This window comes from Methanobacterium sp. (assembly GCA_039666455.1).
GTDB lineage: Archaea > Methanobacteriota > Methanobacteria > Methanobacteriales > Methanobacteriaceae > Methanobacterium_D.
The window spans coordinates 1-57,671 of record JAVSLW010000010.1 but is presented as its reverse complement, the minus strand read 5'-3'; the positions used below and the strand labels follow the sequence as shown (position 1 = coordinate 57,671).

Below are 57,671 nucleotides of genomic sequence, written 5' to 3'. Positions count from 1 at the left end.
CCAGATAAAATATGGCCAGGAAATTGGACTTGGAAGTATGAATTATGAGATGATTAGAATATAAGCAGGAATTAAAATGGCAAGAAAGTCTCACTGGGAAAATACTGAACGTATTGAGACACTTGTAGATGGAATATTTGCAATTGCAATGACACTACTTGTTTTAAACCTTGATGTTCCTCAGTTAGTTTATCCTGTCTTTGATTCAACCATGCAGAGTATTTTAATCGGTATGGTGCCCCGGCTGTTTACATATACATTGAGTTTTGCCCTTCTTGCTATATTCTGGAGAATTAATCACAGCCAGTTTTACCATATTAAACAGGCAGACAATACTTTTTTATGGATAACTGTTGTATGGCTTTTGCTTGTTGCTCTCGTGCCCTTTTCAACCTCTTTAACAGGAGAATATGGGTATTTAAGATCTGCCCAAATCTTTTTTGGCCTTAACTTACTTGGAATTGGATTATTATCAGCATTAAGCTGGTATTATGTTACCGAAAAAAAATATATAGGTTCCGAATTAACTTTAAAAGAAATATACAATATTCGGCAGGTTAATTTAATTTTACCTGCTGTTTCATTACTTGCTATTGGAGTAGCATTTATCAGCCCTTCATGGAGCGGGTTGACATATGCAGTTATTCCACTTGTAAAGAAGATTATGGATGCTTAAATGCATACCATTTATTTTTAAAGGAAAACTATAAGAGATTTTTAACCCTGTTTTTATATCTAAATGTTTAGAGTTATAGATTTATTTTGATGCTGCGAGCTTTTGTGCCCTTTGGTTGGTGACTGTTCCAGCTAATAGTGAAAACCAGGTATCAAACTAAATACAATTAAAATCATTATAATTTTTATAATCAATATGTAGGATAAAAAATCCTGACGAATAACGCTTAAAGCAGGATTTGGGAAATAAAAAAGCTGAATTGTTTTTCCAATTACAAATAAATAAAATAGAACAATTAAAACAATTTCTTTATTCTTCATTTCTAAAAAACCCCACATAATTATTTTTACCTTTCTTTTCATAAACTAAACCAGTATAATCCTTATGCCTTAATTTAATAGGAAAATCTTTGGGATTGAGGTTTTCTTCTATAATTTTATCTCTGCCATAATCAATTAAGTGTTGAACTGCTCTTTTTATGTTTTCATCGTATTTCTTTCCAAAATAGTTTCTACGCCTTGTAATCATCCATACAAGAAATAAATATGTACTTGGTGTGCCCACTATGATAATAGACAAAATTCCTTGAAAAAAATTAAAATCAAGAATTAGTCCAAACATAAATATAAATAATCCTCCTAGAGCAGATATCCATAAAATTAATAGGAAAAAAATTTTCAATATATCTTTAGCATCAAATTTTGTTGCATTTTCAAAATAAGATTCCATTTCTTTTCGAGTTTCTTGATACAAATCAGGAACATTCTTTACAAAATAATTTCTTTGTTTCTGCTTAGATAATAGTTTAAAAAAGGTGTTAAAAGAATAAGGGATAATACCTATCGGTGCTGGGGGTCTATCCGGCTCAAACTCCATTATATATGCAATTAACCCTTCAACCATTTTTTCAGCTTGGATATTCTCTGATGTCAAGATTTATTCTCCTTTATGATTTTGGACGGCTATAAAATTTATATAATACCCATATTAATATCAACATTGTTATAATAAATAAAATAGCAGCATAAACCAAAAATGATGCAGCCATAATTCCTGCAATTGTCCATCCAAGTAATAGCCCATATCCTGCACTTAATAAAAATGATGTCATATAAGCAAGTAGAGCAATTAAAGCTAATATATCAAAATCAGGTGAACCAAACACTTCATTTAATATATCTCCTACGGTTTTCCAGCTATTTTGATCATTCTGTTCACAAACTAATTTCCCTGCATCAAGTTGTGTTCCAGTTGAAACTACATCTCGAACCGTTAAAATATCACGTCCAAGCTGACCTGTAGGCTGTGATGAATTATTTGGAGGTGTTGGACCTGGAGGTTGTGGTTCAGGTGGAGTAGGTCCAGGGGGTGTAGGAGGATTATTCGGTGGTTGTGGCTGTGTAGGTGGAGTAACAGGAGGAAAATCATACGTAAAAGTATTCGTATCAGCGGTTTGTACTGGATCAATTGAAGTTATATCATAACTCGCCTGATTATTACCAGGATTAGGATCACCCACTGAAGCAGCTTTCACTGAAAACGCCCTAACCACCCCACTTAAACTCTTAGTACTGAACAACGCCAAATCACCATAAACCGACACTAAATTAATGAAATGACCAGCATTATTAGTTTGAAGAGTCAACTCCATTGTAGCATTACCTCCAGCAGGTAATATCCCAACATTCCAAACCCCAGTCTCTGAATCGTAAGTTCCAGTTCCCTGACTGCTTAATAACTTCAAACCGAAAGATATTTTGTAATCCACTTTAATATCAGCCGATTTTGGCCCATTATTCAAGGATGTGATAGTTAATTTAACAGTATCACCAACATTTAAACTATTTTTATCTCCAGTGATAGTCACAGCCAGATCTGTAGTTGAAGTGGTTGTTTAGTCTATAAATTTTGATATATCCGTTTTAATGATTTTAAATAATGTTTTATAGGCACGTATAACGTCTTTTTCATCTATTTTTTCCTTTTCTTTGTTTACTGCACTGCAACCTGCTAAAAATAACACTATGTCCTCCTGCCTAATACTAAAAGATGACTCTTTAAAACTATATTTTTTAAAAATAAAAAGTGATACTATTTTATTCACTTCATTGTAAATTTTTTTGGTTTGTCTATTTTTCCATTTTAGTTTCCTGAGTTTCTGAAAAAATTCCGGAGTTGGCTTTGATATTTCATTAATTTTATCAAAATCCTCTAATGCAAATACAATTCTTTCACCAATGTCATTTTTAAATATTTTCCTAACGTCTTCTGCAGTTAATTGTCTCCCCAAATTCATTGAATAAATCCATTCCAGAAAAGGAAAGAAAAAATAAAACGTGTTATAATCAATTAAATCTGATAGAAATTTAACAGGAAAGTTCTTTAGATTTTCAGCTGCCATAACTAAAAGAGAACTTTCAAGGGCAATTTCTGTTGTGTTATCACTTAATAAAGGTACGGGTTCTTTCCAGTTATAATAAATTTCCAATAAATTATGATAATAACCTGAATCAATTAAAAAATGTAATTCAGTCATTAATTCATCTAAATCAGAAGAACAAACTTTTCTTAGTCTTTTCAAACCATAATTTGCTAGATCATTATGAGATGGCATTATATCACCAAATATACTATTTTTTGTTAAATAATTCATTTAATTTTTTGGAAATTTCATAGTATGTTAATTGGTCTAAAGTATGTATAAAAGGTGCAATGAAAGGTTTAAGAACTGGAAATTTTTCTGCTAAAAATCTTAAACCAAGTCCAATTATTGTAGTAGGTCCAATACCAGTTAAAGGAGTAGAATATAATTCCTGAAGAACAGCCGAAATATAGCTCTCATACTGAATAAAAATCCTTAATATTGCATTTTCAAGGAATTTTTTCAATGAATAACCCAAATAAGACAAATACACCCATGCAGATGACAATGCTGCGAGAATTCCATTTATTATTCTTTGCAAGTATTCTCCTGCAGGAGTAATGACTAAAGCGGCTCCAATTAAAGCACCTATTATGATTATAGCATAAAACCACAATGGTGGATCCTCTTCAGGCTCTTCAGGCTCATTATCCTGAGTTAAATTCCATTCAGGTAGTACAGATTTATTCATAGCATCTTTCAATGTACCCTGTGAAATTGCATTTCTAACTCCGGCAATATCACGTCCAAGCTGACTTGTAGGATGTAGTGGATTATTTGGAGGTGTTGGACCTGGAGGTTGTGGTTCAGGTGGAATAGGTCCAGGGGGTGTAGGAGGATTATTCGGTGGTTGTGGCTGTGTAGGTGGAGTAACAGGAGGAAAATCATACGTAAAAGTATTCGTATCAGCGGTTTGTACTGGATCAATTGAAGTTATATCATAACTCGCCTGATTATTACCAGGATTAAGATCACCCACTGAAGCAGCTTTCACTGAAAACGCCCTAACCACCCCACTTAAACTCTTAGTACTGAACAACGCCAAATCACCATAAACACTAACTAAATTAACAAAATAACCAGTATTATTAGCCTGAAGAGTCAACTCCATTGACGCATTGCTTCCAGCAGGTAATATCCCTACACTCCAAATACCAGTACTTGAATCATATGTTCCCTCCCCATTATAACTTAACAATTTCAAACCAAACGGAATCTTATAATCTACTTTGACATTAGCACTATTTGGACCATTATTAAAAGCTGTAACGGCTAATTTAACAGTATCGCCCAGATTTAAAGTATTTTTATTTCCAGTGATAGTCACACCAAGATCAGTTGCCAAAGCAGTAGAATCCAAAGTACTTACAGTAACATCATAAACTACAGGTGATTGTGTACTATTAAACTTCTCAAGAGCTACTTCAACTTCTAAATACTTTATGGGACATTTCTAAATAAGATTCTAATTATAAATATTGCTTCATTTGCTTATTATAGATTTTATTTTCACTCCAATCAAACCAGTAATTGCTGCTATTACTCCTCCAATAAACATGGTAATTATTAAAAAAATGATAGTCATAACAGGCCCATGAACATTGATTCCTAAAATCCCATAATTATCTTGATTTTTAATAAATCCTCCAATTAGAATCATTAAATTAATTAAAAACATTATAATAGCACCAGTAATAAAACCGCTTTTTAAACCATCCTTTAAAGTGCCGCCAAACCTATAAGCAGCCACAAAACCACCAGCCAATACTCCTAAAACTACCATTTTCAATAAGAAAGATGAAATAAAACCTATAACAATTCCTAAAATTAATGCGTATTTCAATTGATTTTTAGCAGGTTTTAAATTACTTGAAAATTCTGAATACTCTAACTTCCCACCGCACTGACATTTATCGAAATCAGTGGGAGATTCACCAGATTGAAGCTCATAATAGCCATTACATTTCTTACAAACTATTAAACCATTGAATTTCCCTTTCATAGTTTAATTCTCCTTTAAGTCATTGAAATATGGATATAATCCTTATTAAACTTGCTAATTTAATTCTATTTTATATTCTAACTCTCCACCACACTGACACTTATCAAAATCATCAGGAAATTCGCCTTCTTCTAGTTTATAGTAACCATTACATTCTTTACACATTAAATAGCCACCATAATCATAATCATGAAATAGCTCTCTTTTGCACCTATATTGGGTTACATCAGTTTTTAGAAGCTTATAATAAGTCCTATAAGCTGTAATATAATCATCAATAGTAAGTCCTGATCTGTCATCATTCACAGCACTACAGCCAGCAAGATAAGATACAAACTCTTCTTCAATCCTTGCAAATGAACCAAAGTTTCCATATTTTAAAGATAGGCTCATTCTCATGATTTTTCGAAATTCATATTCACAATTAACCACTTCTTGGTCGGGATTCTTTATTTTATCTAGTTTTTTAAAGAATTCTGCTGTAGGTTCTCTTGTATGAGTATTTATATCAAATTTATCTAGATTAAAAGTTATTGATTCATCTAAACCACTGAAATAAACATTAAATAAATCAAAAAGCCCTAATTTTCTACCAACAACCCTACAATAAAGCCTTTCCAAAAAGAGATAAATTCTAGAAAAATGGGCATATTCAATATAAGCATTTTTATATCCTTCAAAAGCCCCATAAATTAGCCTATTAGTCGGTCCTTCTGAAGTCCAGTAAATTAATTCTTTTTTTGCTAAATTCCTAAGGCGCATTTTATCAATATATTTCCTAATCTTTTTTGTATCTCCTCCAGCAATAACATTTTTATCAAAACTAAAAAGATCATCAGCGTCAAAATAAGGAGGATATGCCCTTTTAGAAACACTAACCAAAAAATCATCATAACCTAATTTTTCAAGATCATCCAAATTAACAATAATAAAATCAAAAATAGACCCATATTCTTTTCTAAAATCATCGATTAATAATTCTAGCTTTTCATCTGTTGATTGAAAAATTTTTTTAAATGACGCCATTGACATGTCTCCTACTTTCCAAATAATTTCTTAATATAATCTTTTACAAACTGTTCAATCCAGTCTATGGCATTAAATAAGGGACTATTTAATTTATTATCTGCTATGTTCTTAAGAATAACAGCTAAACTTAACATTAGAATAACCGCCGAAAATATAGCATAGATATTTGTTTGGACGGACTTAGTTAAAATATCTATATATTGCATAAATGCAAATGTTTGATAGACAATCATCACATAACTGAAAAGATCGGGGCTAACTAAGAAGCATACTACATCTAATGCAAATAAAGCCACATCTTGAGGTCTAAATACAAAGTTTTTACCGGCAGCCTTATCTACAACAAATTTAGCTATTTTATTTTTCATATCTGTATCAGAAAGGAAAGCAAACGCTAACCCGCCCGATACAAGACACGAAGCTAATATTAATTGTTCAATAACACTTGTATCTACGTCCCATCCTGGCATTTGAGGTGGTTGTGTAGTCTGATTTCCATTTGAGCTATCATTAGTGTTTTGATTATTACTAGGAGTATATCCTACATAACCCCTAACATAGCCAATATCACGATCTAACTGCGTACGTGGTGGATTGGATGACCCAGGACCTGGACCTGGTGGTGTAGGTGGAATTGGAGGATTAGGATTTGGAGGTGTTGGTGGAGCAGGTGGATTATTAGGAGGCTGATTTGGAGGATTATTAGGTGGGTTATTCGGAGGCTTAACTTCATCAGGGAAATCATATGGCAAACCATTCAACCCATCCCCTGGAATATCATCCAAGTCTGGTGCGTTAGCTACTAAATTGAACCCCGCCTGATTATTTAATGGATTTAAATCAGGTAAATCACTGTAAACAATAGCAGTATTCACAATAGAACCTGCATTATTAGCCTGAAGGATTAATTCCATTGTAGCATCACCTCCAGCAGGTAAAACTCCCACATTCCAAATTCCAGTATCGGAATCGTAAGTTCCAGTTCCTTGACTGCTTAACAATTTCAAACCAAGCGGAATCTTATAATTAACCTTAACACTTGCACTATTTGGACCATTATTAAAAGCTGTAACGGTTAATTTAACTGTTTCACCAACATTCAAGCTGCTTTGATTTCCAGTGATGCTCGCACCAAGATCTGTTGTTAAAGCAGTAGAATCCAAAGTATTTACAGTAACATCGTAAACTACAGGTGACTGTGCACTGTTAAACTTCTCTAGAGTTACTTCAACTTCTAAATACCTTCCACGCGGAGTTAAACGTAAACTAGCACCATTTATAGCATCCTCCCATGCAGACCAGCTTTGTTTATCGTTAGAGCTTCTAACACGTACTGTAATCTTTGTACCATGTGGTTCATAACTGTTCAAGCTTATAGTGGTCCAGTAAGTGTTATTTTTATTATTTATCTTATTTTATAGCAGGAGAGCCCAAATACTTTAATTTTCCCCCGCACTCACAATTATCAGAGTAATCGTCTACTGATTCACCTTCAGGGATTTGATAATAGGTTCCACACTTCTTACAAACTAAATAATCGCCATGATTATCCAGATCAGTTATTCTCTCAGGAATAGCTTTGTACTTGGTAACATCTGTTTTAATAAGCTTAAAAAAAGTTTTATATGCCACAATAGTATCTTCAGTTCCAATTCCTAAACGGCCATTATTCACTGCATTACAGGCCGCTAAAAATTGAACAAAAAGATCCTCAGTAGACCTATATTCAGAAGACCAATCTTTAAAGTCTGGATAATTCAAACTAAAATCCATTACTTCGAACATTAGTTTGTTTAATTTTTTGTAGAGTTTTTTTTCTTCCCAATAGGTTTTGCCCAGTGATTTAATATATTCTGGGGTGGGTTCAGGCAAATTTTCAAGCTCAACCGTGTTAAAATCATCTAAAGCAAAAATAATCCTCTCATCCAAACCACTAAAATAAATATTCAACATATCCTCCTTTTCCAAAGGACTTTTATGCATAAAATAAACAGATTCAATAAAAGAATATAAAGTAAGCGTATCTTGAACAGTAATAATTGATTTTGTGAAAATTGTTGTAAACAAACCACCTTTTTTTAAATTATCATATGATAGAATTTCTATTCTGTGTTTTGGCAAATCCCCCAAAAAATCAATATCACCATCAAATTTATCAGAATTCGAAGCATCTATCAATTTTTTATAAAACCCAGAATCCCTAATATTCTTAATTTCAGAAAGAATACCGTCCAAACCCCTGATATCCAAACCCCCAAGATAACTAAAAAGATCCTCCATATTCTGCTTACTTTTCTTATCCATCTCCTCTATCTTCTCTTCCATCTTATCAATAATGCCCATTATAATACACCTCAGATATTATTTAATCCTGTACTGGGTCAAAAATAAATACTTTCTCAAAACTTTCACGATCAGGAAGTTGCCCTTTCATTAGACTGGTGATAATGTCTATTACAGCATTTATTGTGCCATCAGGATCTTGAATAAACTGTGCACTTGAATATGCTAATAATAAAGCATCAATTTTAGCCTCTTGACCCGGGAATAACTTATACATGCCTCTTTTAAACACTTCCATTCCATAATTGAAACCAGCTTTATTTAATAATTCGTCCCAGGTCTTCAAAGCCTTTTGAACAGTAGGATTATTAATAATTTTATTTGCCTTAGCTAAAACATCCAAAATTTGTTTTGTACGCATCACTTTGTTAAAGTAGCTAGATATCGTGTTTAATGCTTTGAAATTATTTAAAAATGCACTTTTTACACTCTGTAAATATTCTCCAGAAGCTGAACCACCAGATGGTGTGAATTCCATGAAAGCTAAAATAGCGACTTCAACAGAGAATTTCAGCATAGTTTTAACCCAACCTTCATATTCTTCCTGAGTAAATTCTGGCCCAGGATCACCTGTCCACTCAGGCACATTCTCCTCAGTATTTCCACTTGAAACAGCCTGCCTCACCCCGGCAATATCTCTACCAAGTTGAGTTGATGGTTTCTGTGGTTCAGCAGGCGGATTAGGGTTTGGTGGAATTGGAGGATTGTCAGGTGGTGTAGGTCCAGGACCTGGAGGTAAAGGAGGTAAAGGAGGTAAAGGAGGTAAAGGAGGTAAAGGAGGTAAAGGAGGTATAGGTGGTTCAGGAGTTGGTGGAGTATCAGACGGTGTTGGAGGATTATTTGGAGGCCTAATATCATCAGGAAAAGTATAATGTAAAGGATTCAATTCATCTGATGGAATTGATTCCAAGTCTGGTGCGTTAGTTACTAAATTGAACCCTGCCTGATTATTTAATGGATTTAAATCAGGTAAATCACTGTAAACTGTAGCAGTGTTAACAATAGCGCCTGCATTATTAGCTTGAAGAGTCAATTCCATTGTAACATTACTATCAACAGGTAAAATTCCCACACTCCAAACCCCAGTCTCTGAATCATAAGCTCCAGTACCCTGACTACTTAACAATTTCAAACCAAGCGGAATCTTATAATTAACCTTAACATTAGCAGGATTAGGGCCCTCATTTCTTGCTATAATGGTTAATTTAACAGTACCCCCTACATTTAAACTGCTTTGATTTCCAGTGATGCTCACACCAAGATCAGTTGTTAAAGCAGTAGAATCCAAAGTATTTACAGTAACATCATAAACTACAGGTGACTGCGTACTGTTAAACTTCTCAAGAATCACTTCAACTTCTAAATACTGTCCATTTGGTGTTAATTTTAGATTAAAGTAATTATCTGCCGGTTCCCAATTTGACCAGTTAGTTTTATCGTTGGAACTTCTAACACGTACAGTTACTTTTGTACCCTTTGGTTCATAACTATTCCAGCTAACAGTACCCCAATAAGCATTATCAGTCAGGGAATCATGAATTACTGTCCAGGTTCCCTTATCATAAGCACTGGATGAAGGAGCCGTCATTGTACTGTAGCCCACATGACTTCCAGAGACTATCAGTTTAGAGAAGTCCACTCCATTAATTTCGGGGTTTATACGGTGAATATAAACATCATTATAGTCAACAACCCAGACATTACCTTCACTATCAACTGATAAAGCGCTGGGTCCCTTTCCAGGATATATTGTAGCTTTCAAAATACCATCGTTGGAGAATCTGGTAACTGTATCTGATTCCAGATTAGCTGTCCAAACATCACCATCTTCAGTAACTACAACACCCCTCGCCCCATTAGGAGCAGTTTTAGTCCAATCCACCGTGCCATTTAAGGTATCAATCCTGGAAATACGTGAATTCACGTAACCTGTGACAAAAAGATGGTTATTCCCATCTAGGGCAAGGCCATATGTCCAGTGAGGAATATTAATCCTTGTAAAAGAGCCGGTATTAGTGTTAAGCTGAAGAATATTTCTATTTTCACCGCCAGCAGACCATATAATGCCATTTTGATCTATCACTGCCCCGTAAGGTGTATGTCCTACTGAAGAAACATCTATAGTTTTCAGAATCTGACCCGTGGTATCATCGAGGCAGAAGTACTTCTGCAATCCATAACATCCGACCCACACATTGTTATCAGAATCCAGTACAACTGCAAGAGGTCCAGGATTCTTCCAGTTATTAGCGTAACCTCCTGTATACGCACCTGGGACATAAGCACCCTCACGTCCAGGTATGAAAACTGTCTCATAAAGCATGCATTCGTCTTTTCCCCAGTCTAAAAGTTCACTTCCAGTGATCACTCCATTATGGTCCAGATCCCGGCTTGTCTGAATTGTTCCATCATTATCCCGGTCAATATATCCTCCATTCTCTAATAGGCCGATTTTAACCACGGTTCCTGTTTGGTAATTAGCCACCCAGCAGTTACCATTAGAATCTACCACTGTTCTGGAAGGATGAGCATTACCTTGAGGGCTGGTACGATACCTGGCCACTTCTTGCCCTGTGCGCACATCCACCTTGGATATTGTGCCCTGATTAGTGTTGGGGACCCAGATATAATTCCCTGCAGGTTTAGATGAATTATTGAGCTCCAGTTTATCCCCAGAACCATTTACATTGTTAAAAGTACCATTATTAAAATCATCTGATGAGTTATAGGTCTGATTGGTGCCTGCAGCAAATGAAGTGCTGCAGAACAATAAAACTCCAAATAACACTATGATCAATAAAAGCCATTTATTGATTTTGGACTTGTCTTCTCTTTTGTTAAGATAGGATCCAAATAAAACCAGTAAAATCGCAAGCCCAGAAAAATTAAGAGGCACACCAGTATCCTGCATAGGAACAGTCCTATTATCCCTTTCAGGAGGAGGGATGCTACCACCATACCTGTAATAACCTCTTTTTTGAACTGCTTTTTTTGAAACTTTGGTGTGACCATCAACAGAGACAGGAGGAGATGGATCATTATCTCCACTAATTATAGGTGTTAAAGTCAGTGCAACCGCCCCACCAGGAGACAATGCACCAATAAACCACAACCCATTATTATATGAACCATGAGAGGGTTCAGGAGTGAATCCTGAAGGTATAGTAGTTTTTATTGCAGTATTAAACGCATAATCAGTTCCAGTGTTACTTACAGTAAGCGTAGGTTTACCATTTTTCAATTCATAGCTTAATTCAACATTTTGAAATGGAACATAAACACTTGCACTTGATACTGAACTATTTGTTGGGTCATATTCATTATGGGTTTCACTAACCCAATAATTAATATTCCTGCTTGCAAATTCCGGTGTTATAACTCCTGTAACTTCCAGTGTCGCTGTTTCACCAGGCCGCAAAACCCCAACAGTCCATACTCCGTCACTGTATGTCCCCACAGAAGGTGTAATCACCGTAAATCCAGATGGTAACACAGGATAAACCATTATATTGGTTGCTGTATCAGGCCCATTATTTCTAACCATGGTTACAAATATAACAGTGTCTCCTATGCGTGGTGTAGGGTTATTTACAGTTGTGGTAAGTGTAACATCTGCTTTCAAGGCTTTAACAGTTAAATCATAAAGTACAGGTGAAATATTGCCTTTATTTCTTTCCAGAGTTGTTTCAACCTCTAAATATCTGCCTCCAGGTGTTGAACTAAGAAAAGCACTATTAATTACTTCTTCCCAATTTGACCAGTTCTGTTTATTGTTGGAGCTTCTAACACGCACTTTTATTCTGGTGCCTTCTGGTTCAAGACTGTTCCAGGATACTTTTCCCCAAAGAGCATTGTTAATCTGTGTGTCATGGATTACAGTCCATATGCCTTTGTTTGTGGTGATGGTGTTGGACACCACTCCAGTCATGTCACTGTAACCATAATGAAGACCTCCGATGATTCTTTTGGATAATTCCACCCCATTCTCAATATCTCCTGAATCAACTTTCTGCGGGTTAATCCGGTGAATATACTCATCACCATTATCAACCACCCATATTTTACCCTGGTTATCCACTGAAACACCGGTAGGAGTGTTTCCAACAATTATAGTAGCTTTAAAGTCACCATCATTAGAATATCGAGTCACTGTTCCTGCTGCAGAATTAGCAATCCACACATCACCATCATCTGTAACAACAACTCCCCTGGATTGGTATGGGCATGGTTTTGTCCATTCAATAGTGCCAGTGAGAATGTTGATCCTGGAAAATCGGGAATATGTCCAGCCAGAAACAAATAAATGATTATTTCTATCAAGCCCCAGTCCATAAGCAGTGTGAGGAACATTAATTCTCTTGAATGTGTCATTTGAAGGGTCTAATCTTAAAATATTATTCCCAACACCTCCAGAAGACCATAATACACCATACTGGTCAATCACCGCCCCATAAGATCCATGACCAACCGATGAAACATCCACCGTCTTCAATATTTGACCATCAGAGCCATTAATATAGTAAAATTTATGTGTGCCGTAAGTACCTGCCCATATATTGTTTTGACTATCAACAGCAATCCCCCGGGGTCCAGGAACATTAGAATATCCTTCAGTATAATTTCCCGGCCTATAGGTACCTTCACGTCCTGGTATAACCACCACTTCCCATAGTACACATTCATCTTCACCCCTGGAAGAATTTCATCTGCTGTTATAACACCATTACCATCCAAATCTCTGCAGGTTTCAATTATTCCATTATTATTACGGTCAAAATAACCTCCATTTTCAAACAAACCAATCTTAACCACCGTTCCAGTTCCACGGTTACCAACCCAACAATTACCATCAAGATCAATAGTAGTACGAGAAGGAGAAGAACCCGCAGAAGGACCAACCCTATAACGAGCCACCTCCAGACCAGTAACAGTATTAACCTTAGATACAGTTCCCTCATTACTGTTAGGAACCCAGATAAATGAATAACTGGATGCTGAAGAATTACTGGAAAGCTGCAACCGATTATCAGAAACATTCAAACCAGTGCCATTACCTCTGTTAAAATCATCGTCAGTTGTATAAGTGTAATTGGTATTTGCAGCTGCCGCTACACTGCAAAATACCAGTGTAAAAGCAAAGAGTAAAATAAAAAACATCACTCGCCTGATCATACTCCCATTCCCCATATAATCCAATATTAATTCTAAATGATACACCTGTTATTAAAAAATTTACTATTTGAAATAAATAGCAACACTTAAATACCAGTAAGAGCCAAATTTATTAATTTAATCAATATAATACGTTGCTATGAATTAATTCTATCAGATATACCAAATAAACCGTTGAATATTAATTAAATCGTGAAAAAAAGTGCAATAACTTTTTTTAATCCAAAAAACTCCCAAATGAAGCCATTAAATCAATCGCCATTTTTATATGATACAATTTAAATACTTAAACCCATGCAAAAGTGGATTAAACACCCTCTAATCAAGGACCAAAAAATAGAATCACGACTTTACCAGCAAATTCTAGCTGCTGATGTGCTTAAAAAAGGAAGCACTATAATAGTAGCACCTACAGCACTTGGAAAGACAATAGTAGCAGTTTTAGTGGCAGCGGAAAGGCTCAAAAATTTCAAGGGTTCAAAAGTCCTGATTCTATCACCAAGCAAGCCACTTACAGCACAGCATGAGGAAAGCTTTAGGGAATTTATGAATTTGCCTGTAACCTCTCTTACTGGTGATATTAAGCCAGAAAAAAGAGCTAAAAGATGGGATGAATATCAAATTATTTGTGCCACTCCCCAGACCATAGAATCAGATTTAATATCCTCCAGATACAGTTTAAAGGATGTTTCACTGATTGTATTTGACGAATGTCACCGCGGTGTGGGATCTTATTCCTATGTTTATTTGGCTTCAAAATACCAAAAAGAAGCAAAAAATCCACTTATACTTGGCCTTACCGCTTCTCCAGGCTCTGATGAAAATAAAATTAGTGAAGTATGCGAAAATTTGTTTATAAATGACGTTGTCATCAAAAGCGAAGAAGATGCTGATGTTGTTCCTTATTTTAACCCGGTTGAAGTTAAATGGATTAAAGTTGAACTTAATGATGAACTTAAAGGTATTAAATCACATATTGAAAATACCTTGAAGGCCAGATTTAACACCCTTAAAAAAATAGGAATAATAAAATCTGTGAACATGAATAAAAAGGACGTTTTAAAAGCCAAGGGAGAGGCTCAAAACAGGATATCAAGAAGCAGTAATCCTCCAAAGAAATATTATATAGCTGTTTCTACGTTTACTGCTGTAATCAATGCCCTGCATGCCCTTGAATTACTTGAAACCCAGGGGATACATACTTTAAACAAATACTTTGAAAGGCTGCGCAAAAAGAGAACAAAAGCAGCTAAAAGCCTTTTAGTGGATGAAAACTTTAAAAAAGCGATTAGCCTTACCAAAATAGCCCATAGAAAAGGAATTGAACATCCAAAACTCAATAAATTAGCTCAAATATTGAAAAAAGAGCTCAAAGAAAATAAAGACTCCAGAATAATTGTTTTCACCCAGTTTAGAGATACTGTTGATAGGATATTTGAAAAATGTGAGGAAGAGGATATTAAAGCTGTTAAATTCTTTGGTCAGGCTGCAAAGGAAGGTGAAAAGGGATTAACCCAAAAAAAACAAAAAGAAGTCATTAAAGCTTTTAAAATGGGTACTTATGATGTTTTAATATCCACCAGTGTGGCTGAAGAAGGTATTGACATACCTGCTGTGGACCTTGTAATACTTTACGAGCCTGTTCCATCTGAAATACGGATGATACAGCGCCGTGGTAGAACTGGAAGGAAAAATAAAGGAAAAACGTGTATTTTAATCACTAAAGGTACCAGGGATGAAGCTTACTACTGGGCAAGTATCAATAAAGAGCAGAGAATGAAAAAACAGCTTTCAAACAGAATAAAAAGAAATACAGCCCTCAAACACGAAGCTTTTGGGGCCACGAAACCAAAGTTTCGTACGGCTCCTAAAGAAATTGTAAAAGTAATCCCCCGTGAAGATGGCGAGATTAAGCCACTGATCTATGCTGATTCAAGAGAGGGTAATTCCAGGGTACTGCGTGAACTTGACAAATTAAATGCAGATATAGAAGTAAAAAGCCTTGCTATTGCCGATTATCAGGTGAGTGATGAGGTTGGAATTGAGCGAAAAACTACAAAAGACTTCATAGTTTCAATTATGGATAAACGACTTTACAAACAGGCCAAAGAATTGGCTGAAAACTTCAGAAAGCCAGTGATTATACTTGAAGGTGAAGATCTCTATTCATCTTTAATTCATCCAAATGCAGTAAGAGGCGCTCTTGCTTCTCTAGCTGTGGATTTCAGTATTCCAATCATTCCAACCAGATCTGAAGAAGATACTGCTGCAATGGTTATGAGGATTGCTATAAGAGAACAAATACTTGAACGGCCAGTGATGCAGATTAGAACCGAGAAAAAACCACTCACATTGTATGAACAGCAATTGTATATTGTAGAATCACTACCAAATATTGGGCCAGTTACAGCTAAAAAGCTGCTTGAAGAATTTGGTTCAGTTAAAGACATTATAAATGCTTCAAAAAGCGATCTTAAAACTGTGGAAGGAATTGGTGAAAAAATAGCCAGAAGAATAAAAGAGGTAGTTGATTCTGGCTTTAGGAAAATTGGTAAAAGTAAAACTAAAAAGCTTACAGAAATGGATGAATAAAACTAATAGAATGAATCAAAAGTTAATTTGTAACCTGAACCCAAATATTTAGTTATAACATAAAAAAGGGCAAATATCATTGATTAAATTTTTAATATATTATAGTGAGGAGTGAATAAATTGCGCATTTTAATGGATGAAAGGGGCAAAAAATACATTGCCCGCAATGAAGAATTCCACACCAACTTCGGTTTTATAAAAAAAGAGGATATGGAAAATGGAATGCCTGGAGACGCCCTGGAAACTCATTTAGGGCATGAATTTAAGGTTTTAAAGGCTAATATAAATGATTATATCGATTTAATGGAGAGAAAATGCTCAATAATACTGCCCAAAGACATTGGAATCATAATCGCAACTACAGGAACTGGGTGTGGAGACAGAGTAATTGATGCTGGAACAGGCGCTGGAGCCACAGCACTTCATTTTGGAAATGTTGTGGGTGATAAAGGCGCTGTTTACTCCTATGAGGTAAGAGAAGACTTTGCAGAAATTGCAAAACGTAATATCGAAGGTTTTGGGCTTGAAAACGTGCATATAAAATGTAAAGACATATTAGATGGTATAGATGAAGATGATATCGATCTGGTCTTTTTAGATCTACCAAAACCATGGGATGTTGTAGAGCACGCTAAAAAAGCCCTTAAAACAGGCGGATATATCGCAACTTATACCCCCTACATTGAACAGGTTCAAATACTTCACAAAGTGCTTAAAAAATTCGAATTTTCAAATATTAAAACAATTGAATGTATTCTACGTGAAATTGAAGTAAAAAATAAGGGTACCCGGCCTAAAACAAGGGCCGTAGGTCATACCGGGTATTTGACATTTGCAAGAAATCTATAACTCCATAGAAGTTTTAATGGATTTTTCTAAAAAGCTTAAAGAATGTTCATTCAAATAATAACTCTTTTAAAGAATATTGACATAAATACTTTATCTGATCAAAATTCAGAGAATTTTAGAAAATTTGTAGTATTTGAAAATCTATATTAGTTATAATATTTTAGATGAATGCAAAAAAAATGATGTTGCAATTAGATGAAATTGGAGATGTACTTAACTTAAAACTTTAAAGAATGTCTTGAGGATTTAATTTAAAAAAAGGAGATTATTATGAGATGTATAGTAATTGGCGCAGGTAATGCTGGACGCCCTGTTGCAAGAATTCTAAACCATGTAGGCAATAACGTTGTTATAACTGATAGAAAACCTTTAAGCAGTTTCCAAGAAGATATCCAAGAAATTCTCCTGAAAATGGAAAAAGAAGGAGTAGATCTTCGTTTAGGATCAGATGTACCTGATGATCTTAAAAATTTTGACTTGGCATATGTATCTCCCACAATACCAGTAGATGACACCATCAAAGGAGAGAAGATAAAGTTATTAAAAAATGAGGACATCGCAAAGATAATAGACAAGGAGATTGATATAGATATAATTGGAATAGCAGGAACACTTGGAAAAACAAGTACCACCCACATAATATCCCACATATTTGAGTCTGCAGGATATAAGGTGTGGACATGTTCATCCCAACATGGAAATCTACTTAGCGAGATCATAGTTGATGGAATAATTCATAATTATCATAAGAAAAATGATATTGCAGTTCTTGAGATTCCCCATGGTACCATAAGGCTAATGTCCCAGGTGAAACTGAAGGTAGGGATCCTTACAAATATCTACCCCGAGCATCTTGCAGAATTCGGTGGATCCATGGAGAAGTACACAGCCCGTGAGATGCTCATAGTTAATATGCCCGACATTTTTATTGCCAATATTAAATGCAGAAATTTAATACACAGAAACGATGTGGTCTGGTATGGTTCAAAAGGCAATGAATGTAATGTCAAAGGGGAGTTAGTAGATAAAAAGCTTATGATCAAATATGATGTTGGTAACAGAGCTGGAAAATTTCAAACCCCTCTTAAAATGTCTGGTTACTATGTTGAAAATTCCATAGCCGCAGCAGCAGCTTCAATATGTTATGGTCTTGATGAAGAAAGCATAAAAGATGCACTCGGCAAATTCAGAGGAATTCCAGGCCATATGGAATATTTAGGAAAATATTCTAACAGAGAAGTGTATTTTGATGCGGCCTACATACCCGAGGGTCTTCTTCCTACTTTAAAATCTTTTTCTGGGCATTCTTTGGTGGTTTTAATCGATAATCCAGATAGTAGCACTCCCCGGGATAAATATGGACTCGGTAACATACTTGGTAGATATGCTAAAGTTATAATTGCTACTGGATACAATGAAACCATTGGGAAACTGGACATGGCCGCTGCCAAAGAAGTTTTAGCTGGAGCTCATGATTCAAAAGCCTTGAAAATTGCAGTTGAAGACATGAAAACCGCAGGAGAGCTTTCCATTAAATATTCACAACCTGGAGATACAATATTGCATGTAGGTCCTGGAGCTATATCTGCATATGAAAGTGTGAAGTCTTCCATGCTTTCTGGAATTAAAAAAGGATGTAATAAATATGGATAAGAGATATTTGACATGGTAGTGCTTGATGGATATAATGTTTTAAGGTGTATACCCTATGCAAAAGGATTTATTAAAGGTTCTAAAATTAGCAAAAAAAGATTTAGTTTGAATTAAACATTGTTAATATCATCTAAATAGATTGTATCGTGACATAACTCATTGATTAGTTTTTTATTATGGCTTACAACCAGCACACCAATATTCTGCTCTTCAGCTATGTCTAAAACTGTATTCCATATTTGAGCCTGAGTAATTGCATCTACCATTGTGGTTATTTCATCAGCTATTAAAAACCTGGTTTTAGGGTTTAAAGCCCTTGTAAGGGCGAATCTTTGAAGTTCACCTCCAGAAAGCTCATTTGGCCACCGATTAAGCCAGTTCTTTTTTATTCCAAATGAATTCAAAATATCCTGCGGAACATCATGCCCTTCATTTAAAATATCCTTCATTTTCCATTTAGGATTTACAGATTTTTCTGGATGTTGAAAGACAAGTTGCACTGGATTATATCCTTTTAACGGGATTTCTTTTCCATCAATGCTTACATTCCCCTGATAGTTATTTTCATAGCCAGATAATATCTTACACAGTGTTGATTTTCCACTTCCACTATCTCCAATCAGGCCCAGTACTTCACCACTTTTTAAAGATATATTCACGCCATTTAAAATCTGTTTGTCTCTTTTATATCCAAAACTTATATTTTCACCTTTAAGAAGCATTTTTACACCTCTTTAACTTCTTTTACTGGAACATCAAATTATAACCACAAATAGACGGATTTCCATCAGTTTAAATGATTTCTTCTTCAAGTGCAACGTTATTGCACCTTACTATTCCACTACTAATCTCTTTTAGTGGGGGTACGCCTTTAGAACAAATATCGGTCTTTTTAGAGCATCTCTCATAAAAAACGCATCCATCAATGGCTTCATCCTGCATCGGTTGATGGCCCTTAATTGCCCGGAACCCGTTTTGGGGAAGTGCACTCCAGAGCGCCCTGGTGTAGGGATGCCTTAACTTTTCACCATTATTCTCAAAGTCTCGGGCATTAGCCACTTCTAAAACTGTACCTGCATAAAATACTGCAATTTTATCAGATATTTTCAGTGCAGCCTCTATATCATGGGTTATAAGTATAACTGCACATCCATTAGCGGCCATGTCCTTGAAGTAACTCAATGTTTCGTTTAAAGTTTTTTCATCTAATCCCGGAGTAGGTTCATCTGCAATTATGAGCTTTGCAGAGCTTATTATGGCAGTAGAAACCAAGACTCTTCTGGCCATACCTCCAGACAGTTCATGTGGAAACATCCTATCCGTTTCTGGTTTTAAATCATACCTCTGGAAAATTTTTCTCTGGAGATTTCTCATTAACTTTTCATCTTCTTCAACGTCTCCTATTACCTGATCAGAGATTCTCATTAAAGGATCCAGATAATTCACAGACTGTGGGATCAGAGCTATTTCTTTACCTCGAAGCTCTTCTTTTTTATCTTGAATAAGTTCTTGACCATCATATTCCATTTTACCATCAAGATTCGCATTTGAAGGTAAAATTCCTAAAATAGCATGTGCCAGAAGACTTTTACCAGAACCGCTTGATCCAACAACAGCTAAAATTTCGCCACTGTATGCTTCTATACTCAAATTAGAGATAACATTCAATTCAGTTTGTCTAAGTCCAGAAGTATATTGAGTAAAGGAAAGAGAAATATTCTCTACTTTTAATAGAGCTTCAGTCTTTTTCTTTTCCTCAGTACTACTATCTAACTCAGATATTGGCCTTTTATTTGATGTTACATTGAGTTTGTTGCCAAATTCTTCGTTTATTTCAATTTCAGTATTTAATCCTTCTCCAACATTTATTTCGGCTTTATTTTCCATATTTCACACCTTTTAACCAAAATTTTACAGCTATTTGAATTATACAAGGGTCCCAAATATTTTATTCATTCATGAGCGCTTTTTGGATCCATCAGCTTTCCTAAATTATCTCCTATCATATCAAACACCAGGACTACAATTAGTAGCGCTAATCCAGGGAAGAATGCAAGCCACCAGTATCCTGCCGACAGGTACTTCATGGACTCTGATAAAATTATACCGATTGCTGGTTCGTGGGGTGAAAGCCCAAAACCTAAAAATGTGACTGAAGCTTCGTGTAAAATTGCGTGTGGAAACATTAAAATGGTTCCAAGTAGTATCTGGGGAATTAAGTGAGGAAATATGTGTTTTGTAGCTATCCACCATTTGGACCTGCCAAGATTTCTGGATATATGAATATATTCCTGGGTTTTAAGCTGCTTAATTTCTGCCCTTACAACCCTTGTTAGGCTTGTCCAGTGGGTTAATGCAACTCCAGCAATAACTCCTATTGCCCCTCCCCCTAATCCAATAGAAATAAGGATTATTAAAAGGAGATGAGGAATTGAAAGAAACAGATCTACCAGCCAGGATACAAAAGAATCTGTTTTCTTCCCTACGCTTGAAAGTAGCCCTAAAATTATAGCCAGTATTGTACTGAATATGGAAGCAACAGTTCCACTCATTATACTTAGGCCAAGCCCTTCCAGAGTTCTTATGAACATGTTTCTCCCCATCCAATCTGTTCCAAATGGATGTTCCAGAGAAGGGGCAAGATTTTTAGAGCCGAAATTAGTGGGTAATGATTCGCCACCTAAAACCAGGCTAGAAATCACAATTGCAAGCAGTAAAAGCGACATAAAACCTATTATTAAAAGGGTCTTTTGTCTTAAATTCAGCCCTCCAAATAATCCCTTTTTCAACGTTGCTGTAGTATTCATGACGCTGCCTCCTCCTGTTTTATCCTTGGATCAACGAATTCATATATAACATCTGCTATCGTATTTCCAAAGAAGACAAATAAGGCACTTACGAGGACTATTCCTAAAAGTAGAGGTACATCGGATCTTAATCCAGCTTCTACCGCGGCCTGTCCAATTCCAGGATATGAAAATACCTGTTCAACCAGAACTGCCCCTCCAAACAATTCACTGAACCCTAAAAACTGTAATGTAACTGCTGGAAGTGCAACATTTCTAATTCCATGTCGCAGTACAAGATTCAATCCTTTTTCACCTCTTGCATTTGCAAATAATACGTAATCACTTGATAGAACTTCTGTTAACTTTTCCCGGGTGAACATTGCAATTTTGGCAACTCCAAGTAAACTTAAAGTTAGTGCAGGGAGAATTAAATGATGCAGCCAGTCCAAAAAGGTCACATTACCTGCTGTAACACCTATAGGTACGCTTAATCCTATGGGGAACCACCCTAAATACACTGAAAATACCATTAAAAAAATCAACGCCAGCCAGAACGTCGGAGTGGCGGCTAAAGTGTAGCAATAAGTTTTTATCACTTTATCTATCCACGTTCCTTTTCTCATCCCTGCTATTATTCCCAGGATAAAACCTAAAATTCCTGAAATTAGCCAGGAAGTCGCCATAAGAATCAATGATGCTGTAAATCTTTCTTTAATCACATCAATAACTGGAATTCTATAAATCAATGAAATTCCAAAATCTCCTTTTAGAATATTTCCAGCCCAGTTTAAGAATTTTTCCTGTGGAGGTTTATTAACGCCCCAGTATTCTTCAAGTTGGGCTTGTTTTTCCGGAGTTACTGACATTTCCCCAATATATGCCCTAACTGGGTCTACTGGAGACTGTTCAACAAGCCAGAAACTGGCAAGACAGACCCCAATTAAAAGGCTTATTAATTTAAGGGTCTTTTTCCCAGCAAAGCCTAGTAATTTCTCACGCCGGGTAAATCTCAATAATTTTTCATGTTTCACTGTATTTTCCTCCATCCAGTGGCTTTACTTAAAAAATAAAGAAGTAAACACTGAAAAATTTTTATATTTCTCGTGTTTTACTCATATGTTCTTATAAACAAATTCCGCCTTTTTTTATCTATTTTAGCTGATTAGCTATTTTGATGGGTACGTTTCCACTCATAGATATTGTTAAAGATATCTGCACCGTGGGGCTGGAGCCCAGGAGTTCCAATATCTAAACTATCATCCACGATGTAGACGTACTTAAGAGTCGCTATCCACAACCATGCAGCATCGCCTTTTTGGGAATATCCTGTTGTCCCATCCCATGCAGCCGCTCCCCAGTATTTGTTACTGGTATTTTGATTAAAAGATGTCATAGCCTTTCTTAAATTATTATCCACAGCAGAGTTGTTGTAGAATATTACATTGTTGTATTTACTCCATTCTCCGCTTCCTGAACGAACGCTATAGTATCTTAAATACATATCAGTTGGATCTATAGATCCGTAACCCCAAACATTAGGGGTTGAGTAGGCTGATACATCAATCTCATCCCAGCTTTTACCTTCAACGTTTATTTTTATACCAATCTTTCCTGCCTGTTCAGCTACTGAAACAGCTAATGCTTGTCTTGTTTGGTCATTAGATGGATACGTAAGAGTAAATTCTGCTTTTAATCCATTTTTTTCTAAGATACCATCACCATCAGTGTCTTTCCAGCCTCCTGAAGACAGAATTTTCTTGGCTTCATCTGTATTTCCGTCTTCAAAAGTAGCCTCTTTATTTCCAAAGGGTAACCTGTCTACACCAGTGAATTCTTCAGTTCCCTGTCCGTTTAAGGCGCCATCAATTAATACCTGTCTTTCAATCCCCACATTCAATGCTTTTCTGATTGCAGCATCAGAGGTCACATTATTTCCAATTGTATAGTTATCTTCAGTTTTTTTACCCACATCTGGCTGCATTGGGAAACTGATCCCTCGAGCATCAATAGAATCAAGAGATATTATTTTCATACCATTTACTGTTTGATTGGCAAGTGAAACAGGGATTTCAGCTATATCAACCCGTCCTGATCTAGCTGCAGCGAAAGCAGCGTCTTCTTCCATAAACAGAATGGTTATCTTTTTAAAATATGGTTTTTTACCGTAGTATTCATCGTTTCTTTCAAGTATTAACTGCTGGCCTTTATCCCACTGTACAAATTTATATGGGCCAGAACCTACAGGCTTTTGACCATAAGTCTCATTGTTGTAAGCATGTTCAGGGACAATACCCAGCCCTGCAAGTTTATAAATAAAAGTTGATTGAGGATCATTTAATTTAAACTGGATTGTAGTGTTATCCAAAGCTTTAATGCTTTCTATCATTGATAAATCCATTCCACTACTGCCATTAGCTGTTTTATTAAATGTAAATGCAACATCTTTTGCAGTTAAAGGTACTCCATCGGTGAATTTGACATCATCTCTTATTTTAACTGTCCATGTCAATCCACCGCTACTAACAGAATAGTTTGTGGCTAAATCGTTGACAAGAGATGTATTATCTCTTTTAAAAAGAGTACTTTGAATGAGTGGTTCTGTTCCGTCTGCCCATCCGTTAATGGGGTCAAAACCAGCTTCAGGCTCTCCGCCATGTGTTCCTACAGCTGCTACTAATTCATCGGCAGCTCTAGAAGTCGAGCTAAATGGTAAAGCTGCAGCAAAAACTATCAAAATTGCAACTACTAATCCTATAATTAAATATTGCTGATTTTTCTTAATTTAAAACGCCTCCTTACTTATTTTAGGATAAACTTAAGTTATTTGTATAGTATTTTTAAAAAAGACATTATTAGTAAAAATAAGTCTATTTCAATAATATTTATTTGGCTAAAAACGCCTTTAGGTAATACTATTTAAAGTAAACTTAAGATAAGCTGTAATAAGGTGATTTTACTATAAATAATTTTCTATATAATTGTATTACAAAATTAAAGCACTTTTATAAGCCAGTATTACCTTAAACCAGTTTATAACCTGTTATTACTAAATCAAACCAATTATACAAAATAGTATTACTTAATAGATTATATAATAGATTATATATATCAATGTACACATAAAAAGCTGTAGAATACAAATAAATTGTAACGGAAAGATATTTATGAATATAATACTAATCAAATATAATATATAACTGTAATAAAAGCTTGTGTACAATATGTAAAGTAAATTACATCCCCTAAAGCAATAAATAGTTGTTAACTGTAATAACTGTCTTGCAATTCAAATCTGCATTATTTATTTAATAAAAAAAAGGACTTTCAGTAACAGATTAGTGAATTTAAAACATAAAATGCATGCAATTGAACAAACGATGGATTTATAAATTTAGAGAAAGATAATAAATAAAATAGTAAATTAAAATTAAACAATTATTAACTTAATCTGTTCATGTAAATTTACAGGTAAACATGATCTAATTCATCAAGTGGTGTATTCATGAGCTTCAGTCAAAAAAATATTATTTCAATAAGGGACCTTAGCAAAAAAGATATAGAATACATCCTTAAAATATCTGAAAAGATGGAACCCATTGCCAGATCAGAAAAAAAATCCAATATTTTATCTGGAAAGCTTCTGGGAATGCTTTTTTACGAACCATCAACCAGGACACGTTTATCCTTTGAAGCTGCAATGAAAAGACTTGGAGGAAGTACCATTGGATTTTCAGAAGCCGGGACAAGTTCAGCTACCAAGGGAGAAAATTTAAATGATACAGTTAAAATAGTAGGAAAATATTCAGATGCTCTTGTTATAAGACATAATATGGAAGGAACAGCGCGTTATGCAGCTAATATTGCTGATGTTCCTGTGATAAACGCTGGAGATGGTGCGGGACAACATCCAACCCAAACTTTACTCGATCTTTATACAATGAAACGAGTTCTTGGAAAAATTGATGATCTGCACATTGCCCTTGTAGGAGATCTTAAATATGGAAGAACTGTACATTCATTGGCATATGCACTGGCAATGTTTAACGTTGATGTGAGCTTTGTATCTCCAAAAGAGCTTAAAATGCCTCCTGAAATACTTCATGACCTTGGAAAAAGTGGTGTTGAGGTATATGAGACTGATAATATCCACGATGTGCTGGACAAAACAGACGTTCTTTATGTAACAAGAATCCAGAAAGAAAGATTCCCTGACCCTGCAGAATATTCAAAAATTAAAGGGAGCTATACAATTGATTATAATCTTTTAAAAGATAGTAATACCATTGTAATGCATCCTTTACCGAGGGTTGATGAAATAGCCCATGATGTGGATAATAGCAAGCATGGAAAATATTTTGAGCAAGCCTTTTATGGAGTACCTGTTAGGATGGCTCTATTGAAAGCCATCAAAATCTAAGATTTTGGGGCCCTCGAAAACTTGTTTTCGGTCGGGGAAATAACAATTTTGAGGGAATCATGCATTCCACATAGCATCCTCAAGAAGATTGAGTTCACATTGTAAGTCAATTATATTTGTCCTGCCCTTCCCCCTACCTCTGGAAACGGTTTTAGTTGAAATAAGTCCAAGCATTTCTAATTCATTTATAAAATCAAATATACGCCTATAAGATACAGAATCCCCTTTGGAAAATTCCTTATAAACTTCATATAGCCTTCCGGATGTTATTTCTTCTTTTCGCCTGGTTAGATAAAGTAGTGACTCCAGTACTTTCTGCTGCTGGCTTGGAAGGGTCATTATAATATCTGTAACTTTGTTATGTTCAATATAGTCCTTTGCTTCTCTTACATATTCTTCATGAATAATTTCTGAGCCCTTTTCATCTGCAAGTTCACCAGATGTCCGGAGAAGATCAAGTGCATATCTTGCATCACCCTCTTCTTTTGCTGCTAGAGCTGCACAAAGTGGAATTACATCATCACTTACCACATTTTCTCTAAAAGACATTTCAGCTCTTTCTTCTAAAATATCTACCAGTTGTTGTGCGTTGTATGGGGGGAACACAATTTCTCTATCTCGTAAACTACTTTTCACACGTGGTTTTATGAACTTTTTAAATTCAACATAGTTACTTATGGAGGCAATGGCAACATTGTCAGTCCTTGTGAGGGTGTAAAGCAATCCATCGCCATCATTTTTAAGCAGTATATCAATTTCATCAAGGAGAATGATTAAAATCAGATCTTTTCCAAAAACATTTTTTTTAAAGAGATTTCTAAATGAACGAATAACTTCTGCTTTGGTCCAGCCCCTGTAAGGAACATTTTGACCTAATTGCTGGCATAAATGGGCTATAACCTGGTATTCAGTAGTGTAATCTGTGCATCTTACATATTCTACCCTTACATTCATGTTTTTATTCTTTGCAACCTGTAATAACTGTTTTTTTGCAAATTTTGCAACTGCAGTTTTACCGGTGCCTGTTTTACCGTATATTGTTACATCAGGAGGAGTTACATTATTCAAAGCTTCAATCCAGTATTTGGCAACAGATCTTATTTGTTCTTCCCTGTGAGGCAATTTATCCGGCAAAAACCTGTGATCCAGGAATTTTTTGCATTTAAAAACAGTATTTTTTTCTCCAAGCTCTTCAAAAATATTCATCTAAACCACTCTATTATAATCTTCAATGTTTGAGAAGACAGAGGTACCGTCGAAAACAAAGCCGTCAAACACGTAGCCGTCGAAAATCTATGATTTTCGAAACCATGCAAAATCAGAGATTTCGAATGCACTTGCAATATATTTACACTTGAAACACTTGAAATGCCCTCTGCCTATTAAGATTGTTTTTAAACTATATAAATGTTCAAAGAGAGAGGTGCATTTCAAGTGTAAAATTAATAATAACATGGTATTACATCATAAAGTAGTTTGCATGTATTTACAGATTTTGATAAAAAGTGGGACACCTGCCTAATCGTAAAGTAGTTTGGCAGAGCAGAGATAGGTGCTGTTTTTCTGCTGTTTACAATTAGTAGCATGCTACTCATCTAAATTAGTTTTACAGACATTAAATAAACGACTTGCGCATAAAAAAATATGTTAAACCTTTTGATAGTAGTTGAAGACCTTTTAGGTTTGAATTGGAAATCAAACGTGGTTACAGAGATAGAACAATTATATGAGAATTTTTAAAAACCATGAGATAGAATACAAATTATATAACCTGGTCAACAGGACTGTTTCGCTGAAGGTTTCACGCCTAAGATAGAATACAAATTATATAAATGATATCAACGGGTTTAAAGATAGTATTTTCCAGTAATCATCCAAAACCAGCTTCGAAGTCACTGGAAAGCTGGAAATAAATTAAAAGAATTTATAGATCTATTTGAAAAAAGAGTAGTCCCTGGCGGAGTCGAACCGCCGTCGAAAGGTCCAGAGCCTCTCAGGATTGCCACTACCCCAAGGGACTAAAAGATTTTATCTAGATGATCTAATTTGAAATAATTTTTGTGGAAAAAACTATATTTTCCCTCTTTTCTATAAATATTTTTGGTTATAGAAGAATTAGAAATAATAACAGCTGCATACATTAATAAATATTTATAATAAAAAACAACTGTATATAATTAATAATATCCATAATAATTTTTACAGTTTGAGGTGAAATAATGCAAATATCCTTAATAACTATCATAGCTTTAATTTCTGTCTTTTTTATCTTTTTATGGATTTTACTGAGCATTATAGGTAAAATACATCCTCATCCTATACCTGCATTTATGGGAAAATATTTAGATAGCGATTATCGAAGGATAATTCAGCCTCCAGATAAATTGATTAAAAGAAGTGGTATTAATGAAGGGATGAATGTCTTAGAGGCAGGATGTGGAAGTGGAGCATTTACAAATTATGTTGCAAGGGCTGTTGGAACTAAAGGGAAAATATATGCCTTTGATATCCAGGAAGAGATGCTGAAACAGCTCCGCATGAAATTAATGCGATTTGAAAACAGGGATATCAGTAATATATTCATGGTAGAAGGAGATATTTGTAAAATGCCATTTAAAGACAATTATTTTGATCTTGTGTATATGGTTGCAGTTTTACAGGAAGTTAAGGATAGAAGAAAAGCACTTCAAGAAATCAAAAGAGTTTTAAAACCTGAAGGTATACTTGCAGTGACAGAATTTTTACCAGATCCTGATTATCCCTTTAAATCAACCACCGTAAAACAATGCGAAGCTGCAGGTTTTATTTTGGATAATGTGGAGGGAAGTTTTATTAATTACACTACGCGTTTTATAAAGCCTGATTTTGATTTTGAAAAAATAAGTTCATAAAATGATTTAAATTTTGAAATTTTATGTTGTTTAGAAGATTGTATGGGAATACTTTTGAAGGTTCATACTTAAATGAGGCATATTAAATTTGTTTCTTTATAAATTTAATTAATTCAAAATTTTGTTTTTACATTATTAATCTTCAGTTTTAAGCCTTTTAAACATTATGCAAGCATAAATTAAATATAGAAAGAATATAAACAGGTGTTAATTAGGTAGGAATTAAATGCTGCCAAAAGTAATTTTATACCATGCTGTGGGCCTTGATAGTAGAATAACAGGTTTTAACGCAGATGTGGAGTTATATTATGAGATTGCATCTAAGTGGGACACAGATACAGTTTTAATAAGAAGTAATACAGTATTAACCGGATTTAATGTTGATGTGGGAGAGGAGAAATAAGGGAAAATAACATGGAAGAACTTAGATTAAGGGATAAGAATCAGAGGACCCCCATACCTTTACTGGTAGTTCCAGATATTTCCGGATTTATCCGTAATTTTCTTTTATTGAGGGTTTTAAGGATGCATTGGTAAAATAATAATTCCCTCTTCTTTATCTCCAAACTCCATAAAATTATTGTTGTAATAGTTTATTCCTGCAATAACAAGAAGAACAGCATCCATTTCGTGTTCACTGATATCTTTAGATAAATGAAAAGTTTTTTTAATTTTTGTAGCGTTTTGGGGACCTAAAATTTTTTGTATGGTTCTTGGATGGGATTCAATGACTTCATATTGACTTTTTAATTTATCTGCAATCTTAATTCCTCTTTCAGTAAGTATTCGCATCCCACGGAATGTGAGGGGTAATGTACGTCCATATTTTCGCATTTCATCTTCAGCTTTTCTAAAATGTCCTCCTATATCGCTGCATGGGCATTCATTGTTTAAGCAGCATCTGCCTCTGGGAAGTGAAAGTGGGGCGTCAATAACAATTAATGAAGGGTTTGCATTTGATATAATGTTTAATATCTCATTATCTTCAAAAATAGTACAGCATTCGATTTTATCTGAATCTAAAAAACAAATTCCAGTGGGATTCTCCGGTTTTCCTGCCAGATCAAGCCCAATGATTTTAAAACCCAGTTTAAAGTTATTATTAAACATGTAAGACAGAATTCAATATTTTTCCCTGTGAAGAACCTCTTTAACGCTTCTTCTTGGTGGTGCTTCTGGTTCTTCATCAGGATATCCTATAGGAATCAGTGCAACTGGCCTTACATGTGATGGAAGCTGGAGTAAATCTGCAACATCTTCTTCTTTAAAGGCACCGATCCATGTGGTGCCTAATCCAAGTGCATATGCTGCAAGCATCATATTTTGCGCTGCACAGGATGCGTCCTGTATGCAGTAAAGCTCTCTACCTCTTTTGCCGTATATTGCGCCTGAATTTGCCATATTAGCACATATCACAATTAAAACAGGCGCTTTAGCAGCAAATTCCTGCACATAAGCGGCTACAGCTATCTGAACTTTGGTTTGCTCATCTTTAACTATCACAGCATCCCAGCTCTCTAAATCTCCAGCAGAGGGGGCCCAAATTCCTGCTTCAACTATTTTTTCAATTAATTCGTCTTCAAGAACTTCATCTTTAAATTTACGGATACTTCTTCTATTCATTATTGCATCAAACAGTTCCATGATACCAGCCAGATTCTTTTTTAATTAAATATGTTTTTAGAAGTTAATTTATTTTTGCATCTATCACCACATGGTAAACCCCTGGAGAATATTTTTTAATGATCCTTTTCTTTAATATTTCCACTTCACGACTCTTTGCAGCATTAATTATTCTTTGTGAAGGTCTTTCAAATTTTAAAAGGTCAGGAACCGACTCATGATAGTGAATAATTCCTCCAGGTTTTACTATTTCCATTGCAGCATCTAAATATTCATGCGTATTTCCAATGTAGCCCATATGAACTCTATCTGCAATTCCTTTAGGAGCTACTTCTCTGCAATCTCCAAATATTGGATCTATTACGCTTTCTACCTTATTAAGAACTATATTTTCTTTTAAATAGCCGTAAGAAATTGGATTTATTTCTATTGAATAGATCTTTTCAGGATTTGAATGAACAGCCATTGGAATTGAGAAATAACCGATTCCAGCAAACATATCCACAACTGTTTCCCCATCTTTTACTATTTTTCCTATTCTTTGACGCTCAGTGGTATTTCCTTTAGACCACATTACTCTGGCAACGTCCAATTTGAAGAGACAGTGGTTCTCTCTGTGAATGGTTTCAGTATTATCTCCTATCACTATTTCAACATCCGGTTCTCTTTTAGGTCCGTTTATCCGTCCTAATTTAACTATACGCTTTACTTCAGGCAATTGAAGAAGTTCCTGTATATTTGAAGGTTCATTTTTTAAAACAAGGATATCACCGATGACTTTACCTTTCATAAAATAAGATATGTAATTTATATTTTTAAATATTTTTGAATGGGGAATTCATATAAAGTTAAGACAAAAAAGATAATTACTTAAATAAATAATATAGGTCTAAATTACAAAAGGAGATTCATGATGACTATAGTAGAAAGACAGAAAATTCTCGACATCCTTGAAGGGTACAATAAAGAAAATATAACCATTGCAACTCTTGGAAGTCATACATCTTTACATATATTAAAAGGAGCAAAGGAAGAAGGTTTCAAGACTGCAATAGTCTGTGAAAAAGGGCGTGAAGTTCCATACAAGCGTTTTAGAGTCGCTGATGAATATATAATGGTAGATAAGTTCAGTGACATAATAAATGAAGATGTTCAACAAAAGTTACGTGATTTAAACAGTATAGTTGTTCCTCATGGATCTTTTATAGCATATGCCGGACTTGGACACGTTGAAAAGGATTTCTATGTCCCAATGTTTGGAAACAGGTCAATTTTAAGATGGGAGGCTGAAAGAAACCTTGAAAGAAAACTGATGCTCGAATCAGATATAAGAATACCTCATAATTACTCAAGCAGTGCAGATATCGACAGGACTGTAATGGTTAAATTCCCCGGTGCAAGGGGTGGAAAAGGATATTTTGTCTGTTCTTCTCCTGAAGAATTTGATAAAAAGATCATGGCCATGATTGACCGTGGATGGATCACAGAATCAGACATAGAAAAAGCCCACATTGAAGAATATGTTTCAGGGTGTAATTACTGTATACACTTCTTCTATTCAGCATTAAAGGATGAAGTAGAAGTTTTGGGTATGGACAGCAGATTTGAATCAAATATTGATGGAATAGTAAGAATTCCTGCAAAAGATCAGCTTGATCTTTCCATGGAGCCATCATATGTGATAACCGGTAATCACCCGGTAGTAATGAGGGAATCATTGCTTCCACAGGTATTTGATATAGGAGATAATCTTGTAAAAGCAGCTAAAAAGTTGGTAAAGCCTGGAATGAACGGTCCGTTCTGTTTACAGACAATGTGCACTGATGATCTTGAAATTGTCGTATTTGAAATGAGTGCAAGAATTGATGGTGGAACAAACTCATTCATGCATACTTCTGCATACAGCTACATCATGTTCGGTGAATTCATGAGCATGGGGCGCAGAATTGCACGTGAAATAAAAAATGCAATTACTGAAGATAAGTTAGATATAGTCATCACATGATTATCCTTAATTTTTTATTTCCTTTTTATAACCTCTAATTCTTTAAAATCAAAATTCAAAGCATTATGTGATATTTAAAAGCTATTTAAAATATATAAAATATATTTCAGAACTTATGTTCAATAATACATTTGAAGTTTTCTAAAAAGCCAGTGATAAACAATAGTATGCAGCAGCTGTTTTCATTTGTAATGCTGAGACTGTCAAAAACTTAGGTGTTTTTGAAATTTATGTTTTTTATAAATAATATTTTTTATCCGTGTTTAAACTGATTATTTAGTGAAATAGAAGCATAAAGCTTTTATAATAAGTGGAGCAAAGTATTTTGTATGACAAAAAGAAAAACACTTGCTCCAGTTGATAGTTTGTTTGATCAGGGTTATAAACTTTCCTATTTTTGTGAGGGTTTATCAAAATATGAGGAAAATCATTTGAAATCGGTTGAAAGAGATGATAAAGTATTTAAATCATTGAATACATGGTATAAAAAGGATGTTTTTCATATTGAGATGCGTATTCCTTTTTGTCCGGATTGTTTCAGTAAATTAGTGATTAAAAATGGTGTTAAAGAAAGAAAACTTTATTTTTATCATGAAAGAGTTGTTAACACCGAAATTCAAATGTATAAGTGTAAAAAATGTGGTAAAAAGTTTAAAACAGATATTTCAGACATTGTAAACGATAATAGTAACTTTACACATGAATTCAAAGAAAAATGCATTGAATTGGCTGGTTTATTCTTTGGATCAATCCGTAAAATTGCCTATAAAGTTAAAAAAGACACAGGAATCAGTATTTCAAGACAAACAATTGAAAACTGGATACTCGGATATGAAATCTCGAATAAAGAAACAAAAAATCGTTATTCTGGATATTACATCTTTGACGTGGAATGGATTAAAATTAAAGGTATCTGGAATTACCGATTCACTTTATTCGACAGTAAACAGAATATTATTGTTGCTGATGAAATATACTCTAAAGAGAATTCTAAGAATATACGAGAGTTTTTAGAGCAAAGTACAAGGAATAGAAATAAAATCGCAATAACCAGTGATTTAGACGATAAATACAAACCAATTATTGAAAGATTAGGGTTTAAACACCAATGGTGTTTAATCCATGTATTTAAAAACATAAACAAGAAAATTAAAGAATATATACGAGATAACGAACTATCTGATGATGAAATAGATAAAATACGGCAAGAAAAACTGGAATTATTCAGTTTATTCGACAGTGAATCATTTAAAAAAGCTAGAAACAAGCTGAACGAAATATTAAATCAAATAAACGATTATTCAAAGGTTATTCAGTCAATTACCATGGATTTATTAATGCCTTACTTTAAAACATTCTTCGCATACCTTGAAGATGAAAATATCGAACGAACCTCTAATAAAATTGAAAATGTCTTTCAAAAAACCTTTCCTAAAAGTGTTAAGAAGCTAATGAAGATTAAAAATGGTGCAATGTCTAGAATAAGCATTAGAAAAGAAATCCTAAATCAGATAAAGGTTTTCGACACACATCCCCCAAGTTTTTGACAGAGCCGTAATGCTTCTTAATACCAAGTTATAAATAGGAGTTATGATCATAAATTAAAATAGAGAATAACATGGTCCATAGCTAAGCAGCTGGACCGCCTTGAAGCGTTTATAACCATAATTAATGGCAAAGAACATGACGCATTCAATTTTATTTGAATAAGATCAGGAGATTAGCTTTAATCACTGAAATTTATATTTAGAGAGTATTAATGAGATGATTAGGTCAATCTGACAAATATACCATATATTAAAGTCATCTAATATTATAAATCATTCTTCTAATTCTAATTTATACCATTTAATCCTGTTTCTTAGCGATAAACGAATAAATCAGGCATATATAACCAAAAAATTAATTTAATCAGGAAATGAAGGGTTAACAGAGCTTTAAAACTTAAAATTAGAAAAATGTAAAACAGGTAATCTTTATATAATATGAACTCCAATATTAGGCATAGGAAACTATTTTTATTTAAATTTTGTATTTTTTTGAGGTGTATTCATGAATGATGAAAACATATTAAAAGGCACTACAACTGTTGGATTGAAATGTAAGGACGGAGTTGTTTTTGCCACAGAAAGAAGGGCTACCATGGGTAATTTAATAGCCCATAAGGCTGCTCGAAAAATTTTTAAAATTGATGATCATATAGGGGCCACTATTGCTGGAGGTGTAGGCGACGCCCAGAGTCTCATGAAGTATATAAGCGCAGAAGTAGCTTTATACAGGCTTAGACACGGTGTGAGAATAAGTGTTGAATCCGCCGCAACTTTAACAGCAAACATATTGCATTCATCAAGGTTTTATCCATTCTTTGTTCAAACCTTACTTGGAGGTGTTGACGATAATGGTCCTGCATTATTCTCATTAGACCCTACAGGTGGAACAATGGAAGATAATATGGTTTCAACCGGATCAGGTTCACCAGTAGCTTATGGTCTTCTTGAAGACAGGTACAATGAAGATATAGATATTGAAGAAGGAATAGATATAGCTGTTAGAGCAATACAGTCTGCAATGGAAAGAGATGCATTTTCAGGTAACGGTATTCTGGTTGCAGTAGTAACCAAAGAAGGATTTAAAATTTTACCTGAAGAAGAAGTAAAGAGTAGACTTAGAAAATAAATTAACTTTTTTTGACCCCTAAATTAAATTAGTGTGATTTATATTAAATTTATTTAAATCTGTAAAATAAATTTTACAGTATTTTCTATTTTTTAGAAGTGATTTTATGGGTTCAGAGATTCAAGAAATTAAAAATACAATAATACAAAGACTCCCATCAAGAGTACAGGTAGCCAAGGTAGATTTTGAAGGTCCGGAAGTCGTAATTTATACAAAAAATCCGGAAATAATAGCTGAAAATGGAGCTTTAATTAGAGATCTGGCCAAAGACATAAGGAAACGGATAATAATCCGCTCAGATCGCTCAGTCCTCACAGAGCCAGAAGAATCCATCAGAAAAATCCATGAAATAGTTCCAGAAGAGGCCAAAATAACCAATATTTCTTTTGACGATATTACATGTGAGGTAATAATAGAGGCAAGAAAACCAGGCCTCGTAATAGGTAAATACGGCTCTACATCAAGAGAAATAGTTAAAAAGATAGGTTGGGCACCTAAAATTCTCAGAACCCCTCCAATATCTTCTGAAATTATTCAAAGAGTTAGAAGAACACTTAGAAAAAACAGTAAGGAAAGAAAGAAGATTTTACAAACACTGGGAAATAAAATTCACCGAAGTGTTGAACTTGAAAACGATTGGACACGTCTAACTTCCCTTGGAGGATTTAGAGAAGTTGGAAGGTCTTCATTATTTTTACAAACACCTAACAGTAAGATTTTACTGGACTGTGGGGTAAATGTTGCTGGTGCTGACGATAAAAGTTCCTACCCCTACTTAAACGTCCCGGAATTTGTACTCGACGACCTTGACGCTGTAATTATAACCCACGCGCACCTTGATCACTCTGGATTTTTACCATATCTTTTCCACTATGGATATGAAGGGCCTGTTTACTGTACGACACCAACAAGGGATTTAATGACTCTTTTACAGTTAGATAACATAGACATAGCTCACCGTGAAGACAAGCCACTTCCATTCAATGTTAAACACGTTAAAAAGAGCGTTAAGCACACAATAACTCTGGATTATGGTGAGGTAACTGATATAGCTCCAGATATTAGATTAACTCTTCACAATGCCGGTCATATTCTTGGATCTGCAATTGTTCACATGCACATAGGAGACGGTCAGCATAACTTCGTATACACTGGAGACTTTAAATTTGAAAGAAGTAGACTCCTGGAACCTGCAGTATCTAAATTCCCCCGTGTAGAATCGCTTGTAATGGAAAGTACCTATGGTGGACAGGGTGATGTCCAGCCTTCAAGAAACGATGCAGAAAAAGAGCTTATAAAAACCATATACAGGACTCTTGAGCGTGGAGGAAAAATATTAATACCTGTTTTTGCTGTAGGAAGAGCTCAAGAGCTTATGATAGTCCTTGAAGAGTATATTAGGCACGGAATCATTGATGAAGTCCCTGTTTACATCGATGGGATGATCTGGGAAGCGAATGCGATTCATACCGCAAGACCAGAATATTTAAGTAAGGATCTGCGTGATCAGATATTCCATATGGGAAGAAACCCGTTCATCTCCGACGTATTCTGCAAGGTAAGCAGTGTTGAAGAGAGAAGACAGATAGTAGAAGGAGAGCCTGCAATAATTCTTTCAACCAGCGGAATGCTTACTGGAGGTAACTCTGTAGAGTACTTCAAATGGTTATGCGAAGATGAAAAAAGTTCTCTTGTCTTTGTTGGTTATCAGGCAGAAGGATCTCTTGGAAGACGGTTACAGAAAGGATGGAAGGAAATCCCACTTAAAGAAGATGGAAAAACCAATGTTTACAACGTGGAAATGGAAATAAAAACCATCGAAGGGTTCAGTGGACACTCTGACCGGAAGCAGCTAATGGATTATGTAAGAAAACTATCTCCAAAACCTGAAAAAATCCTTATATGTCATGGAGATAACTATAAAACACTCGATCTTGCATCAAGCATTTATAGATCCTATAAAATCGAGACAAAGACGCCGATGAATCTGGAAACAGTCAGGATTCAATAAATTTTTTTGGGAATTGAAGGAATAATCTAAAATGGTTTAAAGGAAGGATAGTTATTTTCCTTCGACTTTACCCATATCAACAGGTTTTTCATTACTGCTGGGCAGATCCTCAGTATTTTCAAAATGTTTATCCTGTTTAAATAGCTCGCCGATACCTGCAATTGACCCTAAAATCCCTGAAGTTTCCATAGGAAGCAGTATTTTGGTGGCTTTCCCATCTGCTATTTTTTGAAGTGAATCAAGATATTTTATGGCTAAAAGATCGTTAGTTGGATTTCCTTCATGTATGGCTTTATATACATTTGAAATTGCGCTTGCTTCACCTTCAGCAATTGCAATTTCTTGATATTTATTAGCATCAGCTACTTTTTTAATGGACTCAGCTTTACCTTCTGCCTCTAATATAGCGGCCTGTTTGTCACCTTCAGCTTTTTTGATTTCTGATTGCTTGTAACCTTCAGCCTCTAATATTGCTGCTCTTTTCATCCTTTCAGCTTTCATCTGTTTGGACATGGCCTCCACAATATCTTTAGGTGGTTCAATTCTTTGAATTTCCACTCTAACCACACGAGTACCCCATTTATCAGTTGCTTCGTCCAGAACTTCTCTTAGTTGAGTGTTGATCATTTCGCGTGAAGTAAGAGTTTGATCAAGCTCCAGATCACCTATAATATTTCTTAAATTTGTCTGAGCAAGCTTGGTTATTGCCTGGTAAAAGTCTACAACATTGTAAACTGCATTGAAGGGGTCTACAACTTCATAAAAGATAACACAGTCTACAACCACAACTGTGTTGTCCTTGGTAATTACCTCTTGAGGAGGCACATCCACCACCTGTTCCCTCATATCCACTTTTTTAATGGTTTCAATGAAGGGGATAATAAAAACAAGTCCGCTTGTTACAGTACGTTGATATTTACCAAGTCTTTCAACTACTCCTTTCTCATACGGCCTTAAAATTTTCAATCCTTTAAATGCAAATACAAAAAGTACCAGCAATATTATGATTACTGTAAATAAATCCATGTTTAATCTCCTTTAATTTCTTCATTTACTGGCTTAACTACAAGTTTAACACTATCTATTTTCTCTATGGTTACTGTTTCTCCATTTTTAATGCTGTGGGGTGCAATTGCCCTCCATATATCTCCATCAACCTTCACCAACCCTCCTTTACTGGATGTGATTTCTTCAATTACCACGGCTTTTTTACCTATCAGGCGGTCTGCAGCTGCTTTTTTAGGGGAATCTCTGGATATTCTCCGGGAAAAGGGCCTTGAAACTCCTAAAAGCACTGCAGAAGTCATTATAAAAGCAGTAAACTGTATCACTGGATCAAAGCCCAGGTAATTAAAAGCTGCCGCAACCAGTGCACCGATACCAAACCATAATAAAAAGAAACCAGTTGTAAGCATTTCTCCCAGTAAGCATAATGCTGCCAGAATGATCCATACCTGTATGTTCATCATTTTTCATTACCCCATAAAGATCTTTTTTAATGTAGATTCGCCTGTCTGGTTTTCAATGCACCCTCCAAACCTGATGATACTCTTTAATCAGGTGATATTTAACTTTTTCTCCACAAAAAAATTCACGTCTGCATCTGCTAAATCCTTTTTAAAAAAGATGATGGCTAATTTTGAAACTGTTTACAACTCCTCTTATCAAAATGCAATAGATCTACTCGATTTCATAATTAATACTATTCAGCCCTTATTTCACATAAATGTTAGCACTACATTTTGACATGAGCCTATAAAGATAGTTTTATGTCTTATTTTATATTTAGAAAATCTAAAAGTTTTATTAGTACATAATCAAATAGTAAACATATTACCTTTATTTTAAAATTTGAGGAAATTATTTTGGTGAATTACATGGTAACATATTCAGAATCAGGCGTTGATATTAATCTGGAGGAGGAAACAGTTTCTGCTCTGGTCTTAGAAATTAAAAAAACACTTTCATTTAGGGATGTGATAACAGAAAGTGGTCATTTTGCAGCGCTTGTTAAATTAGGAAATAAAGCAATTGCTATGAGTACAGATGGCGTTGGAAGTAAAATACTGGTTGCAAAAATGATGGATAAATATGATACCGTTGGAATAGACTGCATTGCAATGGTAGTAAATGATATACTTTGCGTTGGAGCAGAACCAATAGCTATGGTGGATTATCTGGCTGTAGAAAAGGCAGATCCAGAAATTGCATCTCAAATAGGAAAGGGACTTGCTAAAGGGGCAGAAATGTCTAAAATAGCGATAATTGGAGGAGAAACAGCATCGCTTCCAGAAATAGTTAGAGATTTTGACCTTGCAGGCACAGGGATTGGAATTGTAGACGTGGATAAAGTAATTACTGGGGAAAAAATTAGTGTTGGCGACGTTTTAATTGGAATAGAAAGTGATGGAATACATAGCAATGGTTTAAGCCTTGCAAGAAAGGTATTTTTTGATAAATTAGGGTTAACAGTTGATGATCCACTTCCCGGCGATCCAAATACAACTGTTGGCGAAGAGCTTTTAAAGCCAACTGCAATTTATGTAAAAACTGTCCTTGATTTACTTAATTTGGATGTGGATATCCATGGTCTTGCACATATAACTGGAGGAGGCATTTTAAATCTTAAACGGCTTAAAAAAGGTATTGGATATGAAATTAATAATTTACCCGAACCATATCCAATATTTAAATCGATACATGTCTGTGATGTACCTTTAGAAGAAATGTACAGAGTATTCAATATGAATATTGGTTTTGTAATCATTGTTGATGAGGAAGATGCTCAAAAAACAATTGACGCTATTAAAAAGCATAAAAATGCTTTTAAAATAGGGTATGCTAAAGAGGATGTGGAAGAAAAAATAACGATTAAAGCCTTTGATGGGAGTATTATTAATTTATAGTTGGTGATGAAATGAATATAACAGCCGAACAGGAAAAAGCAATAATCATTGAAATTTTAACAAGGATGAACGTTTCATGTGAGGATGCAGAAATCGTTGCCGATGTGACCTTAGATGCCAATTTAAAGGGTTTTTCATCACATGGACTGGGCAGGTTTCCCCAATATATAAAGGGGCTTAAAGCCGGAACGATTAAAACAGATGCAGAAATAGAAATAGAAAAAGAAACACCGGCAATGGCACTTATAAATGGTAATCATAAATTTGGACATGTTGTTGCTTATAAAGGAATGGAAATAGCCATCCAGAAGGCAAAAAGTACTGGAATTGGAATGGTGGGAATTCATGATTCAAACCATTTTGGAGTGGCAGGATACTATTCAGACATGGCAGTTACAGAAGACATGGTTGGCCTTGTAATTGCAAATACAGAGCCCGCAGTAGCTCCAATAGGTGGTAAAGAGCCTATTCTCGGAACAAATCCTATAGCAATTGGAATTCCATCAAATAAAAACTACGTATCTGTTGATATGGCAACATCAGCGTCTGCAAGAGGTAAACTTCTTGAAGCCATACGAAAGGGACAAAAAATCCCTGAAAATGTTGCACTTGATGTGGAAGGAAATCCAACAACAGATCCAAAAGCAGCGCTTAAAGGTTCAATTCTACCTTTTGGAGCACATAAGGGTTATGCACTTGCATTCATGATTGAAATTCTTGCAGGACCTCTTGTAAAAGCAGCGTATGGTAAAGGAGTAAAAGGAACTGCTAATCATAAAGAAATGTGTACAAAAGGTGACCTCATGATAGCAATAGACATTTCAAAATTTGTGGACATAGAAAAATTTAAAGAAGATGTGGACGAATTCATTGCAGAAATAAAAGGTTCTGGGGAGGGTATTTTCATCCCGGGGGATATGGAAGTTCGAAACATTAGAAATGTCAGGGACAATGGTATTCCAGTTGATGAGGTTCTTTACGCTCAACTTAAAGAAATTGCAGATGAATTATCCTTTGATCTGGATAATATGATAGGTTAATTTTGCAAATGACTATTATTTTATGCAGTAATTTTACCCGATGTTTTTAACCAATATAAATTTCCATTTATTAAAAATAATCTCCTGATCTTATTCAGATATAAATTGAATGTGTCACGTTATTCATCTAAATTTAGATAAATAATTAAGTTATTTAATAAATGGAAATAATTTAATCTTATACTGCTTTTGAATGGGTGAATCAATGATAGAAAAACTAATAGAAAGGTTCTTTGAAGCTGCAAGCATGCAACGGTGGAATGACCATATAAGGCCTGTAGAATTAACAGAACTGGATAAACAGGCCCATAAAATAGTCATAGCGTATGTAATAGCTAAGATTGAAGAGGATAGAAAAGGTGAAGGACACATAAACTGGATAGACATTATAGAAGGTTTTATTTTTGATTTTCTCTACAGATTGGTATTAACTGATATTAAACCTCCTGTATTTCATCGTATGATGGCTGAAAGGCGTGAAGAGTTGAATACATACGTTTTAAAAGAATTAAAAGATGACTTAGATGCACTGGAAAACAGAGAATTCAAAATGAGGTTTGAAAAATATTTTTCTCTCTCACCAAACACTCTGGAGCGCCGTATTCTAAGAGCAGCCCACTATCTGGCAACAAATTGGGAATTTAAAATAATATATCACTCCGCACCATTTATTTATGGGATAGAAAAGACAAAAGAGAATATCGAGAATCAGATTGAAGATCACTATGATTTAATCGGTGTTCAAAAGATCCTTCTTGAAAAAAAGTCCTATGGATTTGTAGACCTCTGTGGACAGCTCAGGTTTCAAAAACGATGGGCCCATTCACCCAGGATACCTGAAACATCAGTTCTTGGACACATGTTAATAGTCGCAACATCTGCATATCTATGTACAGTTGAAATGGATAGTGATCCATGCAAAAAGAGAATTTACAATAACTTCTTTGCCGGATTATTCCATGATTTACCGGAAGTTTTAACTAAAGACATCATATCTCCAATTAAAAGCACCGCAAATTTAGATGAATTGATTAAGGAATACGAAAGTGAAAGAATGAAGGAGGAGATACTTCCTCTACTTCCTAAGCCCTGGCACGATGAAATGAAGTACTTCATTGAGGATGAATTTGAAAATAAAATCAAAGAAAGCAATATTATAAAAACAGGAATTAAATTCAAAGATTTAAACAAAAATTACAATAAAGATAAGTTTTCACCGCTTGATGGTGAATTAATCCGGGCATGTGATAAATTAGCCGCATTTGTGGAAGCTAATTTATCAATAAAATACGGACTTAAATCTAAATTTCTTTTAGAAGGTAGAGAAAACATATATGAACTCTATAAGAGTCGTAAAGTTTCTGGCATGGATTTTGGCAGAATTTTTGATTATTTCTATAAAAAACAATAGTGATATGTTGAAATACCCTACAAGTTAAAAAATTATTTAAGTATTTAAACAAATCATAAAGTCCCCTTGGTACTTGGAATAATATCATGCTCTATTTTTGATGCATCATTTAATGCCCTTGAAAAAGCTTTAAAGAGTGCTTCTATTTTGTGATGGTCATTTTCCCCTTCTACTTTTGCATTGATATTAATTCTTGCATGGTTTGCAAATGATTCAAAGAAATGTTCCACATTTTCGGTACTTAAATCCCCTACCTTTGCCTTTTTAAAGGAAAATTTTAAAACGCTGCAGCTTCGGCCACTTATATCCACAGCGACAGTTGCCAAAGCATCATCCATAGGAATTATAGCATGTGACATTCGTTTTATCCCTTTTTTATTGCCTATAGCTTCTGCAAATGTCTCTCCAAGAAGAATTCCCACATCTTCAACAGTATGGTGATCATCGACCTTTAAATCACCTTTTGCATTAATTTGAAGGTCAAAAAATCCGTGTCTTGTAAATGAATCAAGCATATGGTCAAAAAAACTGATTCCAGTGTTTATTTCAGATTTTCCAGTGCCATCAATATTAATGGATATTTCAATATCAGTTTCAGAGGTTTTCCTACCAAGTTTTTTACTTCTTCCCATAATACCATCCTTAACTTCTTTAGGGATATCAATCCTCTTTTGGAGGTTTATTATCATCTCTAACTATAAGTATTGCCTGTTCTGGGCATTTGGAAGCACAAATTGTACATAGATGACAAAACCGAAGGTTTGTAACCGTGGCTTTATTATCTATATCCCATATTTTACCTCCTTTAGGGCAAGCTTCTTTGCATATTCCGCATCCTGTACATTTTTCTTTATCAACAATTATCTTCATATAATTCACTCTTTAAATAAATATTAGTTCCTTTTTATAATATCTACTGCGGCAGCTTTAAATCCTATGAAAACATTTTTTCCAAGATTTAAGCCAAGTTCTTTTCTGGATAATTCGGTTATATCTGCAATAACATTAATACCATTGATATTTACAGTCATACGCACTATATCTTTTTTAAATTTCATCTCTGTTATTCTTCCTTCGAGCATATTCCTGACACTGGATTTTTGAGCTTTTAGAGTTACAAATATGTCATTTGGACCAATTAAAATAAGAACATTATCACCGACACTGAATTCTTCAGTGATGGGTAATATTACTTCTTTTTTATCTAATTTTACTGCCATTATTTTCTCTTCTTCATCTATATAAGATATAACGCCCTCTATTTCATTTAAATCAGCGTGTTTTTTAATTACTCTGTTCAATTTGACGAATTTTTGAAGGATTTCTTTTCCAATATCTGTAAGCTCACTGCTACCTCCTCCTCCTTTTCCTCCTCTTTTTGTGGTTACAATTGGTAAACCAAGTTCTTTTTCCATGATTTCAATATTTTTAAGCGCTGTCCTGTAGGGGATTTCAGTTTCCTTTGAGGCCTTTGCTATGGATCTGTATTTGTCTATACACTGAAGAAGCCTGGATTTTTTGTTATTTAAAGATACGACCTTATCTCCAATTTCAACTTCCATGTCCAGCCTATATTTAGGCCTTTTTCTCTCAGACATAATTATCCTCTCATAACTTTTTAGATTTTATAGTATTATTCTGCAAATCTTTCTATAAATTTAATTGCTTTTCCCACCACTTCAGATAGTGGACCCAATTTTATCACATATTTTTTCATTATCCTGATATCTTCTTTTTTAAACCCTCTAATAAGTGTAAATACAGTTAAATAGATAATTGGAGCTATAATTAATGCTAATATAAGTCCATATATAGTTTTAGGGATTATTAATAGGGTCAATCCCATTACCCCAGATGCAATTCCTATTTTAATGAAATCTGAGTATGGAGGGTTAACCTCAGTTATTTTGGAAGTTTTCCACACTATTGCCACCATTATAATGAAAGCAGCTATAGTTGTAGCTACTGCAGCACCTATAATTCCATAAATCTGCACCATAATATAATTCAGGATGATATTTATCACTGTTCCTGTAAGGAGAATAATCATAGGAAGCCTGGGATGTCCAATTCCCTGGATAATACTTGATAAACCCATAAATAGAGTGTAAAAAGCCATTCCAATAACAAGAACACTCAGGGCACCTGCACCATAGATGAATTCATACCCGAACAATAATCCAAGAATGGGCTCTGCAAATATAGAAATGCCCACACAAATTGGCAGGATAAGTAAAACAACGTAACGATACAATTGATTTACATAAGTTTCAAGCAACTTCTTATCATTTAAACTCGAAGCTTCAGACGCAGCAGGAAGTATTGCCGTTGCTACAGAAAGTGAAATTATAAGGGGCAATCTTGATACTGGATCTGCCACCCCATAGTATCCTGCATCCCTGGCCGTCAGATATCTACCTATCATAAATGTACTGACATCATATATTGCCAGTTCAGATAATCCTGTAACTGCAACAGGTATTGAAAACGCTAAAATTATTCTAATAAGGCCTAACTCTTCCTTGAAACTTAATTTATTTTCAGGAGACGGTGCTGGAAAATATTCCCATAAGTATTTCTTGAATATTAAAACAGCAGTAATTGCGGAGGCTAAAAACCCTAACCCTGTACCCATAACTGCTCCTGCAGCATAAAAACCTAATGATACAAGCACAACTGCAAAAATAATGGTGAAAATCTGTTCTGCAGCTCTTGTGGCCACTATAAATTCCATCCGGTATAATCCCTGGAAAGTTCCTCTAAAGGCTCCCACTATAACACTAAAAGGAGTTATAAGTGCAACAGCTTGAAGTGGATAGGCAACTTCAGGCTTTTTGAACCAGTTAAGAGCTATCCAGTCAGCAGAGAAGAATATTACAAGGGCAAAGAAAATGCCCAGAATTGACATGAGTTTTAGAGAGGTAAAAATGACCTGTCTCGCCATTTCATCTTCGCCAATAACTTTATGCTGCGCTACAAACTTAGCAATGGCCGGAGGGATTCCAGCAGATGATAGAATCTGGAAAATTCCCTGAAAGGGCAATGTCAGTACAACAAGACCGTAACCATCTGGACCAAGCAATCTACCCATTAAAAATCGGTATATTAAGCCACCTATTCGAAAGAATATGTAGCTTATCATTATAAGAAAGCTTCCTTTAAGTATCTTTGAAGTTGACATTAATTCACCAAAAAATAAAATATTCACCGATTATTTCGTTTAGATAATAAAATCAGTTATGTTGAATTTTATACTTCTATTTTATAGAATAGATAGTATTTAAAAGCTTTATTTAATACTTTTTTCTTATTTTTAGAAAAACCAATTTTAAAAACCTGTTAAATTTTTAAAATTAAGAAAATAGTAAGTTTATTATTTTTCGCTATAAATTTCTAAAAACTGGGCAAATTTATCTACAGTTTTCTTTAGGGTTTTAAAGCCTTCATCGTCTGCCTTTACACCATCAACACTATCCTTTGACCAGAATGTGGCGCCTAAATTCGCTCCCCATGCTCCTCCACTTACAGGTATTGCTCCAGTAAGCACGTAATAAGTGATTATCTGCTGGATAACCAGTTCCTGACCTCCCATCCTGTCGCCACCAACTGCAATAGCCATTCCAACTTTATTTTTTAAAAAATTAATGTCTGCAGCACCTAAAGCACGTGTTCTATCCAGAACAGCTTTTAGCTGTGCACTCATCCCGCTGTTGTAGCTTGGAGATGCCAGTATAAGTCCTTTACAATCCTGAATTAAACTGTAAACTTCGTACATATCGTCTTTTTTAATACACTCGTGCTGCCTCAAACAGTAATCACAGTGTATGCAAGCAGCTATATCTTTTCCACGGATGCTGAAAAAAGCTGTTTCGAAACCTTTCTCTTCAAGCATGTTTAATGCTTTTTTGGTGACGTAATCTGTAGCCTGTTGTCTTGGGCTTCCACATATTCCGATGATCATATTAATCTCCAATTAGTGTATGGCTGCAAGAATAAATAAAACTTCCCTATTTCATTCAGTTTATAAAGGAATAATAGAATAAAACATAATAATAGAACTAATTTTTATATTGTTCAATTTTAAATATACTGGAGAAAAAACTCATGCTTAATGCAGAAACTTATATCACCTGTCAAAAAGGAATTGGTGGGCGAATAAGGACAAAATATGAAGATTTCTATGTTGAAGAAATACCAGAATCTGAACCAAGCGGAACAGGACCTAATACATGGTTTTTCATTGAAAAAATAGGAAGAGACACCCTTGATGTGGTGCTGGACGTGGCACATGAACTGCACATAGACAGAAAAAGAATGGGTTTTGCAGGAATGAAAGATAAAAGAGCAGTCACAAGGCAATGGCTGTGTGTTGCAAACAGCGAAGTTGAAAAAATTGAAAAAATAAAGGATAAACTGTACAGGGTGAAAATCCTTAAAATAATGCAAAATGAGAAGAAATTAAGGATTGGACAGCTTACAGGGAATAAATTCCGATTACTTATAAGAGATACCGATAATCCTGAAGCTGATTGTGAAGTTGCAAATGAAATACTGGCCGAACTAACTAAAAAAGGCGTTCCCAATTATTATGGCTGGCAGAGGTTTGGTACAAAAAGATCGAATACCCATCTTGTTGGAAAAGCATTGCTTGAAAATGATTTAAAAAAGGTAGTTGATTCATACATTGGAAATCCATATGAAGAAGAGCCAGAACACATTAAAGAAGCAAGAAAATTGTATGATGATGGAAAATGGGAGGAATTACTTGGGGCAATGCCCAGAAGCATGCGCTATGAAAAGATGATGCTTAAAACGCTCTTAAAGGAAATGAAAAAGAAAAAAATCAATGATATTGCTTCTTTAGATGAAAATTCTTACAAACACGCCATAGAAAGCCTTCCAAAACCATTAAAACGGATGTTTGTCCATGCTTACCAATCCTTTTTATTCAACAAAGCAGTAAGTGAGAGAGCAAAGCTTGGAATTGATAAATACGTGGAAGGAGATATAATTATTGATAATGAAGAGCATTTAGTACATGAATTTGGCAATGATATTAATGAGCAAATTAAAAACTTTGAGGTTCACCCCACAGCACCCCTTCTTGGAAGTAAAGTTCCACTTGCAGGCGGAAAACCTGGAGAAATGGAGCAAAAAGTTTTAGATGAAGAAGGAGTTACTTTAGAAGAATTTAAAGTTCCTAAAATGCCCAAACTTGGAAGTCATGGATTAAGACGTGCAATAAGGTTTAAAATATGGAATACATCAGCTAAAGCTACTGATGAAGGAATTCTGATTGAATTTTCAATCCCGAAGGGCTGTTATGCCACCGCAGTTTTAAGGGAAATAATGAAAAATGAAGTTGTTTAAAAAGAAGCATTTAAATTTTTTCACTTAACCTATTTTCCATCTTTTAAAATTCATTTATCTTTCTCATCATCGAAAATAAACAGTTCATCAATTTTGGCATTTAAAGCCACTGCAATATCATGAGCAAGTTTTAATGAAGGATTATATTTACCCTTTTCAAGGAAAACTATCGTTTCTCTCCTAACACCAACTTTTTCTGCAAGTTCTGCCTGGGTAAGGTCATATTTAGCTCTGAATTCTTTTATTCTAGTTCTCATTAGAATCCTGTTTAATTATGTATCTCAAATTACTTTAAATTATACAAATAAGAATTTTACCAGGTAAAACTCACTTTTATTCTATATCGCCTTTACGGCTTAAAATTACGTTGGCTACAACCATTGTAGATATCATTGTAAGAATTGTTACACCGAATGCTTCTGCAGCGTTATATTCACGGCCTCCCCAGTAACTAAAGACAAGTAAAAAGCTTACAAAGCTTAATGTCGCATACCAGGAATATGTAGCCGCAGCTGTGCCTATCTTCCTTATCCTTTCATCTTTTGTGGGTTTTTCCATTCCTATTGACTGAAAAAAGTTCGAACTGAGCACAACTATGCTTAACAAAACCACTATAGCTATTGTATCATCAATTGTCTTCCAAATAATTAAAACAATCCCTGATAAAATTAATGCTGCCGATGCACTCCACATACTTATCTTATAAAGATCAATGATATTCCTTTCTTCCTTCTTTTCATATTTGTCCTTTTTTTTCTGATCTTTGATTCCTATGAAAAATATAAAGAATGCAAAGAACGCATAATAGAGTGGTTCATTTAACACATATCCAAGAAGTCCTAATACTCCTAAAAATCCCCATGCCCAGTTAAATTTGATTTTCATACAATCACGGTCCTTACCTATCTTACATTTTTAAGTTATTTATTTCCAACATAATGTTAACAATTTCTAACACTATGTTGTATAATTCTAACATCATGCTGTTTAAAACTTTTGATCATCTTAAAAAATAGTTACAGATTGAATATTTAGGTAAACAGAGTTTAACATTCTGTAGCTAAAAGATTTTATTACATAGATCCTCAATTTTCACCCTTATATCGTCAATATCGATATCTTTAAGCATTGCAGCCATCATAGCTCCGCCAGCTCCAACTCCTTCCTTTACAGAACCATCCAAGTAACTTTTAAGCCCTGCAACAGAAGATTTTTCAAATTCTGGATCAACTGCAAAAATATTGATATCTGCAATCTGACGGGTTATATAATTGATATCTGCTGTTTCATCTTCTGCAACAAAAATAGTTGTTGTGATGCATAGATTAGAGAAATCAAATTCAGAGTCAATGCCTTTAATAACAGAGCACACCGCAGTCATCTGTGTACCACCAGCAAGCGTAACTGGCACAGATGAACCCATCACAATCCCTGCTACAGCCGGGATCATTGGATCGCCCACAATTTCGACTGCACGAAGAGCATCCTCCACAACACTGCCTTCTTCATATCCTGCAGCTTTAAGGCCTTCCATTACCACCTCATACTTCAGATCATGAGGATTTTCAGGCATGCTCCCGCTTACCTTCTGCTTCGCATCATAGCCAAGAGCTGTTAAAACTCCAAGAGCTGTGGTTGTGCCTGCAGGGGTGCTTTCACCAATAATAAGATGATCAGTGATTTTTGATAAAGTTTTCCCAAGCATTACTCCTTTTTCAAACAGTTCTCCTGCATTTTCAACTGCATTTCCTGTTCTTATATCTTCACCTGGTTTTTCACCTAACTTAATGTAGGGCACGTCTGGTTTTACCTTAGCACCAGCATCAGCAACCATAATTGGAATATCAGCCATTTCAAGACACGCTTTTGTTATTACAGCTGGTGTCGGTGCTGGTTCATCTCCAAGCACTGTTTGTGGAATTTCTGACAGGCATTTGGGTTCTCCACATATTACAAGTTCTAAATCAGCTGCAGGTGTGTAAGCAGTTAGTTTGGGAGTAGCACCAGCGCCTGTTATTCCAGGAATACTGGATGTTTTTGTGGTTGCAATTACACATAAAAATAGGGGATCCTTATTCTGTAAATTATCCAGGATTGAAGGTGAGCCATAGCATTTTATATTGTTCATTGTACACCTCGAAGTTTATTAACGAAAAAAGCAAATACAATTCTATACTTTCAAATATTGATTTAATTATGTTATTTAAGTTACTAATTACAGGCTTAATAACTTATACTTAGATGTGATATAAGTGATTTGTATAGGAATTGAAGGAACCGCAGAAAAAACAGGTGTGGGAATAGTTGATTCAGACGGGAATGTTCTATCATCTCGTGGAAAGCAGTTAATCCCGGAAAGTGGTGGGATTCATCCAAGAGAAGCTGCAGAACATCACGCTGCTTCAATAGTTCCACTTATTAAAGATTCTTTAAAAGAAGCTAACCTGGATATTGGTGAAATTGATCTTGTTGCATTTTCAAGGGGTCCTGGACTTGGCCCTGCACTTAGAACAACTGCAACTGCCGCCAGATCACTTGCACTTTCACTAAAAGTTCCTATTATAGGAGTTAATCACTGTATAGGGCATGTTGAAATAGGAAGACTTACAACTGGTGCAGAAGATCCTGTATCCCTCTATGTTAGTGGTGGAAATACTCAGGTAATTGCATATGAGTCTGAAAGATACAGAGTACTTGGAGAGACCCTTGATATAGCCATAGGGAATTGTCTTGACCAGTTTGCACGTGAAGTTGGTCTTGGACATCCCGGAGGCCCAAAAGTCGAAGAACACGCCAGAAAAGCCAGCAAGTACATCAAGCTCCCTTATACAGTAAAAGGAATGGATCTTTCATTTTCAGGGCTTCTTACTGCAGCTTTAAGAAAGCATGAATCAGGGACGCAACTGGATGATATCTGCTACAGTTTGCAGGAAACAGCTTTTTCCATGCTTGTTGAAGTAACAGAACGAGCACTTGCCCATACAAAAAAACAGGAAGTCATGCTGTGCGGAGGAGTTGCAGCAAACAGCAGATTAGGTGAAATGGTTAGTATAATGGCAGAAGAACATTTTTCAGAGTTTTACATGCCTCCAATTGAATATTGTGGTGATAATGGTGCCATGATTGCCTGGATGGGTCAGTTAATGCATAAATATGGTCTAACACAGAAAATAGAGGACACAACAATCATCCAAAAATACAGAACAGACATGGTGGACGTTCCCTGGATGATGAAATCAGATAAACATCTGAAACTGCCTCCAGAGATTGCAGAAAAAGGGGCTGAAGCAAATCTATATGAAGATAAATGGTTAAATCATGATGTTTTCATTAAAGAACGGATTTTAAAAAGTTATAGAATTCCTGAAATTGACAGTCGTTTAAGGAAAGAAAGAACCAAAAAAGAGGCAAAACTTTTGGGGGAATCTAAAAGGTGTGGCGTTAAAACTCCGCTTATTTATGACATAAACAAAAAACAAAATACCCTCTCCTTAGAGAAAATCCATGGAAGAATGATTAAAAATGTTTTTGAAAGAGTGGGTGTTGAGAGAATTAAAAATATTTCCAGAAAGATAGGTGAAAATATAGCAAAACTGCACAACTGCAGTATAATTCACGGAGACCTTACAACATCCAATTTAATTTTAGAAGATGATAAAATTGTGTTTATAGATTTTGGACTTGGAAAAAATTCAGATTTAATTGAAGATAAGGGAGTTGACCTTCTGGTATTTAAAAAAGCGATTTCAGGAATTCATTATAAAATTGCTGATTTGTGCTTTAGTGAAATTTTGAAAGGGTATGAAACTGCCAAAAATTATGAAGAAACAGTCCGTAAAATTGAGGAGATTGAAGGAAGAGGTCGTTATACTGTTTTAAAATAAATAAGTTAATCCTCTATATTTTTTTATCTTCCCCCGTAATTCCTCTGTATGGTAGCTTTTCTTCTGATGAAATATAATCATACACAAATGCAGCGATTATAGCCCCCACAATAGGCCCGATTACATATATTGGGAAATATAGCCATAGATTAACTCCACCAAGTACAAGATTTCCAAGATAGGGTCCAAATGTCCTTGCAGGATTAATTGAAGCTCCTGTTATGTTTCCTATGGTTGTAATGATTCCTGCTACTGTAAAACCTATAGCAACACCTGCAAATCCAGGAGTTGCTCTTTTATCCACTGCAGAACCCATAATAACAAGCATCAGAAGGAATGTGCCTATAGCTTCAACAAGTATTGCTTGAAGATATCCAATTCCTTCAAATGGAGCAGTTGCTCCAAGCCCTCCTATGGTAACTGCATTCATACCTACACTTGCAGCAAATAAGAAGCTTGCAAGAGATGCGCCAATTAACTGCGCGACAATGTAGGGGATTACATCCGCTGATGGAAATTTTTTTGTAGCCCAAAGAGCAATCGTGACTGCAGGATTTATATGACAACCAGAAATATGGCCAAGCGCATAAATTAAAACTGCCACTGTAAGTCCAAAAGCTAATCCTATGGCTAACCAGTCTCCAAGTCCACCTAAAACACCTATTCCTATATTAAAGGGATTAGGAAGAGGTGCCCCGTGGCTTATCATTAATGTTATGACCGCAGCTCCTGCCCCTATATAAACCAGGAAAAACGTGCCTATAAGTTCGGCTAAAAACCTTTTTTGTAATGATACCATTTAAAATCACCTTTATCCGCTTTGATAGGCCTCGTAGCACCATTCACATAAAAATCTGGGCAATGTTTTCTCAAATCTTTTTGAAGGGAATGGATAATCTCCTTTCCAAATTTCAAGCTCTTCTCTTATAAGGTGATCCTTACAGATGCCCATTCCACAAACTATACAAATTGCCAAAGCATCTGTATCTTTACCTTCCAAAGCACACATGTAACATTTTATTTTAATGCCCCCAATAAGTTGAAAAATAAATGAAGTTACACTGCTTCTTTCCACTGGCAGTAGTCATGTCTGAAATCGACCAGACATGCTGAAGCACAGTTTTTACATGCTCTAACTGGAGATGCAGGAGTTTCTTTATGCATGGCAATGATATTGGTCATCAAGGTGGCAGTTACAGGTTCGCTTGTAATCAGACATGGGTAATCAGCCAATCTCATTAAAGAAGAAAATCTAACTGTTATAGCACATCCAGGATAAGTATATCTTTGTGGGTTCATTATAACTTCATTTCGATCCACTGGATCTAAATTAACTTTAAATCCAGTTACTACAGGTTCTAATTTACCTCCACTCCCATTTTTCATTCTTCTTTCCACATCAAGGTATTTCCATCCCCTGTAAATGGTATCCATGAAGTCGCAGTTGTGAAGTTCTGCTGCTGCTGATCTTGTAGGATTCAGTTGTACATAGTTGTGAAACCTTCTTGTAAGTAATTCAACAACTGTTGGAGCGTTAAAACCATCTAACTCTAGTATATATTCTACTGCACATGCAGCAGCCCCTGTAGCAAGTGATAATATCTGATATTCACTTTTAAATTTTTCCACTGCATTATTAAGAGTTGATTCCATTACATCAGTTGTAGCTTCAATTATAGCCATTATAACATCGTCTTTACACATGTTATATGTTGACTGAGCTATATGATGAGATATATCACCAACACAATAGGCAGGAACAGTTACTATGTTTCCATAGTGTACTCCATCCTCAACAGCAGCCATAATGGTATCTTTCATTCTTTTTTTGTATTTTAACATGTATTTTCTTACATCAAAGGATTCATGTCCCAATGAATCCATTAATTTTGCTTGAGCGTCTACAGGAGTTTCATAAATTGATTTAACCATTTCAATTTCATCTTTAATAGCTTCACCAACTGTTACGCCTTCTTCTACCTTATTTGCAAAAGTTTCACCTATACCATAGGAAGTGTTCATCCCCCATGATTTAGCTGCTAATATGGTCCTTTTATGCTCATCAGGTATATCTGTCCTTTTTAGTATCTTATTTACCACATTACTGCTACTTCCAGGAATCATGGCAAAATCAACGACACATGTGGGTCCATAAAATCCAGAGTACCTTCTTACAGAATCAAGGCCTATAATGTCTTCAGATTTCCCGATAGTATCTATAAACTTATCAACGCTTTTTTTAAAGCTCTCATCTTCTTCGTATAGTATTTCCAGTATGGCAGGAGTCTGGTAGTGTTCTACAAAAGGGTCATCTTCTGGTCTTATTGTATCTGTAAGACCTGTTAAGGTGTCATAGTGAGTGTTAATTGAATCTACATGAAGATTTATCACAGCTTCGCTCTGTCCTTCAACTGCTTCCATCTTATTTGCCACGTCCACATAAGCTTTCGTGTGCTCAATTTTAAATTTATCTCCCCTATACTTTTTTACCGTATCTACATCAGCTTTTTGAGCCATCATAGCTTCTTTAACCATTTTACCATATACATCTGCCATATCAACCACCAATAATATTTTATATTAATTAACTAATAAAATTTGGGTAAATGTTAATAATTTAAATTTAAAAAATAGCAGGTTTGAAAATTTTAATCATTACTCCTCTTATCCAATGCCTCAAAGATAAAACGGGGCCTTTTACCATATTTCCTTATACATCCTTCAATTTTTTCATTACTACAGGAATAATGACGGCTTTTAACAATTTCAATTATTTCATCTTGAGTATAGGATATTAAAACCACGTCAAACAATTTTTTTAACAGAAAAACCAGAAATTTGGATAAAAATCCGAAATCAGTGAGAATATCATATTGAACCCCCAGGAATCTAAAAACTCCTGCTGTTTGAGCAACGACATTAACTTTTTTTAAATCACTGTAATGCTTAATAAATTCATACAGTACTTTTAAATAGAATGAAAAAGTGTTTAAACCGTTTTTTTCTGTCCAAAGACCCAAACCTACTTTTTCACGGTCAATATATTCTGAATCAAGGAAAGGATCAGCAAAAAGAACCAGATCATATTCAGAGGCCTTTTTGTAAACTTCGTTTCTGGATTTAACGCCCATATCTTGTTGAAGAGTATCCCAAAAAATTTTGTATACGTCTCCTGGTTTGGAATCAATATCTATAAACAAAAAAGCATCATAAACATCAAGATCAAGTAGAGAAAGTGCTTGATATATATTAGCAGATTTACCAGTGCCTGGTGCACCTAAAACAAGCATAAAATGCCCTTTAGACTTTTTTAAAGTTTTAAGTTGCGAATACAGCTCATAAAAAGACGTTGTTTTAATGAAACTTCCATTATCATTTGCTGATGAAACTTTATGATTGAACATTGATATTGTATTGATCTTTAGTATTGATATTTTTTTCATTAAATGAAATTGTTCCATGAAATTATCTTCAAAATTCACTAAAACATCATCATTTGCAGATAACTGGATGAAAACATTGCAAATCCAAGGATCCACGCTCTTACAACAGCCGAAGAAATATGGGCAGACACTCAGGGCAATGTAGACATTTTGGTGTCAGGCATAGGAACAGGAGGTACAATCACTGGAGTATCCAAAGTGTTAAAGGAGCGTAAATCCTCTTTTAAGGCAGTAGGGGTAGAGCCTGAAGCATCGTCGGTGTTATCCGGCGGAAAAGCCTGTCCTCACCGTATCCAGGGAATAGGTGCCGGTTTCATTCCCAGGGTACTTGACAGGAAAGTGCTCGATGAAGTTATTTCTGTAACCAACGAGGATGCTTTTACCACCGCACGCAGATTGGCCAGAGAGGAAGGGATATTATGTGGTATATCATCAGGGGCTGCTATGTGGGCTGCCATGCAGGTGGCAAAAAGACCTGAAAACAATGGTAAGCTGATTGTGGTGATTTTTCCTGATTCAGGCGAAAGATACCTGAGCACGCCTCTTTTTGATTCCGGACTGTAGGAAGTCAGATTATTGTTCGGTAGCTTTCGGACAAGCATTCAGACCATACTCCAGTTATTTTTCATTTTTACAGTTTTCTTTTACCGGTTATCAGAAGGTATATTTCTACTATGGTAGCTATGACTATGCCTACCAGGGCCAGTAGCAATAGGACAGCTAATCCGGTGTTAAGAAAAGGGTTGTTGAAATCAAAGGGAAATATTGTAAAGAGGAAATACACTCCAATGAAGGCAAAGGCATTTAAAATGGCTTTCATGGTATGTCGGAACCAGTTGGGATTGTACAGCAACATCAGGAAATTTCCGATAATGGCGACTGCTATAGTCAGATTTATAATCCATAGAATTTCATTGAGAGCAATGGTTACAAAATAAATATGCCAGTTGAGCAGATTGTTAAAGATATACAGAAAAATAAGGTTAACAATTATTGCAGCAACATACTCTGTTTTTTCTTCCAGTTCTCTATTCTCCATAGAATGCACCCCCTAATTAAAAAATTTTTACCTTTCGATATTTTGTTAGACCTATTTAAAGATAGTTTCTCATCTTGTTATAAATTTTAATTTCATTTTAAATATGAATTATTAAAGATATACTCATTTTTATGTAAATGGAAAGCTTTATATAGAAAATATAACAATTGTTATATTAGAAATAACGATCGTTATATAATCAACGAGAACAGGATCTAAATGCAAAACAAGGTAATAATGAAAACACTGCCGAATGCATAGCTAAAACTGCATGAAAATGTATCATGATTATAAACTGACTTTAATCAGTTATAGAGATAATGCATCCTTAAGAGGCGTTAGAAATGTGTAGATAGAAATAAAAATCCATTGGAAATATCTTATCCTAAACGAGGCTTATCAAAACTTAGAATCACCAAATTACATGTTTAAGCCTCGTTCAAGGAATAGGCCTTCTGAATTAATCTTAAAATATTAATTCTTACTCTCCTTTTTTTAACAAAGCCAGTTCTTTCAAAGCCGTATCTATAAAAGTAGGTGCTATATAAGGTTCTATGCCATGGGCCAACAAAATATCAATTGCTACAGGTCCAATTTGGCTTGCTATAATTGCTTTACAGTCCAAAATCAATTCCACACTTCTATTCATGGCATCCTCAGTATGTCCTCCCACATCACAGGCAGGAACATTTTCCCTAAGTTCTATAAATTTGTACTCACCCTCATCATCAATTTCAAAGATCAAAAACTGCCCTGCCATACCAAAATGCTGGTTAACATATTTTCCATCACTGCTTGCAACTGCCACTTTAAATGACATTATTATCTCCTCACACTATTTTAATTTATTTTTTAACCGAATTAATTTTTTCTATGTTTGCAAAACTACGTTTTGCAACCCGTAAAAAATCGGAGATTCTACATGCTCCACAGATCAAACATAAAAGGGCAGAAAATATGACATAAGTAACAAGATCAGAAATAAAAAAAATAAAATTGGTTCAAGAGTGGATTAAATATTATGCTCAAGATACCAAAGATAGTTATCTCAATAGTTTAGCTAAATTTTACATCAAGCACAAATATCAGAGAAACCCAGTAAACGTAGTATCATGCTAAATCCAACCTTAAAAACATGTTATCCTTCTGCCATGATTAATTTACCTGTTTTAGGGTCTTTGTACACTCTTCCCATTTCAACAAATCCTTCCTGAGATGTGTCAGCAATATCTTCTCCCATCTGGACCTCAGAAGCATTTTGCATTGATTCATTTGACACTTTCTTCTTTTGGGGAGATTCCTCACTAAAAACAGCACTTTGCATATCCCCTGAGATCACAAGAAATATGAGAAGTCCTACCGCAATAACGAGCATGGCGTCTACGAGGTTGGCTGAGCCTGCCATGGGGTCTTCATCTTCTCTATTGA

At 35.0% G+C, this 57,671-nt stretch carries 54 protein-coding genes and 1 tRNA gene (1 of these 55 running past the window's edge); 18 read left to right on the top strand and 37 right to left on the bottom strand.

The annotated features are described in order from the left end of the window. Together PQ963_02995 and PQ963_02990 are read left to right on the top strand one after the other, a co-directional pair. Window positions 1-64 carry the end of a DUF362 domain-containing protein gene (locus PQ963_02995; GenBank protein ID MEN4028635.1) on the top strand. It extends 1,040 nt beyond the left edge of the window, so the window shows 64 of its 1,104 coding nt (coding positions 1,041-1,104); the start codon falls outside the window, past its left edge; the stop codon is at window positions 62-64. 12 nt (window positions 65-76) lie between these two features. Further along, a complete protein-coding gene (locus PQ963_02990; GenBank protein MEN4028634.1) occupies window positions 77-676 on the top strand; it encodes a TMEM175 family protein in 600 nt (199 codons plus the stop codon). A gap of 309 nt (window positions 677-985) precedes the next feature. On the opposite strand, the gene PQ963_02985 is transcribed toward PQ963_02990, so the two are convergent. From PQ963_02985 to PQ963_02940, 10 genes are all read right to left on the bottom strand, one after another. Next, the gene (locus tag PQ963_02985) at window positions 986-1,609 is read right to left on the bottom strand and encodes a hypothetical protein (protein MEN4028633.1); all 624 of its coding nucleotides are present in this window, start codon (window positions 1,607-1,609) and stop codon (window positions 986-988) included. 13 nt (window positions 1,610-1,622) lie between these two features. Next, window positions 1,623-2,543, bottom strand: a complete 921-nt coding sequence (locus PQ963_02980) for a DUF11 domain-containing protein (GenBank protein MEN4028632.1) — start codon at window positions 2,541-2,543, stop codon at window positions 1,623-1,625. Between the two features lie 27 nt (window positions 2,544-2,570). After that, window positions 2,571-3,329 carry a hypothetical protein gene (locus tag PQ963_02975; protein MEN4028631.1) on the bottom strand — a complete coding sequence of 253 codons (759 nt, stop codon included), beginning with the start codon at window positions 3,327-3,329 and terminating at the stop codon, window positions 2,571-2,573. Further along, the gene (locus tag PQ963_02970; GenBank protein MEN4028630.1) at window positions 3,307-4,443 is read right to left on the bottom strand and encodes a DUF11 domain-containing protein; all 1,137 of its coding nucleotides are present in this window, start codon (window positions 4,441-4,443) and stop codon (window positions 3,307-3,309) included. The genes PQ963_02975 and PQ963_02970 overlap by 23 nt, the downstream gene beginning before the upstream one ends. 138 nt (window positions 4,444-4,581) lie before the next feature. Beyond that, window positions 4,582-5,100 carry a DUF5518 domain-containing protein gene (locus PQ963_02965; GenBank protein ID MEN4028629.1) on the bottom strand — a complete coding sequence of 173 codons (519 nt, stop codon included), beginning with the start codon at window positions 5,098-5,100 and terminating at the stop codon, window positions 4,582-4,584. Window positions 5,101-5,154: 54 nt separating this feature from the next. Beyond that, window positions 5,155-6,132 carry a hypothetical protein gene (locus tag PQ963_02960; protein ID MEN4028628.1) on the bottom strand — a complete coding sequence of 326 codons (978 nt, stop codon included), beginning with the start codon at window positions 6,130-6,132 and terminating at the stop codon, window positions 5,155-5,157. 5 nt (window positions 6,133-6,137) lie between these two features. After that, window positions 6,138-7,499 carry a DUF11 domain-containing protein gene (locus tag PQ963_02955; GenBank protein ID MEN4028627.1) on the bottom strand — a complete coding sequence of 454 codons (1,362 nt, stop codon included), beginning with the start codon at window positions 7,497-7,499 and terminating at the stop codon, window positions 6,138-6,140. A 40-nt stretch (window positions 7,500-7,539) separates the two neighbouring features. Beyond that, window positions 7,540-8,472 carry a hypothetical protein gene (locus PQ963_02950; GenBank protein MEN4028626.1) on the bottom strand — a complete coding sequence of 311 codons (933 nt, stop codon included), beginning with the start codon at window positions 8,470-8,472 and terminating at the stop codon, window positions 7,540-7,542. A gap of 22 nt (window positions 8,473-8,494) precedes the next feature. Then, window positions 8,495-12,400 carry a hypothetical protein gene (locus PQ963_02945; protein ID MEN4028625.1) on the bottom strand — a complete coding sequence of 1,302 codons (3,906 nt, stop codon included), beginning with the start codon at window positions 12,398-12,400 and terminating at the stop codon, window positions 8,495-8,497. Window positions 12,401-12,960: 560 nt separating this feature from the next. After that, window positions 12,961-13,644 (bottom strand): hypothetical protein, encoded by a 684-nt coding sequence (locus PQ963_02940; protein ID MEN4028624.1) that lies wholly within the window; start codon window positions 13,642-13,644, stop codon window positions 12,961-12,963. A gap of 294 nt (window positions 13,645-13,938) precedes the next feature. On the opposite strand from PQ963_02940, the gene PQ963_02935 reads away from it, so the two are divergent. From PQ963_02935 to PQ963_02925, 3 genes are all read left to right on the top strand, one after another. Then, complete coding sequence (locus tag PQ963_02935) at window positions 13,939-16,236, top strand: DEAD/DEAH box helicase (protein ID MEN4028623.1); 2,298 nt, start codon at window positions 13,939-13,941, stop codon at window positions 16,234-16,236. 120 nt (window positions 16,237-16,356) lie between these two features. Then, on the top strand, window positions 16,357-17,085 hold the full coding sequence (locus PQ963_02930; GenBank protein MEN4028622.1) for a tRNA (adenine-N1)-methyltransferase: 729 nt from the start codon (window positions 16,357-16,359) through the stop codon (window positions 17,083-17,085). A 270-nt stretch (window positions 17,086-17,355) separates the two neighbouring features. After that, window positions 17,356-18,738, top strand: coding sequence for a Mur ligase family protein (locus PQ963_02925; protein ID MEN4028621.1), 1,383 nt, complete (start codon window positions 17,356-17,358; stop codon window positions 18,736-18,738). A 110-nt stretch (window positions 18,739-18,848) separates the two neighbouring features. Here PQ963_02925 and PQ963_02920 read toward each other — a convergent pair whose 3' ends face one another. From PQ963_02920 to PQ963_02900, 5 genes are all read right to left on the bottom strand, one after another. Beyond that, window positions 18,849-19,460, bottom strand: a complete 612-nt coding sequence (locus PQ963_02920; protein MEN4028620.1) for an ATP-binding cassette domain-containing protein — start codon at window positions 19,458-19,460, stop codon at window positions 18,849-18,851. A 70-nt stretch (window positions 19,461-19,530) separates the two neighbouring features. Further along, on the bottom strand, window positions 19,531-20,625 hold the full coding sequence (locus PQ963_02915; protein MEN4028619.1) for an ABC transporter ATP-binding protein: 1,095 nt from the start codon (window positions 20,623-20,625) through the stop codon (window positions 19,531-19,533). Window positions 20,626-20,690: 65 nt separating this feature from the next. Then, a complete protein-coding gene (locus PQ963_02910; protein ID MEN4028618.1) occupies window positions 20,691-21,545 on the bottom strand; it encodes an ABC transporter permease in 855 nt (284 codons plus the stop codon). After that, on the bottom strand, window positions 21,542-22,558 hold the full coding sequence (locus tag PQ963_02905) for an ABC transporter permease (protein MEN4028617.1): 1,017 nt from the start codon (window positions 22,556-22,558) through the stop codon (window positions 21,542-21,544). The genes PQ963_02910 and PQ963_02905 overlap by 4 nt, the downstream gene beginning before the upstream one ends. A gap of 131 nt (window positions 22,559-22,689) precedes the next feature. Beyond that, entirely contained in the window at window positions 22,690-24,261 is a 1,572-nt protein-coding gene (locus tag PQ963_02900) for an ABC transporter substrate-binding protein (GenBank protein ID MEN4028616.1), read from the bottom strand. Between the two features lie 768 nt (window positions 24,262-25,029). Here PQ963_02900 and pyrB point away from each other — a divergent pair. Further along, the gene (gene pyrB, locus PQ963_02895) at window positions 25,030-25,944 is read left to right on the top strand and encodes an aspartate carbamoyltransferase (GenBank protein ID MEN4028615.1); all 915 of its coding nucleotides are present in this window, start codon (window positions 25,030-25,032) and stop codon (window positions 25,942-25,944) included. Window positions 25,945-26,001: 57 nt separating this feature from the next. On the opposite strand, the gene PQ963_02890 is transcribed toward pyrB, so the two are convergent. Both PQ963_02890 and PQ963_02885 read right to left on the bottom strand, forming a co-directional pair. Continuing rightward, window positions 26,002-27,150, bottom strand: a complete 1,149-nt coding sequence (locus PQ963_02890) for an orc1/cdc6 family replication initiation protein (GenBank protein MEN4028614.1) — start codon at window positions 27,148-27,150, stop codon at window positions 26,002-26,004. Window positions 27,151-27,892: 742 nt separating this feature from the next. After that, window positions 27,893-27,964: transfer RNA gene (locus PQ963_02885), tRNA-Gln, on the bottom strand. A 199-nt stretch (window positions 27,965-28,163) separates the two neighbouring features. On the opposite strand from PQ963_02885, the gene PQ963_02880 reads away from it, so the two are divergent. Then, window positions 28,164-28,835, top strand: coding sequence for a methyltransferase domain-containing protein (locus tag PQ963_02880; GenBank protein ID MEN4028613.1), 672 nt, complete (start codon window positions 28,164-28,166; stop codon window positions 28,833-28,835). Window positions 28,836-29,061: 226 nt separating this feature from the next. Beyond that, window positions 29,062-29,238: a hypothetical protein gene (locus tag PQ963_02875; GenBank protein MEN4028612.1), complete on the top strand. Its 177-nt coding sequence runs from the start codon at window positions 29,062-29,064 to the stop codon at window positions 29,236-29,238. A gap of 116 nt (window positions 29,239-29,354) precedes the next feature. Here the strand turns inward: PQ963_02875 and PQ963_02870 are convergent, their stop codons facing one another. From PQ963_02870 to PQ963_02860, 3 genes are read right to left on the bottom strand one after another with little or no spacing between them, the layout of a single operon-like run. Continuing rightward, window positions 29,355-29,945, bottom strand: a complete 591-nt coding sequence (locus tag PQ963_02870; GenBank protein MEN4028611.1) for a DUF429 domain-containing protein — start codon at window positions 29,943-29,945, stop codon at window positions 29,355-29,357. A 12-nt stretch (window positions 29,946-29,957) separates the two neighbouring features. Then, window positions 29,958-30,479, bottom strand: a complete 522-nt coding sequence (locus PQ963_02865) for a nitroreductase family protein (GenBank protein ID MEN4028610.1) — start codon at window positions 30,477-30,479, stop codon at window positions 29,958-29,960. Between the two features lie 43 nt (window positions 30,480-30,522). Next, complete coding sequence (locus PQ963_02860; GenBank protein MEN4028609.1) at window positions 30,523-31,248, bottom strand: class I SAM-dependent methyltransferase family protein; 726 nt, start codon at window positions 31,246-31,248, stop codon at window positions 30,523-30,525. 123 nt (window positions 31,249-31,371) lie between these two features. Between PQ963_02860 and PQ963_02855 the strand changes: the two genes are divergently transcribed. The 4 genes from PQ963_02855 (at window position 31,372) to PQ963_02840 (ending at window position 37,150) form a co-directional block, all read left to right on the top strand. After that, window positions 31,372-32,463, top strand: coding sequence for a formate--phosphoribosylaminoimidazolecarboxamide ligase (locus PQ963_02855; protein MEN4028608.1), 1,092 nt, complete (start codon window positions 31,372-31,374; stop codon window positions 32,461-32,463). 329 nt (window positions 32,464-32,792) lie between these two features. Next, on the top strand, window positions 32,793-34,010 hold the full coding sequence (locus PQ963_02850; protein ID MEN4028607.1) for a hypothetical protein: 1,218 nt from the start codon (window positions 32,793-32,795) through the stop codon (window positions 34,008-34,010). 505 nt (window positions 34,011-34,515) lie between these two features. Next, complete coding sequence (gene psmB, locus PQ963_02845; GenBank protein ID MEN4028606.1) at window positions 34,516-35,139, top strand: archaeal proteasome endopeptidase complex subunit beta; 624 nt, start codon at window positions 34,516-34,518, stop codon at window positions 35,137-35,139. Window positions 35,140-35,245: 106 nt separating this feature from the next. Next, a complete protein-coding gene (locus PQ963_02840) occupies window positions 35,246-37,150 on the top strand; it encodes a beta-CASP ribonuclease aCPSF1 (protein ID MEN4028605.1) in 1,905 nt (634 codons plus the stop codon). 51 nt (window positions 37,151-37,201) lie between these two features. Here the strand turns inward: PQ963_02840 and PQ963_02835 are convergent, their stop codons facing one another. Further along, window positions 37,202-38,176 carry an SPFH domain-containing protein gene (locus PQ963_02835; GenBank protein MEN4028604.1) on the bottom strand — a complete coding sequence of 325 codons (975 nt, stop codon included), beginning with the start codon at window positions 38,174-38,176 and terminating at the stop codon, window positions 37,202-37,204. A 2-nt stretch (window positions 38,177-38,178) separates the two neighbouring features. Continuing rightward, window positions 38,179-38,619 (bottom strand): NfeD family protein, encoded by a 441-nt coding sequence (locus PQ963_02830; protein MEN4028603.1) that lies wholly within the window; start codon window positions 38,617-38,619, stop codon window positions 38,179-38,181. 408 nt (window positions 38,620-39,027) lie between these two features. On the opposite strand from PQ963_02830, the gene purM reads away from it, so the two are divergent. The 3 genes from purM to PQ963_02815 all read left to right on the top strand — a co-directional run bounded on the left by purM (window position 39,028) and on the right by PQ963_02815 (window position 42,507). Next, the gene (gene purM / locus PQ963_02825; protein MEN4028602.1) at window positions 39,028-40,056 is read left to right on the top strand and encodes a phosphoribosylformylglycinamidine cyclo-ligase; all 1,029 of its coding nucleotides are present in this window, start codon (window positions 39,028-39,030) and stop codon (window positions 40,054-40,056) included. Between the two features lie 11 nt (window positions 40,057-40,067). Beyond that, window positions 40,068-41,096, top strand: coding sequence for an L-sulfolactate dehydrogenase (comC, locus tag PQ963_02820; protein ID MEN4028601.1), 1,029 nt, complete (start codon window positions 40,068-40,070; stop codon window positions 41,094-41,096). 205 nt (window positions 41,097-41,301) lie between these two features. Further along, a complete protein-coding gene (locus PQ963_02815) occupies window positions 41,302-42,507 on the top strand; it encodes an HD domain-containing protein (protein ID MEN4028600.1) in 1,206 nt (401 codons plus the stop codon). A gap of 53 nt (window positions 42,508-42,560) precedes the next feature. On the opposite strand, the gene hisB is transcribed toward PQ963_02815, so the two are convergent. The 5 genes from hisB to PQ963_02790 form a co-directional block, all read right to left on the bottom strand. Beyond that, window positions 42,561-43,139 carry an imidazoleglycerol-phosphate dehydratase HisB gene (gene hisB, locus PQ963_02810; protein ID MEN4028599.1) on the bottom strand — a complete coding sequence of 193 codons (579 nt, stop codon included), beginning with the start codon at window positions 43,137-43,139 and terminating at the stop codon, window positions 42,561-42,563. Window positions 43,140-43,167: 28 nt separating this feature from the next. Next, window positions 43,168-43,377, bottom strand: coding sequence for a 4Fe-4S binding protein (locus PQ963_02805; protein MEN4028598.1), 210 nt, complete (start codon window positions 43,375-43,377; stop codon window positions 43,168-43,170). Between the two features lie 23 nt (window positions 43,378-43,400). Further along, window positions 43,401-44,105, bottom strand: a complete 705-nt coding sequence (locus PQ963_02800) for a TOBE domain-containing protein (protein ID MEN4028597.1) — start codon at window positions 44,103-44,105, stop codon at window positions 43,401-43,403. Between the two features lie 35 nt (window positions 44,106-44,140). Continuing rightward, complete coding sequence (locus tag PQ963_02795) at window positions 44,141-45,688, bottom strand: flippase (GenBank protein ID MEN4028596.1); 1,548 nt, start codon at window positions 45,686-45,688, stop codon at window positions 44,141-44,143. A 192-nt stretch (window positions 45,689-45,880) separates the two neighbouring features. Further along, the gene (locus tag PQ963_02790; protein MEN4028595.1) at window positions 45,881-46,468 is read right to left on the bottom strand and encodes a flavodoxin family protein; all 588 of its coding nucleotides are present in this window, start codon (window positions 46,466-46,468) and stop codon (window positions 45,881-45,883) included. 143 nt (window positions 46,469-46,611) lie between these two features. On the opposite strand from PQ963_02790, the gene truD reads away from it, so the two are divergent. Next, window positions 46,612-47,877, top strand: a complete 1,266-nt coding sequence (gene truD, locus PQ963_02785; GenBank protein MEN4028594.1) for a tRNA pseudouridine(13) synthase TruD — start codon at window positions 46,612-46,614, stop codon at window positions 47,875-47,877. Window positions 47,878-47,927: 50 nt separating this feature from the next. Here the strand turns inward: truD and PQ963_02780 are convergent, their stop codons facing one another. From PQ963_02780 to PQ963_02770, 3 genes are all read right to left on the bottom strand, one after another. Beyond that, window positions 47,928-48,134, bottom strand: a complete 207-nt coding sequence (locus PQ963_02780; GenBank protein ID MEN4028593.1) for a helix-turn-helix transcriptional regulator — start codon at window positions 48,132-48,134, stop codon at window positions 47,928-47,930. A gap of 76 nt (window positions 48,135-48,210) precedes the next feature. Further along, window positions 48,211-48,762 (bottom strand): DUF3796 domain-containing protein, encoded by a 552-nt coding sequence (locus tag PQ963_02775; protein MEN4028592.1) that lies wholly within the window; start codon window positions 48,760-48,762, stop codon window positions 48,211-48,213. 175 nt (window positions 48,763-48,937) lie between these two features. Beyond that, entirely contained in the window at window positions 48,938-50,005 is a 1,068-nt protein-coding gene (locus PQ963_02770; GenBank protein ID MEN4028591.1) for a TIGR00303 family protein, read from the bottom strand. Window positions 50,006-50,129: 124 nt separating this feature from the next. Here PQ963_02770 and PQ963_02765 point away from each other — a divergent pair, with 124 nt between their 5' ends. Continuing rightward, complete coding sequence (locus PQ963_02765) at window positions 50,130-51,761, top strand: bifunctional N(6)-L-threonylcarbamoyladenine synthase/serine/threonine protein kinase (GenBank protein MEN4028590.1); 1,632 nt, start codon at window positions 50,130-50,132, stop codon at window positions 51,759-51,761. Window positions 51,762-51,774: 13 nt separating this feature from the next. Here PQ963_02765 and PQ963_02760 read toward each other — a convergent pair whose 3' ends face one another. From PQ963_02760 to PQ963_02745, 4 genes are all read right to left on the bottom strand, one after another. Further along, a complete protein-coding gene (locus tag PQ963_02760; protein MEN4028589.1) occupies window positions 51,775-52,560 on the bottom strand; it encodes an MIP/aquaporin family protein in 786 nt (261 codons plus the stop codon). Between the two features lie 12 nt (window positions 52,561-52,572). Further along, window positions 52,573-52,836 (bottom strand): DUF2180 family protein, encoded by a 264-nt coding sequence (locus PQ963_02755; GenBank protein ID MEN4028588.1) that lies wholly within the window; start codon window positions 52,834-52,836, stop codon window positions 52,573-52,575. Next, on the bottom strand, window positions 52,818-54,317 hold the full coding sequence (locus PQ963_02750) for a DUF2193 domain-containing protein (GenBank protein ID MEN4028587.1): 1,500 nt from the start codon (window positions 54,315-54,317) through the stop codon (window positions 52,818-52,820). Before PQ963_02750 ends, PQ963_02755 begins: the two co-directional genes overlap by 19 nt. 92 nt (window positions 54,318-54,409) lie before the next feature. Beyond that, a complete protein-coding gene (locus PQ963_02745) occupies window positions 54,410-55,300 on the bottom strand; it encodes a hypothetical protein (GenBank protein MEN4028586.1) in 891 nt (296 codons plus the stop codon). On the opposite strand from PQ963_02745, the gene PQ963_02740 reads away from it, so the two are divergent. After that, window positions 55,268-55,768: a pyridoxal-phosphate dependent enzyme gene (locus PQ963_02740; GenBank protein ID MEN4028585.1), complete on the top strand. Its 501-nt coding sequence runs from the start codon at window positions 55,268-55,270 to the stop codon at window positions 55,766-55,768. The genes PQ963_02745 and PQ963_02740 overlap by 33 nt on opposite strands. A gap of 67 nt (window positions 55,769-55,835) precedes the next feature. On the opposite strand, the gene PQ963_02735 is transcribed toward PQ963_02740, so the two are convergent. The 3 genes from PQ963_02735 to PQ963_02725 all read right to left on the bottom strand — a co-directional run. Next, window positions 55,836-56,243 (bottom strand): hypothetical protein, encoded by a 408-nt coding sequence (locus tag PQ963_02735; GenBank protein MEN4028584.1) that lies wholly within the window; start codon window positions 56,241-56,243, stop codon window positions 55,836-55,838. Between the two features lie 481 nt (window positions 56,244-56,724). Beyond that, a complete protein-coding gene (locus tag PQ963_02730) occupies window positions 56,725-57,063 on the bottom strand; it encodes a NifB/NifX family molybdenum-iron cluster-binding protein (GenBank protein MEN4028583.1) in 339 nt (112 codons plus the stop codon). Between the two features lie 318 nt (window positions 57,064-57,381). Then, a partial coding sequence (locus PQ963_02725; protein MEN4028582.1) for a DUF2149 domain-containing protein occupies window positions 57,382-57,671 on the bottom strand: 290 nt, incomplete at its 5' end.

Coding starts and splice junctions, on each gene's coding strand:
- PQ963_02990 (MEN4028634.1), top strand. CDS start 77: ATGGCAAGAAAGTCTCACTGGGAAAATACTGAACGTATTGAGACACTT.
- PQ963_02975 (MEN4028631.1), bottom strand. CDS start 3,329: ATGAATTATTTAACAAAAAATAGTATATTTGGTGATATAATGCCATCT.
- PQ963_02965 (MEN4028629.1), bottom strand. CDS start 5,100: ATGAAAGGGAAATTCAATGGTTTAATAGTTTGTAAGAAATGTAATGGC.
- PQ963_02960 (MEN4028628.1), bottom strand. CDS start 6,132: ATGTCAATGGCGTCATTTAAAAAAATTTTTCAATCAACAGATGAAAAG.
- PQ963_02950 (MEN4028626.1), bottom strand. CDS start 8,472: ATGGGCATTATTGATAAGATGGAAGAGAAGATAGAGGAGATGGATAAG.
- PQ963_02945 (MEN4028625.1), bottom strand. CDS start 12,400: ATGACTGGAGTGGTGTCCAACACCATCACCACAAACAAAGGCATATGG.
- PQ963_02940 (MEN4028624.1), bottom strand. CDS start 13,644: ATGATCAGGCGAGTGATGTTTTTTATTTTACTCTTTGCTTTTACACTG.
- PQ963_02935 (MEN4028623.1), top strand. CDS start 13,939: ATGCAAAAGTGGATTAAACACCCTCTAATCAAGGACCAAAAAATAGAA.
- PQ963_02925 (MEN4028621.1), top strand. CDS start 17,356: ATGAGATGTATAGTAATTGGCGCAGGTAATGCTGGACGCCCTGTTGCA.
- PQ963_02920 (MEN4028620.1), bottom strand. CDS start 19,460: ATGCTTCTTAAAGGTGAAAATATAAGTTTTGGATATAAAAGAGACAAA.
- PQ963_02915 (MEN4028619.1), bottom strand. CDS start 20,625: ATGGAAAATAAAGCCGAAATAAATGTTGGAGAAGGATTAAATACTGAA.
- PQ963_02910 (MEN4028618.1), bottom strand. CDS start 21,545: ATGAATACTACAGCAACGTTGAAAAAGGGATTATTTGGAGGGCTGAAT.
- pyrB (MEN4028615.1), top strand. CDS start 25,030: ATGAGCTTCAGTCAAAAAAATATTATTTCAATAAGGGACCTTAGCAAA.
- PQ963_02890 (MEN4028614.1), bottom strand. CDS start 27,150: ATGAATATTTTTGAAGAGCTTGGAGAAAAAAATACTGTTTTTAAATGC.
- PQ963_02880 (MEN4028613.1), top strand. CDS start 28,164: ATGCAAATATCCTTAATAACTATCATAGCTTTAATTTCTGTCTTTTTT.
- PQ963_02875 (MEN4028612.1), top strand. CDS start 29,062: ATGCTGCCAAAAGTAATTTTATACCATGCTGTGGGCCTTGATAGTAGA.
- PQ963_02870 (MEN4028611.1), bottom strand. CDS start 29,945: ATGTTTAATAATAACTTTAAACTGGGTTTTAAAATCATTGGGCTTGAT.
- PQ963_02865 (MEN4028610.1), bottom strand. CDS start 30,479: ATGGAACTGTTTGATGCAATAATGAATAGAAGAAGTATCCGTAAATTT.
- PQ963_02860 (MEN4028609.1), bottom strand. CDS start 31,248: ATGAAAGGTAAAGTCATCGGTGATATCCTTGTTTTAAAAAATGAACCT.
- PQ963_02855 (MEN4028608.1), top strand. CDS start 31,372: ATGACTATAGTAGAAAGACAGAAAATTCTCGACATCCTTGAAGGGTAC.
- PQ963_02850 (MEN4028607.1), top strand. CDS start 32,793: ATGACAAAAAGAAAAACACTTGCTCCAGTTGATAGTTTGTTTGATCAG.
- psmB (MEN4028606.1), top strand. CDS start 34,516: ATGAATGATGAAAACATATTAAAAGGCACTACAACTGTTGGATTGAAA.
- PQ963_02840 (MEN4028605.1), top strand. CDS start 35,246: ATGGGTTCAGAGATTCAAGAAATTAAAAATACAATAATACAAAGACTC.
- PQ963_02835 (MEN4028604.1), bottom strand. CDS start 38,176: ATGGATTTATTTACAGTAATCATAATATTGCTGGTACTTTTTGTATTT.
- PQ963_02830 (MEN4028603.1), bottom strand. CDS start 38,619: ATGATGAACATACAGGTATGGATCATTCTGGCAGCATTATGCTTACTG.
- purM (MEN4028602.1), top strand. CDS start 39,028: ATGGTAACATATTCAGAATCAGGCGTTGATATTAATCTGGAGGAGGAA.
- comC (MEN4028601.1), top strand. CDS start 40,068: ATGAATATAACAGCCGAACAGGAAAAAGCAATAATCATTGAAATTTTA.
- PQ963_02815 (MEN4028600.1), top strand. CDS start 41,302: ATGATAGAAAAACTAATAGAAAGGTTCTTTGAAGCTGCAAGCATGCAA.
- hisB (MEN4028599.1), bottom strand. CDS start 43,139: ATGGGAAGAAGTAAAAAACTTGGTAGGAAAACCTCTGAAACTGATATT.
- PQ963_02805 (MEN4028598.1), bottom strand. CDS start 43,377: ATGAAGATAATTGTTGATAAAGAAAAATGTACAGGATGCGGAATATGC.
- PQ963_02800 (MEN4028597.1), bottom strand. CDS start 44,105: ATGTCTGAGAGAAAAAGGCCTAAATATAGGCTGGACATGGAAGTTGAA.
- PQ963_02795 (MEN4028596.1), bottom strand. CDS start 45,688: ATGTCAACTTCAAAGATACTTAAAGGAAGCTTTCTTATAATGATAAGC.
- PQ963_02790 (MEN4028595.1), bottom strand. CDS start 46,468: ATGATCATCGGAATATGTGGAAGCCCAAGACAACAGGCTACAGATTAC.
- truD (MEN4028594.1), top strand. CDS start 46,612: ATGCTTAATGCAGAAACTTATATCACCTGTCAAAAAGGAATTGGTGGG.
- PQ963_02780 (MEN4028593.1), bottom strand. CDS start 48,134: ATGAGAACTAGAATAAAAGAATTCAGAGCTAAATATGACCTTACCCAG.
- PQ963_02775 (MEN4028592.1), bottom strand. CDS start 48,762: ATGAAAATCAAATTTAACTGGGCATGGGGATTTTTAGGAGTATTAGGA.
- PQ963_02770 (MEN4028591.1), bottom strand. CDS start 50,005: ATGAACAATATAAAATGCTATGGCTCACCTTCAATCCTGGATAATTTA.
- PQ963_02760 (MEN4028589.1), bottom strand. CDS start 52,560: ATGGTATCATTACAAAAAAGGTTTTTAGCCGAACTTATAGGCACGTTT.
- PQ963_02750 (MEN4028587.1), bottom strand. CDS start 54,317: ATGGCAGATGTATATGGTAAAATGGTTAAAGAAGCTATGATGGCTCAA.
- PQ963_02735 (MEN4028584.1), bottom strand. CDS start 56,243: ATGGAGAATAGAGAACTGGAAGAAAAAACAGAGTATGTTGCTGCAATA.
- PQ963_02730 (MEN4028583.1), bottom strand. CDS start 57,063: ATGTCATTTAAAGTGGCAGTTGCAAGCAGTGATGGAAAATATGTTAAC.